The organism is Nonomuraea sp. NPDC059194 (assembly GCF_042754765.1).
Lineage (GTDB): Bacteria > Actinomycetota > Actinomycetes > Streptosporangiales > Streptosporangiaceae > Nonomuraea.
Genome location: NZ_JBHZBH010000019.1, coordinates 111,844 through 164,404, shown reverse-complemented (window position 1 = coordinate 164,404; position 52,561 = coordinate 111,844). Strand labels below are relative to the sequence as shown.

The window sequence follows — 52,561 nt, the reverse complement described above, 5'->3', positions numbered from 1 at the left end:
GCTTGAGAAGGTTCCCCCGGACAGCCGACGATCAACGCCGGCTGGGTGGGACTGGTGAACTCTATGTACGACTCCGCCACCCGTCAAATCAACGCACCGCCGTACCGGAGAAAACGGTCATCAGGGGGATCGAACAGGGCGAGTTCTTCGGCATCCGGCGCCTGAAACAGCGTCGCGTAGTGCGCCATCAACTCGCGCGTGATGGGAATGCCGGTGCGCGCCTCCACCCGGCGGCACAGCTCCTCGAAGGGGACGTCCAGGTAGTGGAGTTCCACACCCACGCCGAGCTCCCGGGCGGCCTGGCGCTTGTCGTCCCGCTCGGAACGTCCCCAGAAGCCGTACTCGAGGATCACGCTCCCGCCGAGGGACAGCAGCTCGCGCGCGTGCCGCCAGAGCTGGCGTTCGAGCAGGTCACGGGTCGTCTCGTCGAAGAGGTCGAGGCCGAGCGCCGCCAGCCACTCGTCGGGACACAGCCGGACGGCGGGCAGGTCGGCCGCCAGCCGCCTGGCGAGCGTGGTCTTCCCTGCGCCGGGCAGGCCGCACAGCAGGATCAGCCGCGGGGGATTCGGCAGGTGCATGCGTGCCACCTCTTCCTTACTTCTCGACAGGTGAGTCTCCCCGACGGGTGAGCATCCGGGCGAAAAGCGTGGGCGAGTGTGCCCGGAATGCGAGGAAAGCCCGCGAGACCGAGGGCGAGCATCGCAGGAATCCAGATGAACAGGCCATCCCATTCGCGGTGACTCGTAGGCTTTGCGGGTGGATCTCGAGGATGAGCTGTCGCGCATGGCCGGCGAGTACGGCGGGGCGGGCGCGCCGACCCGGCATCAGACCAGGAGCGACGTCGTCGTCGTCCGACGTGGCGAGGTCGTGGTCAAGGCGCATTCGGCCAGGGACGAGCAGGCTCCCCTGCGGCTGAGGCTCAAGGCGTCCGCGTCGGCCGCGATGACGGGGGTGCTGCTGCCTCCCCTGCATCCCGAGGTGCAAACGGTATGCGGAAGATCGGTGACCGTATGGCCTGCCGGGACACCGGTCGCGCCCGATGACCCCGACGGTGCTCCGTGGGAGGAGGGGGCGCGGCTGCTGGCGCGGCTGCATGCCGTACCGCAGACCGCGGTGCCGCCGCTGCCGGAGGCGGGCGGGCCCGAGCGGATGGCGCGCGCGGTCATGAGCATGCCGGGAGACGGAGCGGCCCAGCGGCTGGTACGGCAGGCGTTCGCCGCCCTGCCCGAGCCCGAGCCGGTTCCCCGCCTGCTCACCCACGGCGACTGGCATCTCGGGCAGCTCGTCCAGCGCTCCGATCGGTGGCTGCTGATCGACGTGGACGACCTCGGGATCGGTGACCCCGCATGGGATCTGGCCAGGCCCGCGGCGTGGTTCGCCGCGGGCCTTCTCGATCCGCAGATCTGGGGCCGCTTTCTCAACGCTTACCTGGCGTCAGGTGGTCCCGCGCTCGACCCTCAGGACCCGTGGGCCCGGCTGGACATTCCGGCCAGAGCGGTCACCGTGCAGATCGCCGCGGTGGCCGTCGGCCATGCGCACAGGGAAAACCGGGAACTGGACGAGGTGGAGCAATCGTTGATCCAGTCGTGCGGCAGGATTGTCGGCCTCAAGTAAGGCTGACATAGTGGCGCACGCAAGACAGAGTTTCATCCCGCCAAAGGGCAAGGAGATCGAACCAGATGCAGTGCCCCAAGTGCCGCGGCAATATGCGGACCTATGAGCGCAACGGGGTCCACATCGAGCAGTGTGAGAACTGCCGAGGGATCTTCCTCGACTACGGCGAGCTGGAGACGCTGACTCGCATGGAGTCCCAGTACCACACCCCGCCCGCCGCGCCTCCGCCTCCGGCGGCTCCCGCTCACGGGGCCCCGGCGTGGGGCGCCCCCGCCCCGCACTACGGTGGCGGGCACTACGGCCACCGGCGCAGGCACGACAGCTTCCTCGGGATGCTGTTCTCCTCCTGACCCCGATGAGAAAGGGCCGCGACCTCGTTCCAACGAGGGCCGCGGCCCTTTCCCGTCTCCGAAGACCGGCGGGGCCGGAGCCCGCTCCCGTTACCGATGACCGACGGGGCAGGACCACGCTCCCGTCCCCCATGGCCGACCGGGCTCGGCTCGGCTCCCATCTCGGAAGACCGGCCGCGCTTGACCCGGCTCCCCCCTTCTATGACCGACAGGGCAGAGCCCAGGGTGCGGGCGAAGGGCGGGTTCAGGAGGGGAAGGACCCGGGGTCGACGTCGGTGGTGGGCGCGTTTCCCCCGGTGACCGAGTGCAGGGTGACCCGCCAGTCGTGCCACTTGATCTGCGTCGCCGTGTACGTCGTCCGGAACCGCACCGGCTTCTCGAACCGCTCGAAACTGCACGACCGGGTGAACGCCCTGCCGTCCCAGTCCGCCCCGTGGGTGAAGAAGATCTCGTACGTCCCGTCGCGGACCCCGGTGACCTTGAACGTCGATTTCCTGCGCACGAAGACGCTGAACGCCTTGCCCTTGCCCCGCAGCACGGTCACCACCGCGTCCCTCGACCCGCCGTTGTCGATCAGCAGGGAACTGCGCCCGTTGAGCCGCTCCGAACGCAGGAACCGGCCGTTGGCCGGCCGCCTGGTCTGCTTCCTGGCCGCTTTCACCGCCACCACGTCCGCCGGGTAGTCGCCGAGCGCCTTCAGCGAGGTGCCCGCCTGGTCCAGCGCCTGCAGCTTGTCCGCGACGGCGCTGAAGACTCCGCCTGCCGTACAGATGCCCCTGTCGTCCACTTTGCCGAGCGCCACTCCTATCGCGGCGGTGAAGTCGCGCAGGCTCGCCACGTACGCCTCGTGCTGCACGCGCGCCTCCACGGGGGGCGCGAGGGCGGACAAGGCGTCGGCGGCGGCGCGGAGGGTCTCGTCGGCACGTTCCATCCGCTCGTCGAGCGTCTTGATCGTGCGGGCGGACGACACCGAGGCGAGCGCCTTGCGGACGTTCGCGCGCTGCTCGCCGAGCGCGTCACGGTAGGCGTCGGCGGTAAGAGCGGGCGCCGTGCCCGCCGACACCGCGGCTGCCGGGGAGGTCTCCGCCGGGCCCCCGACGGTGGCGGTGCACGCGGTCAGGGTGAGCGTCGCCAGACCGAGCACGCAGGAGATCAACCGGGGGGCAACCATCTGCCACACTATTGCCCGGCTGATCCCCTGGCGTCAATCAGGATTCGGTCAGACCGCTGTCCCGATTCTGCCGGAGCCATCGGGTGATCCCGAGCCCCTGCAGGAACGGCAGATCGTGGCTGGCCACGATCAGCGCGCCCCGGTAGGCGGCCAGCGCCTCCGACAGCCGTCTGACGCTGGACAGGTCGAGGTTGTTGGTCGGCTCGTCCAGCAGCAGCAGTTGCGGGGGCGGCTCGGCCGACAGCAGCGCCGCCAGCGTCGCCCTGAAGCGTTCGCCGCCCGACAGCGTGCCCACCGGCTGCTCGGCTCGCGCGCCTCTGAACAGGAAGCGCGCCAGGCGGGCGCGCACCTCGTTGACCGAGGCGCCGGGCGCGTGCGCCCGGACGTTGTCGATCACGTTGAGGCTCTCGTCCAGGACGTCCAGCCGCTGCGGCAGGTAGCCGACGGGGACCGGCGCCCCCGCCGCCATGATGGCTTTGAGCAGGGTGGTCTTGCCCGACCCGTTGGGGCCGAGCAGCGCGATCCGTTCCGGTCCCCGCACCTCCAGGCGTTCCAGCGACCCTTCGGTACGGCATGACGTGTCGAAGGACAGGACGACCCGCCCGGCCGGGACCTCGGTGCCCGGCAGCGAGATGCGGATCTCGGCGTCGTCGCGCACGGCCTGCGACGCCTCGTTCAGCCGCTCACGCGCCTCCTCCAGTTTCTCGATGTGCATGTTGCGGTGTTTGCCCGCCGCCACCTGTGCCTCGCGCTTGCGCGCCTGCATGACGATCTTCGGTTCGCGCTTGTTGGCGTACATCTTGTCGCCGTAGCGGACCCTCCGGTCGAGCTTGATCCTGGCCTCGACGAGCTCGCGCCGCTGCTTGCGCACGTCGGACTCGGCCACCCTGACCATGCGCTCGGCGGTCTCCTGCTCGGCGGCGAGGATCCGCTCGTAGTCGGTCAGGTTGCCGCCGAAGAACCGGACGGCGCCCTCGCGCAGCTCGGCGATCTGATCGACCAGGTCGAGCAGCGCCCGGTCGTGGCTGACGACGATCAGCACCCCCGGCCACGCGGAGACGGCGGCGTAGAGCCGCCGCCTGGCCTCGAGGTCGAGGTTGTTGGTGGGTTCGTCGAGCAGCAGCACGTCGGGCCGGTGCAGGAACTGGGCGGCCAGCCCCACCATGACGCTCTCGCCGCCGGACAGCGTCGCGACCGTGCGGTCGAGGCCGACGTGGTCGAGGCCGAGCGTGGACAGCTGGGCGCTCGCCCGTTCCTCCACGTCCCAGTCGTCGCCGACGGCGGTGAAGTGCTCCTCTCGTACGTCGCCCGACTCGATCGCGTGCAGCGCGGCCCTGGTCTCACTGATGCCGAGCAGGTCGGAGACCGTGAGCTCGGCGCGAAGCGGCAGGTTCTGCGGCAGGTAGCCGACCTGTCCTGCCACGCCGACCGAGCCGGATCCGGGGCGCAGCTCCCCTGCGATGATCTTGAGCAGGGTTGACTTGCCGGAACCGTTCGCGCCGATCAGGCCGGTGCGCCCGGCGGGGAAGGCGGCGTCGAGGCGGTCGAGCACCGGGGTGCCGTCTGGCCAGCCGTACGAGACATGGTCGATCACTACGGAAAATGACATGAGGATGCTCCCGTCAGAAATGTCGAAATTTCATGACTTGGCGGGAACCACCGCGAAGACGCCCGAGGTCCAGGTGCGCACGTGCCCCCGACAGGGCGAGACGGCGCGGTGCCCGCGACCTCAGAACCTCACGTCAACAGCCTCCACGGCTCGGTAATGCGACCCCGAGACCATAGCCGACCAAAAGATCACGCGCAAGGGCTGCGCAGGGCCGCGAGCAGACCATCGACTGACATGCCCTGCTCGGCCTAGAGTGCGCACCAAGTCGTCCCCTCCCCGCAGTCGTCCCCCACGGAGGTCAGGAATGTCGAGCATTCCCGCTCTGCTGCGCGATCGGATCAAGGCCACCCCCGACGCCGAGGCCTATCGTCATCCGGCGGGCGCCGGATGGGAATCGCTGACCTGGGCCCAGGTGGGCGAGCGGGTCCGGCCGCTGGCGCTGGGCCTGGCCGAACTCGGCGCCGGCGCCGATTCCAGGGTGTCCATCCTCTGCTCGACCAGGCTGGAGTGGGTGATCACCGACCTGGCCGTGCTGTCCACGGGCTCGGCCACCACGACGATCTACCCCTCGAACACCGCCGCCGAGTGCGCGTACGTCATCAACGACTCCGGCAGCACGCTGGTCATCGCGGAGAACGACGACCAGGTCGCCAAGCTGGCCTCGGTGCGCGATGACCTGCCCGGCATCCGCCACGTCGTCGTCATCGACGGCACGGCGAGCGAGGACGGCTGGGTGATCCCCCTCGACCAGGTCGGCGCCGAGGGCGACTACGACGCCATGATCGACGCGATCTCGGCGGACGACCTGGCCACGCTCATCTACACCTCGGGCACCACCGGCAGGCCCAAGGGCGTGGAGCTGACCCACGACAACTGGCTGTACGCGGCGGAGGCCGTCCGCAAGATCGACCTGATCGGCCCCGACGACCTGCACTTCCTCTGGCTGCCGCTGTCGCACTCGTTCGGCAAGCTCCTCGAGGTCGTGATGATCGACATCGGGGTGCCGACGGCGATCGACGGCCGTCTCGACAAGATCGCCGAGAACCTGGGCGAGCTGAAGCCGACGTTCATGGCCGCCGCACCGCGCATCTTCGAGAAGATCCACAACACGGTCGTCGCGACGGTCAGGCGCGAGGGCGGCGCGAAGCTGCGGATCTTCGAGTGGGCCAAGAAGACGGGCATCAGGGTCAGCAGGGCCCGCCAGCGCGGCGCGGCGCTCCCGCTGACCACGCGTCTGGAGTACGCGCTGGCCGACCGCCTGGTGTTCGCCAAGCTGCGCGACCGCTTCGGCGGGCGCATCCGCTACTTCGTCTCGGGCGCCGCTCCCCTCTCCCAGGACATCGGCGAGTTCTTCGACGGCGCGGGGCTGACGATCCTGGAGGGGTACGGCCTGACCGAGTCGTCGGCGGGCAGCTTCCTGACCAGGCCGGGCGGTGTCAGCATCGGGACGGTCGGGCCACCGCTGCCCGGCACCGAGGTCCGCATCGCCGAAGACGGCGAGATCCTCATCGGCGGGCGCGGCATCATGCGCGGCTACCACGGGCTGTCACAGGAGACGGCCGAGACGCTCGAGGACGGCTGGCTGCACACCGGCGACATCGGCGAGCTCGACGAGGCCGGCCGGCTGCGCATCACCGACAGGAAGAAGGAGCTGATCAAGACCTCGGGCGGCAAGTACGTGGCGCCCACCCACCTGGAGGGGCGGATCAAGGCGGCGTGCCCGTACCTGTCGCACGTGTTCGTGCACGGCGACCGGCGCAACTTCTGCACGGCGCTGGTGACGCTCGACATGGACGTCGTACGGCCGTGGGCGGCGGCCGAGGGGCTGCCCGACGATCCCGGCAAGCTGCGCGAGCACCCGCGGATGCGCGAGGAGGTCGCCAAGGCGATCAAGCAGGTCAACGACGGGCTGGCCAGCTACGAGACGGTCAAGGAGTTCGCGATCCTGGCGAACGACTTCACGGTGGAGACCGGGGAGCTGACGCCCAGCCTGAAGATCAAGCGCAAGGTGGTCGAGGAGCACTACGGGCAGACGCTGGACGCCTTCTACAAGGACGCCAACCTCACCTAGCGGAAGACGTGGAGTGAGCGCGGGCGTTTGACGAAGGTCAGGGGCCCGCGGGCGGTGACCGTCTCGCCGTCGCGGGCCAGCCGTACCTCTCCTGAAGGCGTCTCGACGCGCACCGTGTCGGCGGTCCACTGCCGGTAGTGGCGCGACAGCCGCAGCCGTCCGCCGATCACGCTCCCGAACGCGCGCAGGCGGGGCAGCCGCCGGGCGGCGGTCAGCAGCCGGATGTCGAGCACGCCGTCCTCCAGCCTGGCCCGCCGTCCGGGGGCGGGGCCGCGCGAGCCGTGCCGGCAGTTGCCCACGAACAGCATCCAGGCCCGGTACGGCACGCCGTCCACGACCACGTCGACGGGCGCCGCGTCGCGGCCGAGCACCTCGGCCAGGCCCCACAGCAGGGCGGGCCACGTGCCGATCCGCTTCTGCCTGGCCTCTCTCCGGTCGGCGAGCGACGGGTAGAGGCCGAGCCCGGCGTTGCCGACGAAGACCCTGCCCGCGACCTCGCCCACGTCGACGGCCGCCAGGTCGCCCGCCTGGTAGGCGGCGACGGCCTCGGGCGCGTCGGCGATGCCGAGTTCGGCGGCGAAGTGGCCGGGCGTGGCCGTGGGGACGACCAGGAGCGGCCTGCCGAGGTCGAGGGCGGCCTGGGCGCCGCGGCTGACGGCCGCGTCGCCGCCCGCGACGGCCAGCGCCTTGCCACCGGCCCGGTCGATGGCGTCGAGCGGGACGAACTCGGCCCGGGGGAAGGCCTTGCGCAGCGTCTGCGCCACCTCGTCCGCCGCGGATTCGACGGCCACGGCGAGCCCTTCGCCCGACGGGTCGACCTCGAAGGCGGGCGCGGTGGCCGAGGCGCGGGCCCGTCCCGCCTCGCTCGCCTCGGGCCAGATGCGGCGGGTGACGAGCCCGGCGGCGACGCCGATGGCCATGCCCGCCAGCACGTCGCCCGGGTAGTGCACGCCGGTGTAGACGCGAGAGAAGCACACCGCCGCCGCCAGCGCGCTCACGGGGACGGCGACGGCGATCGGGGCTTCGAGCGCGACGGCGGTGGCGAAGGCGGCAGCCGAGGCGGAGTGACCCGAGGGGAACGACGCCGACAGCGGCGTCTTGAGCAGTCTGGCCAGCGGCAGCTCGTCGGACACCGGGCGTTTGCGGCCGAAGGCCTGCTTTCCCGCCAGGTTGACCAGGGGGCTGGCCAAGCTGACCGCGAGCAGGCCCCTGGTGGCGGCTCTGCGCAGGCGGCTCCTGCCGCTCAGCGCGAATGTTCCCGCGACTCCCGCCCACAGCAACGCGTTGTCGGCCGCTCTGGACAGCGGCGGCAGGACGCGTTCCAAGCCTGGCAGCCTGGCCTGCGCGACGGCGGCGTACAGGTGTTTGTCGAGGCGGTGCAGCCGTGATCGGAGTCGCATGAGTAACTAGTGCCCACCTTCGCGGGCTTTCAGCGTCACCCGGTGTCACCGCCGACGGACTCACAGGATCCGCTTCGCGCCCGGCAGCGAGCGCACCAGGTAGGCGATTCCCCAGCACAGCGGCAGCGCGAGCGCGGAGACGACCGCGAACGTGACGACCGCGGCGGTGTGGAGCCAGGCGAAGGCGTAGGTGAGAGCGACCAGCACGACGGGGTGGATGATGTAGACGGTATAGGCCTGCTCGGACAGGAACCTGCCGCGCGCGCCCTGGGTGTTGAAGCGCTCGCGGAACAGCACCAGCAGCCCGATGATCATGCCGACCGCGAACACCGCCTCCCACGCGGCCTGGGCCAGGTCCGCGAGCGCCCCGCCGGTCATGAAGCGTACGGGAAGCAGCACCAGCGTCCCCGCGCTCGCAGCGGCGAAGCCGAGCCTGCCCGCCCGCCGCGAAAGCGTGGCGAACCAGCCGCGCCGGTGGGCGAGCACGCCGAGCGCGAACATGCTGGCGTACTGCGGCAGATGGGACGGCGTGGGCAGGCCGAGGACCGGCACGTAGAGGCCGACGGGCACCACCAGCCGCCAGGCGAAGGTGACCACGGCCAGCGCCAGCGTGTAGGCGGCGATCGCCGCCGCTCCCGGCGCCTGCTCGGGCCCCTGGCGCGGGATCCGGCCGTAGCGGCGGATGACGGCGTAGACCGTGGCGAAGACCAGCAGCACCTCCACGAACCACATCGGGCCCGCGTCCCACGAGCCGAGGTAGAACATCCAGTACGGCAGGTCGAAGTCCTGCCGGACGCCGACCATCGCCAGGGGACGCAGCAGCAGGAGGAAGGCGAGCAGCGGGATGCCGAGCCGTACCAGCCGGTCGCGCAGGAAGGCGCCGCCGCCCTTGCGGTCGTAGGAGGCGGGGGTGAACAGGCCGGAGATGAGGAAGAAGAACCCCATGAAGAACGCCTGGTCGAACATGACCAGCACGTCGAGCGCCAGTCCCGACGGGTCCTCGGCCTGCTCGAAGACGTACCAGGCGGGGATGTTGCCGTAGGTGAGGGCCACGTGGTGCAGGATCACCAGGACGGTGAGGAGCACGCGCAGGTTGTCGACGTAGGCGAGCCTTCTCACTGGGGGCCTTTCGTGGCGCGGACGAGGATCTCGGCCAACTCTCTGGCGTGGGCGTCGAGGTCGTGCTCGGGGTGGACCGACCAGTAGGCGAACATGTTGTCCACGGCGGCGCTGTGGGTGATCGCCATGACCCGGGGGTCGAACGGCCGGAACTCGCCGGTCTCGTGGCCGAAGCGGTAGATGCGCTCCAGCGACTGGTAGAGCTCCTCGTTGGCGGCGATGCCGTACCTCGGGGAGCCGTCGGGCAGCCTGAGGTTGTTGAAGATCTCGCCCAGGGCCTTGAGCTGGACGCGGTGCTCGCGCATGTGCTCGGCGACAGTGAGGATCTGGGTGCGCAGCAGCTCGGTGGCCGTGGTCTTGCCCTCCATCCTGGCCAGGACGAAGTCGGCGATGTCGGAGTAGACGTGGTTGACCACCTCCTCCATCAGGTCGTCCTTGCCGGCGAAGTGGTAGGAGATGACGCCCTTGCTGATGCCGGCGTGCTTGGCGATGAGGGCGAGCGACGCCTTGGCGAATCCGACGTCGGCGATGACCTCGATGGCCGCGGCCATGATCTGGGCCCGTCTGGCCTGCTCGATGAACGACCGCGGCTTCTGGCCGGCTGCCTCGTTTTCTGACCGCATGGCCAAAATCTAGCACAGGCGGCCAAGCCACCTAACTTAACGACCGATCGGTCTTATTGTGTTAGCCTGGCGCCATGACAGACGGAAGGAAGGTGCGCGGGCAGCGCAGCCGGGAGGCCATCCTCGGCAGCGCCGTGGCGCTGGCGTCGGTCGACGGTCTCGACGGCTTGACGCTCGGCCGTCTGGCCGAGGCGGCGGGAGTCAGCAAGTCCGGATTCTTCGCCCACTGGCGGGACAAGGAGCAGCTGCAGCTCGAAGCCGTCGACTGGGCCAGGCGGCAGTGGATCGAACACGTCGTCACCCCCGCCCTCGCCGTACCGGAAGGCGTCCGCAGGGTGCTGGCCCTGCACGAGGCCAGGCTCGCCTTCTACCAGGAGGGCGTGCTGCCGGGCGGCTGCTTCTTCTTCGCCGCCCAGGTCGAGTTCGACGACCGCCCAGGCCCCGTCAAGGACAGGGTGGCGCAGGCGATGAACGACTGGCTCGGCTTCCTGGAGAAGTCCGTCCAGGAAGCCGTCGACAGGGGCGAGCTGCGAGCCGATCCCGCGCAGCTCGCCTACGAGATCGAGGCGCTCGGCGAGGCCGTCGTCACCCACTCCCGCCTGCGCGACGGCCCGCAGGCCTTCGTCCGCGCCCGCAGAGCCGTTCTGGAGCGGCTGCGCGCGCTGTCCCCCGATCCATCGCTCCTCCCGGAGGATTGACCTTGTCCCACACCCGTCCCGTCCAGGTCCACTTCGACGACCTCGACGCCATGGGCCTGCTGCACAACGCCCACTACTCCGTGCTCGTCGAGCGGGCCATCACCGCGTTCTGGACCGAGCTCGGCTGGAACTTCAACCCCGCCCTGTCCCGCTTCAAGGACGTCTTCTTCGCCGTCCGCGAGTTCACCATCACCTACCACGTGCCGATCACGGGCTCGGGCGAGCCGCTGGTCCACTTCTGGATGGAGCGGATGGGCAACACCAGCGGTGTGTACGGCTTCCGCGTCCTGTCCCCCGACGGCCAGACCGTTCACGCCGAGGGACGCAGGGTGAACGTCAACCTCGACCCCTCGACGTTCAGGCCGACGCCGTTCAGCGCGGAGATCCGCGACGCGGCGAAGGTCCTCGCCGCGTGATCAGGAGCCGCTGGATTCCAGGACCCGAACCGAGGGGCCAGGGTCCCGTCGTTGTCAGCCTCACCGACTTCCGCCTGCACAGGGCGGCGCACCTGCCGCGGGCCTGCCGTACGGGATGGGGGTTGGGCAGCCGGTGGGCGGAGCTCGACGGCGCGGTCGGGCTGTGGCTGTGGGCCGAGCCGTGGCAGCGGCGCATCGGGTCGGTGTCGGTGTGGCGGATGGCAGCCGACCTCGCGGCGTTCGTCCGGTCGCCTGACCACGTCGCCATCATGCGGGCCTACCGGAACAGAGGCACGCTCGTGTCCGTCACCTGGACGAGCGAGGCGGGCGACCCGTGGGAGGAGGCCTGGTCGTCGCCCAGGGGTGCCGAGCTCAGAGGCGTTTGAAGACCGACAACAGACGTTCGGCGGCCAGCGAGGGCGTCAGGGTGCCGTCGAGGACCTCCCGCTCCACCTCGGCGGTGATCGAGGCCACCGACGGGTTGCCGCGCAGCTCGGCCAGCAGCCGGTCACGCACCAGCGTCCACGTCCACTGCACCTGCTGGCGGCGCCGCTTGGCCGCCAGGTCGATCCGGTCCTGGTGGGCGATGACCTGCCCCCACACCTCGTCCAGCCCCGCGCCCGTCAGCCCGCTACACGTCAGGACGGGCGGCGGCGCCGCCTCCGAGCGGAGCATGCGCAGCGCGCCCGCCAGCTCGCGGGCCGCCTTCCTGGCCGCCATCTCGAAGTCCCCGTCGGCCTTGTTGATCGCGATGACGTCGGCGAGCTCCAGCACACCCTTCTTGATCCCCTGGAGCTGGTCGCCGGTGCGGGAGAGGCTGAGCAGCAGGAAGGTGTCGACCATGTCGGCCACGGCGGTCTCCGACTGGCCGACGCCGACGGTCTCGACGAGCACGATGTCGTAGCCCGCGGCCTCGACGACGACCATCGCCTCCCTGGTGGCCTTGGCGACGCCGCCGAGCGTGCCGGAGGTCGGCGACGGCCTGATGAAGGCCTGCGGGTCGGCCGACAGGCGGGACATGCGGGTCTTGTCGCCGAGGATGCTGCCGCCGGTCCGCGTGGACGACGGGTCCACGGCCAGCACCGCCACCCGGTGGCCGCCACCGGTGAGACGGGTACCGAGCGCGTCGACGAACGTCGACTTGCCGACGCCTGGCACGCCGGAGATCCCCACCCTGCGGGCGTTCCCGGCCAGCGGCGTCAGCTCGACGAGCAGCCGCTGGGCCAGCTCGGCGTGGTCGGCCCTGGTCGACTCGACGAGGGTGATCGCGCGGGCGATCCAGGCCCGCGCGCCCGACTTCACGCCGTGGACGTAGTCGTCGAGCGTCCTCATCCGCGCCGCCCGCCGTACACGGTGTGGGGCATCAGTGGCCCAGCCGCGAGGACAGCTCGCGCACCAGGTCGAGGGCGGCGTCGGCGATCACCGTGCCGGGCGGGAAGATCGCGGAGGCGCCCGCCGCGCGCAGCTCGTCGAAGTCGCCGGGCGGGATCACCCCGCCGACCACGATCATGACGTCCTCCGCGCCCAGCTCGGCCAGCGCCTCGCGCAGCGCGGGGACGAGCGTGAGGTGGCCCGCGGCCAGGGAGGAGACGCCGATGATGTGCACGTCAGCCTCCACCGCCTGCCGCGCCACCTCCTCGGGCGTCTGGAACAGCGGGCCGACGTCGACATCGAACCCGAGGTCGGCGAAGGCCGTGGCGATCACCTTCTGGCCTCGGTCGTGACCGTCCTGGCCCATCTTGGCCACCAGGATGCGCGGCCGCCGCCCCTCGGCGACGGCGAAGTCGGCGCATGCCTGCCGTACCTGCTCGATGCCCTTCACCGGACCCGCCTCGTCGCGATACACCCCGGAGATCGTGCGGATCTGGCCCGCGTGCCGTCCGAAGACCTTCTCCAGCGCGTCGGAGATCTCGCCGACCGTCGCCTTCGCGCGGGCCGCCTCGACCGCGAGCGCGAGCAGGTTGTCGCCGCCCGCCGCGCCCTTGGTGAGGTTCTCCAGCGCCTGCCGTACGGCCTCGGCGTCCCTGTCGGCGCGCAGGCGGCGCAGCTTGTCGAGCTGCTGCGCCCGCACCGCGCTGTTGTCGACCTTGAGCACCTCGATCGGCTCGTCGGCCTGCGGCCGGTACTTGTTGACGCCGATGACCGGCTGCCTGCCCGAGTCGATGCGCGCCTGGGTGCGGGCGGCGGCCTCCTCGATGCGCAGCTTGGGCAGCCCGGCGTCGATCGCGCGGGCCATGCCGCCGGCTGCCTCGACCTCCTCTATGTGCTGCCAGGCCTTCTCGGCCAGGTCGTGGGTGAGGCGCTCGACGTAGTAGGAGCCGCCCCACGGGTCGATGACGTGCGTGGTGCCCGACTCCTGCTGCAGCAGCAGCTGGGTGTTGCGGGCGATGCGGGCCGAGAAGTCGGTAGGCAGCGCGAGCGCCTCGTCGAGGGCGTTGGTGTGCAGCGACTGGGTGTGGCCCTGGGTGGCGGCCATGGCCTCGACGCAGGTGCGGACCACGTTGTTGTAGACGTCCTGGGCGGTGAGGGACCAGCCGGAGGTCTGGGAGTGGGTCCTGAGCGACAGCGACTTGGGGTTCTTGGCCCCGAAGTCCGACACCAGCCTGGACCACAGCAGGCGGGCGGCACGCAGCTTGGCGACCTCCATGAAGAAGTTCATGCCGATGCACCAGAAGAACGACAGCCGCGGCGCGAACGCGTCGATGTCGAGCCCCGCCGCCATGCCCGCCCGCAGGTACTCCACGCCGTCGGCCAGCGTGTAGGCCAGCTCCAGGTCGCAGGTGGCTCCGGCCTCCTGGATGTGGTAGCCGGAGATCGAGATGGAGTTGAACTTCGGCATGTGCGTGCTGGTGTAGGCGAAGATGTCGGAGATGATCCGCATCGACGGCCCCGGCGGGTAGATGTAGGTGTTGCGGACCATGAACTCCTTGAGGATGTCGTTCTGGATGGTCCCCGTCAGCTGCTCGGAGGCGACGCCCTGCTCCTCCGCGGCCACGATGTAGAGCGCCAGGATCGGCAGCACGGCGCCGTTCATGGTCATCGACACCGACATCCTGTCGAGGGGGATGCCCTCGAACAGCTGCCGCATGTCGTAGATGGAGTCGATGGCCACGCCCGCCATGCCGACGTCGCCCGCGACACGCGGGTGGTCGGAGTCGTAGCCGCGGTGCGTGGCCAGGTCGAAGGCAACCGACAGGCCCTTCTGCCCGGCCGCGAGGTTGCGGCGGTAGAAGGCGTTCGACTCCTCGGCGGTGGAGAACCCGGCGTACTGCCTGACCGTCCACGGCTGGTTGACGTACATCGTCGGGTACGGCCCGCGCAGGTACGGCACCGCCCCCGGATAGGTCCGCAAAAAGTCGAGCCCCTCGACGTCGGCCGCCGTGTAGCCGGGTTGGACGGCGATGCCCTCCGGCGTCTCCCACGGCTCGCCCTCGGCCCCGCCGGTGGCGGCCACCGGGGCCAGCGGGATGGTCGTGAAGTCCGGGATCATCGGGCCACTCCCAGGTCGTCGAAGGTCGTTCGGAGGACGTCGAGCGCGTCGCATCCGGTGTACAGGTGCCCGTCCACGCCCTCGTACGACCCCTTCCCCGCCAGCCAGATCCTTCTCGCGCCCGCCTGCCTGAGCGCTTGGGCGACGGCGGTGGCGTGCTCGCCGTACAGTCTGTCGGTCGAGCACAGGCACGCGACGGCCGCGCCGCTGGCGGCGAAGGCCTGCGCGATCTCCTCGGGGTCGGTGCCAGGGCCGGACGTGACCGTCTCCAGGCCCCCGGCGTGGAAGAGGTTGGCCGCGAAGGACGCCCTCGCGGTGTGCGCGGCGACGGGCCCGATCGTGGCGAGGAAGACCCTGGGCCGCCGCGGCTGGGCGTCGGCCAGGTCGCGCAGTTCCTCGTAGGGGCGGGCGTAGCGGACGCCCTCGGTTGTGGCGGGCCGCAGGGGCCGCTCGCGCGGGTTCGGGAACTCGCTCACGCCCGTGATCGGGAACCGCCGGTGGGCGATGTCGTCGTCCCTGCGTGCCCTGGTCCGCGCGATCCGCCCGGCCACCAGCTCGCCGGCGGCCTCGATGCCGCCCGCCGCCTCGATCTCCTGGAACCACGCCCACACCTGGGCGGCCAGGTCGGCGGTGCGCCGCTCGACGTACCACGCTCCGCCCGCGGGGTCGGCGACCCGCCCCACGCCCGCCTCCTCCAGCAGCAGCGACTGCGTGTTGCGGGCGATCCGCCGGGCGAAGGCGTCGGGCGCGCCCATGGCGGTGTCGAAGGGCAGCACGGTGACCGCGTCGGCGCCGCCCACGCCCGCGGCGAAGCACGCCAGCGTGGTCCGCAGCATGTTCACGTACGGGTCGCGCGCGGTCATCATCGCCGAACTGGTCACCGCGTGCTGCAGTTGCACACCCTGACCGCCGCACACCTCGGCCACGCGCGCCCACAGCAGCCGCGCCGCCCGCAGCTTCGCGATCGTGGCGAACTGGTCGGCGGTGGCCGCGTAGCGGAACTCCAGCTGCCCGAGAGCCGCCTCGACGGGCATCCCGGCCGCGGTCAGCGCCCGCAGGTGCGCCACCCCTGTCGCCAGCGAGCAGCCGAGCTCCTGCGCGTCGCCGCCGCCCGCCTCGTGGTACGGCAGGCCGTCCACGACGATCGCCCGCAGCCCCGGGTGTTCGGCCGCGCACCGCAGGGCCAGCTCGACGCCGACGGGGCCGAGGCCCGCGCCCAGGTTGCCACTGACCCGGCCGCCATCTGGGCCGCCGAGCTGGAACAGCACCTCGGCCGCCTCGGCGGTGCGCTCCCCCGCCTCCAGCACGACGGGCGCCAGGTCGAGGTGGACCCCGGCGAGCGTGCGCGCCAGATCCTCCACGGGGACCGCCAGCCACAACGAGGTGACCCCGTTCTCCAGGTCGGCCAGCACCGCCTCGTTGTCGGGCACGGCATGCCGCTGGCGGATGTCCCAGCCCGTGTGCGAGGGGCGGGGGGCGCGCAGCTCGGGCAGGTCGTCCTCGTCGTAGAGGGGCGCGAGGCGCACACCGTCGTAGGTGCCGGTGCCCAGCGCGGCCTCTGGCGAGTCCGACTCCACGCCGGACCTGCGCAGCACACCCAGCGCCAGGGCCCGCCAGTCGTCGCGGGTCGTCGACGGAAAGTCCGCGGCGAGTCTCATGCCTTGGATGGTAGGCGCAGCCGTACCAGAACATTGCTCCGGGGGGCGGATTGCCGCCCCCACGCCGGGTCAGGGCAGCGGGGCCTCCCAGGCCAGCCGCCAGGTGACGGGGCCGACGATGCCGTCGTCGGCGATGCCCTGGTTGCGCTGGAAACGGCGGCACACGTCGCGCGAGTCGGACCCGTAGGCGCCGTCGACGCCGATGTTCCAGCCGCGTTTGTTCATCTGCCGCTGCCAGGTGCGCACGTCCTCGCCGCGCATGACCGGCGGGAACCTCAGCAGCCGCCCGGGGAAGGCGGGGGCCTGCGGCGGCGTCGGCGGCTCCTGCCCGCCCGGCCTGGGCGCGCCGCGCCTGACCCACCGGTACAGCGAGTCGCCCGGGCAGTCGGTGTTGAAGCCGTCGCGGTGCCCCTTGATCTCGCGCCCCGCCTCGCCCTCGTCGCGCAGGTGCTGGATGGCGTCGAGAACGGCGTGGAGCACACCGTCGGGCGGCTGGACCAGGCCCGCGTTGCCGACCAGGCCGAGCACCGCGTAGTGGCCCGAGTTGAGGCCCGCCCCGTTGGCCGCCGGCAGGTGATGCGCCCCCCGCCCCTCGAAAACCATCCGATGCGGGCATCCGATGTAGGTGTTGCCGGTGAAGTAGACGGTGCCGTTGCGGCGCGCCAGCCAGGTCTGGTTCTCCGTGCGTGGGCACCAGATCTCCCCGGTGTACGTCTCGCGCGTGACAGCGAATGTCGATTGCTGCAGCGCGGCGGGGCGGGGGCGGAAATGGTGCTGACGCCGCAGTTTGACGTGCCACATCTCACTGGAGCAGCTTGTGGTGGGAGGCCGCACGCGCAAGGACGCCGCCTTGCCGGAGAGGATCACGGCGAACATGAACGCCTCGGCTGCGGCCCGGCTCTTCTGCGCCAGAATGTCCTCGCCCGCGTTGTCGGCGGCCAGGGAAGACTCGATGAAGAGGGACAACTGCGCTCTGGTGAGGGAGAGCAGGAACTCGTGGCTCGGCACCCTGTCAGGCGCGACCTCCAGCAGGCGCCGTCCCGCGTCCGCGGAGAGATGGAACTCCGCCAGATGCCGGTTGACGCACTCGCGCCATCTGGGATTGCCGTCGGTACGTGCGCCGACGCGAGGGAACTCCTCGACCGGTGGGCCGAACGCGGCCGTCAGCGCGGCTCTGATGCGCGCGACGTAGCCGGGATTGGTTTCCATCGACTGGTACAGGACCACACTGGTGGCCCGGCGCCCGTCTCGATGCCTCTTGATATGCCCTTCCGTCCAGAACCACGCGACGAGTTCGACGAAGGCGTCGGACCATTTCGGCTCCACCGGCAGGTCTCCGCATGGAGCGGCGATCGGAATTCGGTCCCAATAGCCGAGTGTCTCTGTGGTCGCCCAGAGCCGCTCATACGTCGTCAATGCGCGTGGAGCCTTGCCCGTCGGCAGCCACTTCCCGTCTTGGCCCTTCTGCCGTGTGGTGCCGGTGCGCCTTCGGAAACGCTCCACCGGCCAACGATGCTGGGGAGTGGTGAGCGAGGAATGACTGACGCCCTCCATCCGGATCATCTCTCGTTCTCTGGACGGAAAGACGCACACCTCGAGGATCGGCTGCCACTGCGAGACGCCGAGCTCGTGGTTGAGGGTGAGAGCGAGATCTCCGACGTGAAGCTCCTTGTAGGACTTCCAGCCCACCTGCGTGAGGATTTCCGTCTCTTCGTCCACGCAGTAGCCGATGTCGATCCAGCCGTTGGAGTCCATGTGGAAGTTCTGGATCGACTGCACCAGCGCCACGCACCTGGCGTGGTCGCGCACGATGTCCGGATCGACCCTGCCGCCTGTGTAGTGGACCTTGACTCCCCTGGTGGACTCGAGCTGGGTGTAACTGCCGCGCGGGGAACGGGCGCGCCACTCACGGCGCGTGACGAAGTCGATGGCCACGACGATCTCCCAGGTGAGTATGGTGACAACTGAGCGTAACGCGAGGTGTACGGACAGATCCCAGGATTGTCGATTGTTGGTCTGGCTAGGGTCTGAACACCCGCCGGTCCGTAACGATGGCGGAGATCAGGTCGTGGGGCGTCACGTCGAAGGCGGGGTTCAGCGCGCGGGTCCCCTTGGGCGCGATGCGCACACCCCTGACGTTGACCACCTCGTCGTCGCCCCTGTCCTCGATCTCGATGTGCTCGCCCGAGGGGGTGGCCGCGTCGATGGTCGTCTCGGGGGCGACCACGATGAACGGCACGCCCGCGCGCTCGGCGCCCAGCGCGAGGGAGTAGGAGCCGATCTTGTTGGCGGTGTCGCCGTTGGCGGCGATCCTGTCGGCGCCGATCAGCACGGCGTCCACCCCTCCCCTGGCCAGCAGGTACGGCCCGGCGGAGTCGGTGACCAGCCGGTACGGCGCGCCCATCCGCTCCAGCTCCCACGCCGTCAGCCGCGCGCCCTGCAGCAGTGGCCTGGTCTCCAGGGCGAGCACCTCGGCCAGCCGGCCCCGCTCGTGCAGCGTCTGAATGACGCCCAGCGCGGTGCCGCGCTCAACGGTGGCCAGCCCGCCGGTGTTGCAGATGGTCATGATCCGCAGCCTGTCGCCTTCGAGCAGGTCGGCGCCGCGCTCGCCCATGGCCACGCAGGCGGCGATGTCGTCGTCCCTGATCCGCTTGGCCCTGGTGAGGACGGCCTTGCGCCCCTCCTCCAGGTGCGCGGCGGCCTGGTCGACACCCCACGCCAGGTTGACGGCCGTCGGCCTGGCGGCCCGCAGGCGGGCGATGGCCTTCCTGTCGCCGTCGGCCAGCACCACCCCGAACGCCCCTGCCACGCCGAGGGCGGGGGCGCCCCTGACGGCCAGGCGCTGGATGGCGTCGATGAGCTCGTCCACGGTGGTGATGCGTAGCTTGACCACCTTGTCCGGCAGCAGCGTCTGGTCGACGAGCTCGATGGCCCCTCCGACCCAGTCGATCGTCCTCACACGCGCACGGTACCAATCACGCGGACGATCTCCAGTCCCCGAGGCCAGGAGCGTCGGCGGCGGCCCTGCACCCCAGGCGGCCCTCCCTGCGAGAGGGGGCGTGAGCCGAGGCGTGAAATCACAGTCAGTGATTGCGCGATTGCTCTACGCTTTCATGTGCTCGACATCCGCGCATCGGAAGGTGCGTCCGCGTCCGGCATGTCGAGCGGCGCAAGAAGGCCCGGCCAGGGCTGACCGTTTGAGGGTGCTGGCCGGGCCGCGCCCGCGTCAGAAGCCACCCCGCCCGGGCGGGGCCGGCGCGGCCAACCGGTCGTAGGCCTGCCGTCCGTGGAGCAGGTCGGCACCGGCCTGCTCGGCGCTGTCACGCCGCTCGAAGTAGTGAAGCAGCCCGGTCCTGCGCAACATCCGCTCGAGCCGGCCGTCCGCACCGACCAGGATGACCCGGCCGGTGCGCGAGTCATGAAGCCGTCGGGCGATGCTGACCAGCGTGCTCACCCCCTCGAAGTCGCAGAACCAGATCCCGCCGACATCCAAGATCAGGTGCGGGCCCTCGGTCCATTCCCAGGCCGCGTCGACGTGCGTCAGCAGGACGGGCCCGCTGACGCGGTCCAGCGCGCCCCGGGCGCTGACCGTCGTGTAGCCAACGTGATCGGAAATGCTGACCTGCAATGTGAAACCGCGTTCGGCGTCCTCCATGTGCGATCACCTTCTTCCCACCAAGCCCCTTCCCCGCACGGCGGGAGGTACGCGCCGCGCGGCTCGGCGCAGGGCGCATCGCCGCAGTTCCACGGGGTCAGCGGGGCTGGGCGCCGGTCTCCCTACAATGGCCCGGTGAACCACACATGCCGGGCGAATGCCCCAAAAACGGGCCCGGGGCCCGAGTGACGTGCTGAGCGCCGCGGGGCTGAGCGCCGAGGAGGAGGCCGCCTACCGGCTCCTGGTCAGGACCGCCGGGGTCGAGCCCGCCGAGCTGGCCGACGAGCTCGGCGTCGAGAGCGAGGCGGCGCGGCGGGCGCTCGGCTCGCTGCTCGCCAAGGGCCTGGCGCGGGCCGTACCGGGAGAGCCCGACAGGTTCATCGCCGTCGCGCCCGACGTGGCGCTCGCGGCCCGGCTGCACCGGCGGCAGGAGGAGGTGGACCGGGCCAGGCAGGCCGTGGAGCAGCTCACCGGGGAGTATCTGGCCCATGCGCGGCGCCGCGAGGCCGCCCAGCTGATCGAGGTGATCACCAGCAGGACGGCGCTGCGCGAGCAGTTGCGCCTGCTGCAGGACAACGCCCGCCACGAGGTCGTCAGCCTCTGCCGGGCCGGGCACGTGGCGATGACCTCGCAGGAGAACACCGAGGAGCTGGCCGCGCTGCGGCGCGGTGTGGGCTACCGCGTGCTGTACGAAGGGGCGCTGCTGGAGGAGCCGGGCATGCTGGTCAATCTCGCCCACGGGATCGAGCTGGGTGAGCAGGCGCGCGCTATGCCCACCCTGCCGGTGCGGATGATCATCGCGGACGGCGAGCTGGGCGTGCTGCCGCTGATCCAGCACACCGGCGGGCTGACCCAGCTCACCGCGGCGCTGATCAGGCCGAGCAGCCTGCTCGACGCGCTCAAGGCGCTGTTCGAGAGCCTGTGGGAGCGGGCCACCCCCCTCAGTCTCACCACGCCGGGCAGCCCGCTCGACTCCGACCACCTCTACCTGCTGTCGCTGCTGGTGGCGGGCGTGCCCGACAAGTCGATCGCCACGCAGCTGAAGGTGTCGCAGCGGACCGTCCAGCGCCGGATCACCCACCTGATGGAGCAGGCGGGCGCCCAGACCAGAATGCAGCTGGCCTGGCACGCCGCCCGCGAGAACTGGCTGTGACGGTTCAGTACGCCCTGATCACCGTCTGACTGACCTGGTTGCCGCCGGAGTCGGTGGCGGTGACGCGCAGCGACGGATGCGGGCGAAGGACGAGCGCGCTGTAGCGACCGTCGCCGTGCGGGAGCACCGGCTGCCTGCGCCAGGTCGCGCCGTCGTCGTAGGACAGCTCCAGCCGCAGGTCCTTGGCGGTCAGCCCGCTCACGCCCTTCTGGTGCCGTACGGCGAGGCCGAGCCGGCCGGGCCGTACGTCGTAGTCGATCTGCAGCAGCGGCAGCACCTGCTGGCCCTGCTTCGACTTGAACGTCCAGGCCGTCTCGGTCGCGATCGCCCGCGTCCATTCCTCGGAGGTCCGCTTGGTGGACAGTTCGAGGCGGTACTCGGCCTCCTGCGGCACGGCGGGGAAGGCGCCCCAGGCGGCGTCGCGTTCCTCCACGAGCTTGCCGTCCCTCAGGAACCTGGCCGAGGTGCTGTCGTTGTCGACCCCCGCGCGGGAGACGTGTCCTGAGGCGTCGACGAACTCGGGGACGCGGATCTCCAGGGTGTCGCCCGTGCGGGTGGAGGGCGCCAGCCAGTCGGGGATGGCGGGCCGGACGACGGGCGCGTGCCAGCTCTCGCTGACCTGCTGACCGGGCTGGTAGGTGCGCGGCTGCTCGGTCAACCCGTCCCGCAGCCGGTTCATGTCGTCCCAGGTGAACTGGTGGTTGACCAGGTGCTGCCAGAAGGAGCCGTCCGCGCTGACGTACTCGGCCCGCCGCGACGGCGTCTTCACGATCCGCTGCGTCTCCATCTGGTTGCCGAGGGAGTAGGCCTGCCAGGGCCGCCAGCCGAACCGCTGCTCCTTGGCCCACCCGAACCCGCCCGCGTCCTGATATTTCGTGTCAATGCGGGCGGTGTTGCGGTTGCTCACCTCGTGCACGATGGTGTCCGGCACGTGCCCGCCGGAGACCTGCATGACGTCATAGAGGTACGGCGAGGCCATCGTCCCCCTGATGTCCAGCAGGGCGTGGCCCTTCCTGACCCGTTCGAGCAGCCGCTGCCCGTGGTCGTGGGCGATCAGCATGACGGGGATGGGCAGCGACACGTTGTTCGGGTTCCATCCACGCCCGAGCGCGTCGTCAGGCGACAGCACGAGGATCGCGGCGACCGCGCCCGCCTTCACCGCGGCCTCGGCGGGAGCCTCCCAGTCGATCTCGGATATCACGGAGACCTTGCCCCGCGCGCTGTCCGCTCCCTCGGCGAGCCGCCACAGGTGGCGGCCCTCCAGGCCGGGCGAGCCGCCCAGGAAGCCCATCGGGTACGGCTGCGCCGTACCCGCCACCCGCGCGGTGATCTTCGGCGCGACCAGCTGCCAGCGGGAGGCGAACTCGAAGGTGCCCTCGCTGACCGGCTGGGTCGGCGAGACGTTGAGCCCCTCGACGACGTCGAAGTTCATGACGCCCTGGGAGATCTTGCGCGAGCCGAAGGCGCGGTGGGTGAAGTAGGTGAAGATGCCCACCTGCTCCACCGGCTCGCTCACCTTGACGGTGACGGGGCTGGTCCTGCGGTAGTCGAGGACCACCTCCAGGTCGCGGTCGACCTTGAGCTCAGGGATGACGACGAGCCCGTCGCGCGGGTGCATGCGGCCCCAGCCGCTGGCCAGGTTGATCGCCTGCGTCATGTAGGTGCCCTCGGAGACCTCCACGGTCAGGCCCTGCTCGGGCACCCAGGTGAAGAGGTCGTCCTGCCGCGTCGCGCCGTACATCGACAGGGTGTCGGTGCCGGTGGGCTTGCCCGCCGCGTCCACCGCGCTGAAGCGGACGGTGTGCTGGGGTCCCTTCCAGGTGAGCGCCAGCGTGGTGTGCACGCTCTCGGCTCCGGCGCTCGCCGTGACGTGCCCGCCGTACCTGCCGAAGGACAGTTTGGAAAGATCCACGCGGACCTGGACGTCGGCGGTGCCGCCGGCGGCGACGGTGACGCTCGGCGCGCTGAGCACGGCGCCCTCGAAAGTGCTGGACAGCTCCAGCGTGACCGGGGCCGCCGTGCCGTTGGTGTAGGTGATCGTGCCCTCGGCCGTGCCCGTCCCCTCGCCCTTCTGGTGCTTGCCGAGGTTGACGACGCCCGTGGCCGTCACGCCCTGCCGCAGGGCGCGCGCCACGTCGAGCCTGCCCGCGCCCGCGTCGTCGACCTGCTGTCCGGCCACCGTCCTGGCCGAGCCCACCAGGGCGTCCTTGATCTGCCCCGCCTTCCACTCCGGATGGCGCTGCTTGAGGATCGCGGCGGCCCCCGCCACGTGCGGGGTGGCCATGGAGGTGCCCGAGGAGGCCGTGTAGCGCTCGTCGACGGGCTCGCCCATGCCGGTGCCAGCCGCCCTGGCCGCGACGATGCCCACGCCCGGCGCCGTGATGTCGGGCTTGGGCGCGTCGTCCAGGCGCGGGCCCCTGCTGGAGAAGTCCGCGATGGCGTCGTTACGGTCGACGGCGCCGACGGTCAGCGCGGAGGTGGCCGCTCCCGGGCTGCCCACGGAGTAGGCCGCGCCGTTGTTGCCCGCCGCGACCACGAAGAGCGCGCCGGTCCGCTCGGTGAGATTGTCGACGGCGACGCTGAGCGGGTCGGTGCCGTCGGTGACGTCACCGCCGAGGCTCATGTTGATCACCGAGGCGCCCTCGGCGGCGGCCCACTCCATGCCCTCGATGACGCCGGACAGCGTGCCGGAACCGTCGTCGCCCAGCACCTTGCCGATGATCAGCTCCGCGCCCGGGGCGACGCCCTTCTTGCCGACCCCGCCCGCGATGGTGGCGGCCACGTGGGTGCCGTGCCCGTGGGCGTCGTTCACGTTCTCGTCGCCGGTGAACACCTTGGTCCGCGTCACCCGGCCGGCGAGATCCTGGTGGGTGGCGTCGACTCCGGTGTCGAGGACGGCGACCTTGACGCCCTTGCCGTCGAACCCGGCCTGCCACGCCTCTGGCCCGCCCACCTGCGGCACGCTGTGATCGAGCGAGACCTTGACCTTGGCGTCGAGCCAGATCTTCGCCACGCCCTGGGACAGGCTCGCCCGCTCCTCGTCCAGAGACTTCCACAGCTGACCGATCGTGCGCTTGTCGGCCGAGACGGCCTTCCCGTTGACGCTCTCCAGCGGGGTCGCGGTCCTGGCGGCCATGGCGGCGTCGTAGACGAACAGCAGCGGCAGCTTGTCCGTCGACGCGTCGTCGTAGCCCTGCTCGATCAGGTCGGTGACGGAGAACAGGCTCGGGTCCAGCCGCTTGGCCGCCAGGTAGGGCACCATGTCGGCGGGCAGGATGCGCAGCTCGCCGTCCTCCTCGGTGGTGTGGAAGCCCATCCGCTCACGGCCGGGCCCCGGCTTCACCTCCACCGCGCGCCTGCCCTGCTCCGCCTCCCTGACGGTCACCACGTCGCCGGTGATCAGGGTGACGCGGTGGACGCCGGAGGCGGCGGGTCGCTGAGCCGCCGGGGGCGACGGGGAGATCAACAGGGCGGCGGCGGACACTCCCACCGCCGCCACATGTGCGGACCAGTGCATGGGGGGCAAACCTCTCGTATCAACAACTCGTGATCACGAGAGTGGGCGATGGCGGGTCATGGCCGCCAGCCGTCAGACCTGCCGTTTGTCTGACATGTCGCCATTGCGACAGCCGTCTCCTCCAGGACACCGGCTCGCCCGCCTTCTCCCAGCGGCTGCTAGCTTGCGGTTGCTTCGGGTGCTTGCGGTTGCTTCGGGTGCTTCGGGTGCTTCGGGTGCTTCGGGTGCTTCGGGTGCGAGCGGACTCCAGGTGAACGCCGCGCCGGCACGCTTGACCGTGCCCAGGCCGGGAAACGGCAGGTGATAGGCGTGGACGAGGAGGTTCTCGTCGGCTGCCCAGGCCAGGAGCCGACGGCGGCTGCGCGCCGATCGAGTGGCGTCGAGGTCCCATGGCGTGCACCAGTCGGGGTGGGTCAACTGCAGCGGGTCGTAGAAGGAATCTCCGGTGCACAAGAGCCGCTCTCCCCGGGACTCCAGCAAGATCGCGGTATGGCCAGGGGTGTGGCCCGCGGACTCAACCGTACGGACGTTCGGCAGGATTTCCTCGTCATGCCGAAATCTGTGCAGCCGCTCGCCGAAAAGCCTGATCGCCTGACGGGCCGATTCCAGGTGCGGGCCCGTCGCGGCGGCGCTCGACCAGTACGCCACCTCGGCGGCGTGGGCGTACGCGGACGCCGTGGGAAAGACGGACTCGCCCCGCCATGTAGCGCCTCGGGAATGGTCCTGGTGGAGGTGGGTGAACACGACGGCGGCCACGTCGGCCGCGCCGTACCCGGCCGTGGCCAGACCATCGGTCAGCACACCGACCAAGGGCTCGATCTGCGGTCCGTAACCGAAGAAACGCTTGCCCAGGCCCGTGTCGAGCAGGACCAGGCCGTCGGGGGTTCGCACGCACAAGCAGTTGTAGCCGAGCGCGAGTGACGACCTACCGTGTGTCACGGCACACAGCTCCTCACTCGGCACGCCGGATTCGGGCGTGAAGAACTCAGCCAAGGGCGGCTCCCAGGGCGGTTTCGGTTGACCATCGCTGATCACCACACAGCTGAGACTGCCGAGGGGGAAACTGTAGATCACCTGGCCAGTGTTCCAGGTCGGGTCGGGATGCCCCGTGCAGCTACGTGCAGCATTCCCAGGTCGGCTATCTTTCTCGATTCGCACGTGGCCTTTTCACGCCCGTTCCGCTGCAAGGCCCGCACGCTGGGCGGCCCGGCAGGTCGGGGTGGTTTTTCAGAAGGGTGTCGGCATGGGCGAAGGAGTTCAGGTTGTGCGTCACACAAGACCATGGGCTCCCTCGCCTCATGCTCAGGCCAGGCGCCCCTTGGGGATACTCATCTAGGCGGCGTCCCACACGCCGGTGGGGGCGATCTCGGCCACCCAGTCCGCGAAGTCGCGGGGCTTGCGGTTCAGGGCACGCTCGACGCCGTCGGCCAGCGAGCTGTTCCGGCCGTCGAAGAACTCGGAGATGAGCGTGGCCAGCGGCTCGGCAAACTCGCGCGGGGCGCCGTCGTTGACGATCGCGTCGGCGAACTGGTCCCGGGTGATCGGCACGTAGCGGAGCTCGCGGCCCGTCGCCCGGGCGATCTCGCCGACGCCTTCGGCGAAGGTCCACAGGCGGGGGCCCGTCAGCTCGTAGCGCTCGCCCACGTGGCCGTCCTCGGTGAGGGCCGCCACCGCGACGTCGGCGATGTCGTCGGCGTCGATGAACGGGTCTGCGTTGTCGCCGGCGGGCAGGGCCAGCACGCCCTGGCGCAGCGGCTCGAGGAACACGCCCTCGTCGAAGTTCTGGTTGAACGAGGCCGGGGCGACGATGGTCCATTCGACCGGGAGGCTCGTCACGGCGTCCTCGCACCGGACGGCCTCGTCCTGGTTGCGGGCGGACAGGAGGACCAGGCGCTCGACGCCGGCGTCGACCGCCAGCCGGGCCACGGCGGCGATGGCGTCGCCGGCGCCGGGCCACTCGACCTCGGGGTAGTACATCAGGTAGGCCGACTTGACGCCGGCGACGGCGCCGGCCCAGGTTGAGGGGTCCTCCCAGTCGAACGGGGGCTCGCCGGTGCGGGAGCCGACCCGCACGTTCACGCCTCGCTCCATCAGCCTCTGGGTCACCCGGCGGCCGACCCGGCCGGTACCGCCAAGGACCAACGTCGTGTTCTCGTTTGTTGTCATGGCCACAGCCTGAACGACATCATCTGGATGGTCCATGGCCGAGATGCCGGAATGCATATCCGATCGTCTACTCTGAGCGGGTGGACGCACTCGCAGGGTTGCTCGAGGGGCCGCGGGCCAGCGGCGCCTTCCTCCTCCGCATCGTGCTGGACCCCCCATGGTCGATCCGGGTCCAGGACGGGTCGCCGCTGTGCCTCGCCGTCATGCTCAGCGGCGAAGCGTGCTTCGAGCCCGACCACGGCGAGCCGGTGCGGCTGCGCCCGGGCGACGTCGCCATCGTCCGTGGGCCGGACCCCTACGTGATGAGCGACGACACGGCGACCCCGCCGCAGGTCATCGTGCACCCCGGCCAGCAGTGCGTCACGCTCGAGGGCGTCGACCTGCGCGAGCGGATGGCGCTGGGGGTGCGCACGTGGGGCAGCAACCCCGACGGGTCGGTGCAGCTGTTGCTCGGCGTGTACGAGGAGGTCGGCGCCGTCGGCCAGCGCCTGCTCGACGTGCTGCCGCCGCTGCTGGTCGTGTCCGAAGACACGTGGGACTCGACGCTCATCCCGGTGCTGGCCGGCGAGGTCACCAAACAGGGGCCGGCCCAGGGCGTCATGCTCGACCGCCTGCTCGACCTGCTGCTCATCTCGGTGCTGCGAGTGTGGTTCGACCGGCCCGAGACCGAGGCCCCGGCCTGGTACCGGGCCTACACCCACCCGGTGGCCGGCGAGGCGCTGCGCCTGTTCCACGAGGACCCGGCGAACGACTGGACGCTGGCGCGGGTCGCCGCCGAGGTCGGCGTGTCACGGGCGACGCTGGCCGAGTGCTTCCGCAACGCCGTCGGCACGCCGCCGATGACCTACCTGACCGAGTGGCGCCTGGCCCTGGCCGCCGACCTGCTGCGCCAATCCGACGCCACGCTGAACACCGTCGCCCGGCAGGTCGGCTACGGCAGCGGGTTCGCCCTCAGCTCGGCGTTCAAGCGGGTGTACGGCATCAGTCCCCAGGAGCATCGCAGCGCCGCGCCGGCGCAGTGAGCCCAGGGATGAGGACAAGGTCCGGGATCACGCCGAGCAGCAGGCCTCCGAGGAGAGCACCGACGACCGAACCCGCGATCACGCCCGGCACGTGATCGTTCAAGATGGGAGACACCCCGGCGGCGTTCAGCTGGCGTCAAAACTCATCGACATTCTCGGCCCTTGATCACCAAGTGGCGCTCAAACTCGCTGAGAACTGGCCCCCGCGCTCACCTACAGAATCATCTAGAACCCTTGTCATCGAAGGCTGAGCAGCCGAGGGCGTCGTCTCATCGCGGGCATTGCCCAGATCTTCAATGCTGACGGCTGGTCACAGGCGGGCGGTCCACTCGTCGCTCGTGAGGACGTCAGCACCCCTGGCCGGGAAGACGCGGTTGATCAGGAAGTCGTGCACGTCCGGTTCCCCGTCGGCGCAGGCGTCGCTGAGCACAGTCACGTGGTAATCGCGGTCGGCGGCGTCGTAGAGCGTAGCGGCGACCATCGCCCCGGTCGCGACACCGGTCAGCACGATCGAGTCGATGCGCTGGGCACGCAGGAGCCGATCGAGGTCGGTCCCCGCGAACGCGCTGGCGCGGCGCTTGAGGACGACATCCTCGCCCGGCAACGGCTCGATGCGCGAGTGTACGAGCGTCTCGGGGGAATCTTCATGGAACAACGTCCCCGCCCCGTGCAGGCCTCTGATCAACTGGTTTCCCGCTGCCACATCAAGGCCTGAGGCCCGGAGCCCGAAACGGATGAAGATCACCGGGATTCCGGAGTCTCTGGCCGCAGGCAGAACTTTTTCCATGACGGGAAGCACGTTGGCGGCGAAGGGGTAGTTGTCCACGATGCCCGCCTGCAGGTCGCCGACGATGAGCGCGGTGGTGGTCATACGGTTTCCTTTTCTGTTTCCTTGTCTGTACGGCGCGCCATCGGCCGTCCTCCACGGTCGTATCCTTGGCGTTGTTGTCGTCGATCTAGTACGACGATAGTGGGACAAATTCGCGTATGGGCCATCGGCCGCGGCGCAGGCGGCTTGGGTCGTAGGCCGCACTATCAGGCTCTATGTCCACCACAACCAGCCCCTGACTCGCTCAAACCTCGGTGGCACGAGCTCAGGGTCCGATGTCACAGGACACAGAGCCCCCAGCGAAACGGTCTGAGCGAGAACTCCCGTTACCCGGCGCTGGCCTGCTCGGCCTTCGCGCGGGTCCGCGCCAGCCGGTAGGAATCGGTGCCGGCTTCGATGATCGCGCCGCCGAAGGTGAGCCGGTCGGCGATGGCCGTACAGAGCCGGGGGTCGGCGAAGGTCTTGGTCCAGCCGAAGGACTCGTTGGAGGCGATGGCCAGGCTGTTCTTCTCCTCGCGCTCAGCCCTCTAACGATCTTCGGCAGAGTTGGAGGTGGGCCGTAAACCTCGGCGGTCCGAGGCGAACGAGTCCAGTTCGTCTGCTCGCCGGAGGTCCTTGGGGCGGCCTATGGCGCGACGCATCCGGATCAGGTCTTCTCGGGAGACGTAGTGAACTTCCAGGCCGCGCGGGCCGACTGCGGTGATCGCGCGGTCGAGGAACTCTCGGACTCGAAGGTTGCCCCAGGGGAGCGCCGGGGTGCAGCAGTCGCCACTGGCTCCGGGTGAGGTGAACTGCACTTTGGGGCGGAGAAAGGAATCCGGTTGCGTTGCTACGGGGTTGCCCTTCTCGTCAACAAGTTGGGCGTTGACGGAGGTGAAGGCGGCCGCCAGGGCTGGGGCGTGAGCCGGGGCGCCATCCCAGAGCAGGTCCAGATCGCCGGTCAGTTCGGTGGATCCATGCATGATGCCGGCGACTTGCCCGATCACTACGACCCGGACGCCGTTGTGATGGAGGGCTTCGAGCAGAGGGAATGGGTCGAACCCGAGGGCATCGTCCGTGCCGATCGTGCCGACGTCGTCGTTGGCGTCCTGGTGGCCCAGGCCGGTGCCCGCCCGGTTGAGGGCCAGTTCACGGGTGCGTCGGGCGGCGGCGCGGAGTCGTTCCAGCGGTTCGTCGATCACCTGATTCATGCAACACCCGGCCACACTCATGGCGCACCCGAATTTCTTAAGATCATCGAAGGGTTATGAGCAGGGCTTCCGCGGGCCGCGGCTCGGCATAGTCGCCTGTTGAGCGGAGTCTCGTTCGTGGGAGCAATTGGGCTCTCGCGAAGGAGGCGAGTGCGATGGCCGGCACGAGGAGGAGGCCCTGCCTGCTGGGTCCGCAGGTCGAGGGCTATCGAGCGTGGCTGGTGCGGCAGGGCTACACCTCGGCGACAGTCCGGAACATGTTCTCGGACCTGGGCCAGGTCGGGCGCTGGCTGGAGGACACAGAACTGGAGGCCAGCCAGCTCAACGAGGAGCGGACAGCGCTGCACTTGCCGGCGGGTGGCGAGAGCCACCTCGACCTTCTCCATGTCCTGCTTCCCCACCTGGCCGCTGCCCACGTCGAGACCGTCGTCCATGATCAGAGTGGCCTGCTGGTCCGCGCCAGACGGCGAGCTGGGTGTCGGTGGCTGACCGAGGGGCAGGGCAGTCAGTCCTCGCAAGGACGCGGCGCCCTGCGCGTGCAGCTGCCTCAGGAGTGCGCTTCCGATGTTCCGGTCGCGCCGGTCACGAGGATCAATGTCATCTTCTCCTGTTGTCCGTCGCTGATCACGGTCTCAGTGCGTGCCGATGGTGTGAGTGGTGCCATCGGCGATGGACTGGAGCTTGTCGGGGTTGGCGACGTTGTGGATGGCGGTGATGCGGCCGTCGCCGTCGAAGGCGAAGGAAATCGTCGCGATGACGCGGCCCGAACCGCTGAAAACCATGCCAGGACCGCCGTTGATCTCGACCAGTTCGGCGTTCATGTCAGCGGGTTCCACGCCCTGGTAGGTGACTGTGCCGATGGCCGCGAACCAGGCGGCCACCGTTGGTGCGCCCACGACCGGACGCATCGCCTGACGGACCTTGCCGCCGCCGTCGGTCCACAGTGTGACGTTCGGGGACAGCAGCTCCATGAGGGTGTTGATGTCGCCACCGGTCGCGGCGGCGAAGAACCGCTCGGTGACCTCGCGCTGCCGCGACCGGTCCGCGGTGAAGCGCGGCCGCCGGGCCTGCACGTGCTCGCGAGCACGGTGCGCAGCCTGGCGCACCGCCGCCTCGGAACGCTCTACCGCCTGCGCGATTTCGGCATGGCTGAAGTCGAAGACCTCCTTCAGCACGAACACCGCGCGCTCGAGCGGGCTCAGTGATTCCAGCACCACCAGCATCGCCATCGATACCGACTCGGCGTTCGTGATGGCGTCGGCGGTGTCGGCGCTGGTGAGGATGGGCTCCGGAAGCCATGGCCCCACGTAGGTTTCACGCTTGTGCCGGGTGGAGCGCAGCCGTTCCATCGCCAGATTCGACACGATCCGCGTCAGATAGAACTTGGGGTCGGCCACCTGCGAGCGATCGGCGGCCGACCATTTGATCCAGGCGTCCTGGACCGCATCCTCGGCATCGGCCGCGGTGCCGAGGATGCGGTACGCCACCGAGAACAGCAGGTTGCGATGTTCGTTGAACATCTGCTGATCGAATTCCGGGTACGGATGTGTCACCACGCCTCCCGGATACGGGTGAAACGGCCGCCGCGGGGCCAGAACGCGCCGGAGGAGGGCATCTTCTTCATACGGACGTAAGTCTGCCAGGGTGAGGCGGTCACCGTCTCCTTGTACCAGGCCGCCTTGCGACCGGTCAGATACATCCGCCGGGGGCTGTCGTCGGGGTGGGTGAACTGAACGACCGCATCATGCCGTCCCAGTCTCACCGGCGTGTGGTAGTAGCCGAAGCGGAACGGCTTGGGCTTCTCGCCCTTCAGCTCGCGGACGATCGACACCGCGGCGTGCACGCCGGTCGGCATGCCGCCCTGGCAGGTGCCGTGCATGACGCCGTATCCCTGGCGGACCGCGGCCGCGTCGCCCACGGCGTACACCTCCGGGTGCGACACCGACCGCAGCGCGGCGTCGGTGACGATGCGGCCGCGCTCGTCGACGGTCAGACCGGCGGCGGCCGCCAGCGGCGACACCCGCGTACCGCTCGTCCACAAGACCACATCGGCGGCGATGCTCTCCCCGCCCGCCAGCTCGACCGACTCGGGCAGCACGTTCACCACCTCGATCCCGCTGCGCACCCGGACGCCCAGGCGCTCGAGCGCGGACTGCAGATACGCCTTGGCCTTCGGATTCATGGTCGCGCCGGGTTCCTGCCGGCCCAGCAGCATGACGGTCAGCTCTGGGTGCCGCTCGGCGATCTCCGCGGCCGACTCGATGCCGGTCAACCCGCTGCCACCGACCACCACCGTGCCGCTGCCGAGCCGCGCCAGCCGGTCGGCGAGCAACTCGGCGTCCTGGGCGTTGTTCAGGGTGTATGCGTACTCTTCGACACCCGGCACCGCCGCCGTGTCAGCCACGCTGCCCAACCCGTACACCAGCGTGTCGTAGTGCAGGACCTGATCGTCGTCGACCCGCACGGTCTTCGTGTCAGCGTCCACCGCCGTCACCCAGCCGCGCACGAACTGCGCACCTGTACCCTCCAGCAGCTCAGGGAGGTTCATCTCGGCGAGCTGCTGCCCGGTCGCGGTCATGTGCAACCGCAGCCGCTCGGTGAACCGCTCTTGCGGATTCACCAGGACCACCTGCACGTTTTCGCGCCCTTTGACCCTGGCCGCGAGCTGGATCGCCGCGGCCGTACCTGCGTAGCCTGCGCCCAGAATCAGAACGCGGTGTGCGGTCTCCATGCCGGCTCTGCGCTGTGTGCTCATCGTTCCGCCCTTCTCCTCCTGCTGACGACCCCCAGACGCAAGTTGCCCGCCTGTCTGTGACATGAGGGCGGAGTGACACGCGACACAGGCGCTTTGGGCGGGGCGGCCCACGCCGCCTACAGATCCCCGGCGAGGGTGGCCAGGTAGCCGTCGAGGATGCGGATCTGCCGCTGGGGCGGGAATTCCTCGGCGTTGAACAGCGCCTGCACGATGAGGCCGAGCGCGAAGGACTGGACCGCCGCCGCGATATCGTCCGGATCCGACATTGGCAGCTCTCCCAGGCGTTGCGCCGCCTCCACATGGTGGCGGATCCGTTCGCGTGATCGCGCGTAGCGGGCCGCGTGCCCGGCCGCGAGGTCAGGGTCAGCCATCGCGGCGTCCCAGGAGCTGACCCAGATCCGATTGTCCGCGGCGGCCTGCGGCGTCAGCGGAAGGATGTCCATCAGCATCGCGCGCAGGGCCGCGAGCCCCTCGGGGGCGGTACGCCTCGGCCGTACCGCATGGCGCTCGTCCAGCAGCGTCAACGCATGCGCGACCAGATCCTTCTTGTTCGGAAAGTAGTGCGTGAGCAGGCCCGTCGTCGCTCCCATCTCGGCGGCGACCGCACGCAGTGTCAGGCCGCCGAACCCGTATGTGGCCAGCACACGCCACACGGCCCCTGACACATCGCGGCGGCGGGCGTCGTGATCTCCCTTGTGTCGTGGCATGCCGACAGGATAGTTTCCCAAAACATTCGTTATGTAAATGAGGTTCTATGTTCGCCACCCCGCTGCGCGACAACGCCGAGCTGCGTGCGCTCGAGCCGTATCACGCCGAAGAGTTCCTGGCCCACCTGGACCGCGCACGCACGCACATCGCACCCTGGGTGAGCGCGAGCTTCGTCGCGTCCGATCTCGACGGCGCGCGGGCGGTGCTGCAGCGGTACGCCGACGGCCAGGCCGCCGACCGGCAGCGCCTGTACGGCATCTGGCTCGACGGCGCCCTCGTCGGCGGCACCATGTTCGTCAGCTTCGATCCCGCCCTCGGGGAATGCGAGATCGGCTGCTGGCTCGAGCCCGCCGCGGAGGGACATGGGCTTGTCATCCAGGTGGTCCGCATGATGATCGACTGGGCTTTCCGGGTGCGTGGGTTGAGCCGCGCCGAGTGGCGCACCCTGTCCGGCAACGTGCGCAGCATCAACGTGGCCAAGAGACTGGGCATGAGCCTGGACGGCACGTTGCGGCAATCCATACCGGGCGCAGACGGGCTCCGGCACGACAAGCAGGTCTGGTCCGTACTCGCCACCGAATGGCCTGGTTCTCCGGACAGAAGGGGTGCCGACGTCAAGGCCGAACTCGACCAGCTGACGCGCGCCTTCCTCGGCGCGTTCACCAACTCCGGCGGGCGTCGGCCGAACCTCGAGGTGATCCGTGAGGTGTTCATTCCCCAGGGAACGATCATCAAGAACGTCGGGGCCGAGCCCGTGATCTACGACCTCGACGCGTTCATCGCGCCTCGGGAGAAAATCCTGACCGATGGGACGCTGACCGAGTTCTCCGAATGGGAAGTCGCCGAGCGGACCGAGATCTTCGGGTCGATCGCGCACCGGTTCAGCGAATACCGCAAGTCCGGTTTCCTCAACGGAGAGTGGTTCGAGGGCTCCGGCCGCAAGACGGTCCAGTTCGTTCGGACGCCCGGCGGCTGGAGAATGAGTTCGATGGCCTGGGATGACATCCGATGAACCGGCCGTGAGCGTCAGAGGGTTCGCTGCCAGCGGACCTCGCCGTCCTGCCACTGGTCGGTGGGCTTCAAGCCGGCCGACCGGGCAACGGCGGCCGAGGCCGCATGGTCTGGGTGGATGTGTGCGGTGACGGTGTCGACATCCTGGCCGCCGAGCCACCCGACCAGGGCTTTGACAGACATGGCGCCCAGGCCCCGGCCCTGCCATGGAAGCCCGATCACCCACGCGATCTCGGCGGTCCGGCCCTCGATGGTGGCCTGCACGTAGCCGACCAGACGCTCTTCCGCGCGCAGCCAGATCACCCAGTTGCGCCAGCCGGACGGCCCGGCGACCAAGCGCTCGTAGCGAGCACGCAACTCCTGCGCTGTGAGAGGAGCACCGCCGATGAACTCGTGCAGCTCGGGGTCGGAGAGTACGGCTGCCATCTCCTCAGCGTGCTCCACGCGCAAGGGGACCAGCACGAGCGGAGGCGTTTCGATGGGGTCCACGTGAGCCCACGATATTCCACTGAACGTCATCCTCTTTGACTGCGGCATGGGAGACACGTGGATTGGACGTCCTGTTGGGGTGAGGCAGTCTGCTTCGTCAGCGACCTTGAGCTCTTGAGTCACAGCCCGGGACCGGTCGCATAGCCGCCGTGAGCACGCAGTCTCCTGCAGCGGGAGTCACCACTGTGGGCTGGATTACGGCGAAGGCGGGCTGCCCCCCTGACCCCGCGCGGCGGTCTCGATGTTCACGTTGGGGATGCGCCGTCCTCGGATGATGGCCACCGATGCCAGGGAGAGCAGGGGCCCGCCCCCGCCAATCGCTCCGGCGAACCCGGTCAGACTGACCTTGTCGTGCCGTACGGCGACGATCTTCTGGGCGGGGATGCCGCCGGGTCGCGATTGGTGAGCCTGCCGCGCCGGACCTCGTCGGACACGTCGAGAGACACACCGCGATTCCATCCAGTAGCGGCGCGGAGGGGCTGGCCAGGACCTCTCCAAGTGGGGACTGCCCGGTCAGCAGGAGATCGACGCCACGGTCCTGGTACTCCAGCGCGCGACGCACCCACATCTCGGTCATGCGATTGCGCCGCTGACGATCGGCGCCTTCCGGTACGCCGAGTTCGTCGAAGTCGTGCACGGCGACTTGCCGGAGCCGCTCGCCCGCGGAGTAGGCGAGCGTAGTCTTGCCCGAACAGGCCAGGTCGTCCGGGCCGAACGGCGGGTCAGGGTCGGGGCTTTCGGCCGGGCAGGGCGGCAGCACGACCAGCTCGCGGACGCGGCCGTCCCAGCGGATCCAGACGAACCGATCCGGCACGGGCAGGATCTGCACGTGCGCGACGTGGGCCCCCGGGTGGCCGGGCTGCAGCTCGCACTCGTACGCCGGCTTGCGGGCGTGGCCGCCGATCGTCCGACCCACATCGATGGATGGCCATCGTGATTCCACGATGGCCATCCATATGGACTATTCAAATGCGCAGGTCGCGTACGTTTTGACGCTCCAGTCTCGGCCGGTGACGCTCAGTTCGTTCGCGTAGCCCAAGGCCGTACCATTGGTCGGAATGAAGTAGGTGAGGACGGTCTCACCGGCGGCGCCGGGGATGGAGAATCCGGCGCTCAGCGTCTCCTTCCCGCTGGGACACGGCGCGATGGAGCCCTTGTCCTCTGAGTCCTCGTCACTTTCCTCGTACACGACCTGCAGGCCCGTCGGTGCGTTGTCGGCGCAGATCACGAATGCCCGGAGATAGTAGTTGCCGGCGTAACCTCGGTGGTTCTCCTTCGTCTCCACAAAGACGCTGTTCAACGTCGGGACGAGTCCGGTGACGCTCACGTTGCCTCGCGCGCCCTCCAACTGGTAACCCGAGCCGAGCAGCCAGTCGTCTTCTAGGCATTCGAGGGGCAAGGTCTTGGGATTGGGGTGCGACGTGGTGGCCACGGAACGGATGTAGGTGGTCCCGCGCGGGAAGCCGCACACGGCCCACACGGTGATCGTCCATGAAGCGGTCGTGCCATCCGGAGTCTCCACGCCATACGCGCTGACCGAGTAGGTGGTCGGGATCACCTCGTCGATAATGACGGATCCCCCCAGCCAGCCGGTGATCTCGGCCCCGGTGCCGATCACACGTTTGCCGTCCGGACAGGTGACTTCGGCACCCTTGTCGTTGGAGTTGCTGTCGCTGCTTTCGCTGACGATCACCCGTCCGGGAACTTCGGCCGACGACGGACCGGCCGTCACCGTCACGAAGCCGGCGACCAGCGCGAGAATAACCGACGCGGTCGCAGTCCGCCCGAGCTTGGTCGAGGCGTTCAATCTGACCTCTCCTTCTCAGGGAGTCGATACCACCTCCCCGACCATCGGAGAGGCCACCCCCTTCCTCCGCACTGTCATCCCTGACGGCACCCCGGAACCACGCCGATTTACCTGCTGGTTACCGGTCCTTATACATTCAACGATCGCGCCGAACCTGCTAGACCCGTTTTCCGCATATGAGGATCTTTGGGATTCTTCGGCGTGTCGGGTCGTGGGCGTGGTGGGCGGCAGCCTGCTGGCCGTGTGAGACAACCTGCGCGTTCGGTGTCCCGTAGCTGCTGGGGGGTTGCCGGTGGTGGCCGGTTTCTGTTCCGGCTCGGGATCCGTGACATCCTCTCCTACGGCAACCTCGCTCCCACCCGGTCGGCGGCTCGACGTCCGGTCTGGTCGACGTCGACGACGGCGGGGATGTCGGTCAGCGCCTGGGCGAGCCCGGCGGCCAGGGGAAAGGGGGCCTGGGCGGCGGGCGTGGTCCTCGGCTTCAGCGGCTCTCCTGATGGGCGCGGGCGGCCATCATCTGGATCAGCCAGGCGCGCTCGGCGTCCGCGTCGCCGTGGCTCTCCCCGGCCAGCGGGTGGGCGTCTTCCGGCTCGCTGGCCCACGCGGTCGGGGCGGGGGCGGTGTGGCGGTGCAGGACCTCGCGCTGGAAGATCTCCTCAGGCTCCACGGCACGCCGTACGGCCCGCAGGGCGCCGTTCCCGATCACGGCGGGGGAATGGGCCGCGGAGACGGCCACAGGAGCCGTAGTTCGCGAGCCATATTCGAGACGACCAAGGAGTGGTCTTCGCCCTCACTCCGCATTCCTGCAGGTCAAGCCTTCTGCTCGCATCTAGTAGCAGCCGCTCCCCTCAAGCAGGTGTCGTATGTTCGAATCATGCCGGGGCCCAGGTTCGACCTCATAAGATGGGCCCTTGACCAGCGGAAACGTGAGTCGAGGACTGCTTCGCTGTGGCAAGAGCTACTCGAAGCCGGATCCGTCGACAACGCCGTCGTCACCTACGCAGACGGTTCCGGAAGCATCCTCGCTCGGGTCGACTGGAATCCGGCGACACAGCGAGATCTGACCGAGCTGTTCAGAACATGCATCAACGAGCTCTGGGCAAGCCTCGACTCTCTCGTCGCCGAGACGGTCGAGACGTACAGCGTGCGCAAACGACCAAGACATCCTGATCGTCCCCGCTTTTTCCCGCTGGCGGACTCGCTGGACAACTTCCAAGCGCTCCTAGAGGAGTCATGCCTAGATGGCGTTCTACAGCCTCACTTCGCCATGATCCGCGATTGCCAACCCTTCCAGGGATCTTCAGAGGACCAACATGTCGATGACCTTCGCAGCGGGCTTCGTGACCTGCTGGCCTGGACTCATGCTCTAGAGGCGGACGCGCAGGTCGGTGCATGGGCGACTCCAGTAGAGCCGCAAGTCCTCATAGAGGAACCCCTGGAGTTGGAACACCTTGTCGTCTCCGCACCCGGCGAACTTATCGATGAGCGGGTGTTGGCGGAGTTCCGGCTACTCAACTACACCGTCGGTCTTCCGGTTTCAGCACAAGCTGGGACATACGTGGATCTCAGCTTCGCTGACGGATTCAGCCCTGGAGGAGTGGACGACACCTTCGATCGGCGCCTTAACGCAGTAATCGGCGTTGTGATCCGAATCGCTGCTTCATTCAGCTGGCTCTCCGCTCAAGTGCCTGGCTCCAGGCGCGTGCTGCTCGCTAACAACGCTTATGGAACGACGTGGAGGGATGCCACTCGTTCTATTCATCGCTGGGCCGAGGCTGACCTCGCAGGCGTTGCCGCTTCGGAGCTGGGGCTTGGAGTAGCGCCAGGAGTCGATGAGCTAACGCTGATTGTCGCAACGCCCGATGGCGTCTTTGAGCGGGTAGTCCCCAACGCAACACCGCTACGAGCTCACGATCGCCCCGGCCTGGCAGCAGAAGCTGCTGTGCAAGACGCCGCAGCCACATGGGGCCTCCCGGACTTCGTCATGCTTCCGAGCGTCGAACGCAAGGGAACAGGGATTCGGGAGATCAGCGACGGGTTGCTCGTAGTCGGCGATATCGGACTCATCGTGCAGATCAAAACCCGAGAGACGGAGCCAGGCACCACCGCTCGCGAAGTGTCATGGATTACGAAGCAAATCCATGCTGCCGTCAAGCAGGTGAATGGCACCGCGCGTCGGCTGGCCACCGACACGACCGAAATGGCGAACGGCCGAGGGCAGAGTATCCGTATCAGCGGCCCTACGATTCGTTGGGCCGGCGTCGTCATCATCGAACATCCCGACCCACCATCGAATTGCGAGATCCCACTCCTCGATAGCCGTATCCCAGCAGTAGTCCTCCTGCGACGAGACTGGGAGTTTCTTTTCGACCAACTCCGCTCCTCGCATGCCGTGGTCAGCTATCTGCACCGCGCTGGGACCCCCGCTCAACACCTGGGTGAGGAGCCGCAGCGTTACTACGAACTAGCCGCCGCCGATGCCGCCGCAAGTCCCGGCCCTATCGATCCCACCATTGCAGGACGTGGTAGGCCTTGGTCCGTTCCGCTGCTTCCAACGGCGCCAGCAGGTAGCGATGACGACGAAGCGCACGGCCTGGTGCGACTCATGCTCGAAGACATCGCAACTTCATGCATCGAGCCTGAATACCTGGAGGATCGCCAAAGGCTCCTTGCCTCGCTTGACAGTCTGCCCGTCGGCCACCGTACCGAGCTAGGACGCCTTCTATTCGAAGGTTTACAGCGAGCGCGCCGAGCGGAACCGGGCTCCACTTTTTGGCAGTTCCGAACCTTCCTGCTGGGCCAAAACCGCGACCAGCTTGGCTTTGGGGTTTGCTCTTCTCTCACCGAGACGACTAAATTGGCTTTTCAATCATGGCTCCTTCTACGTCACCACGAGCGAGGGATACATGAGAACCTATCTGAGCTGACATCGATCGGCGTACTACTCACGCCCCGAAACGACGGCCATAGAGACTGGGATACCACCATGACTGCTGTACATGGCGACCCTGGACTTACAGTAGAAGAAATTGGCCAGTATCAGGAACTTTGGAACAGGCCACATTAACGTAAACGATCGACAGCTATATCGAACTTAAATGGGTCTTGTCGGGTAGCTGACGAGCGTTGATCCGTACGGTATGACGAGCGTGTGCGATACGCGCAAGGCGGTGGGTTCAGCCCCCAGGAACAGCAGCGCCGGGAACGGATACGGCTGGAAGCGGCCGGGATGTTCGCACAAGGCGAGAAGAACACGGCGATCGCGCGTCGGCTGCGGGTCACCGAGCGGTCGGTGGAACGGTGGCGGCGTGCCTGGCGCGGGTGGCGCCCAGGCGCTGCACTCCAAAGGACCTCCATCCCTGCCCAAGGTCAGCGCTCAGCAGTTCGCCCGCTTGGAGATCGAGCTGGAGCGCGGACCGCTGGCGCATGGCTTCGCCGACCAGCGCTGGACGCTGATGCGGATCAAGACGTTGATCGGTCGCATGTTCCACATCGGCTACACGGTGCCGGGGGTGTGGCTGCTGCTGCGGCGTATCGGCTGGTCGGCCCAGCGGCCGGCACGGCGGGCGATCGAGCGCGACGAGGCCGCGATCGAGGTGTGGAAGAAGGAAGTCTGGCCGCAGGTGAAAGATCCACGGCGGCCAAGGACGCCTGGATCTGCTTCGAAGACGAAGCAGGCCAGGGACTGAGGCCGCCTCGCGCTCGTACCTGGGGCCGACGTGGGCAGACTCCCGTCGTACACGTGCGGGGCGGCGGCACCGGAAACGTCTCCATCGCCGAGATGGTCTGCTACAATCCCGGCGAACGCTCCCGGCTGATCTACCGATGACACCTCTACCGGGGCCGCAAGGACGAGTCCAAGACCTTCGCCTGGACCGACTATCGTGACCTGCTCATCGCCGCACATCAGCAGCTCGGCGCACCGATCGTCCTGGTGTGGGACAACCTGGGCCGGCACCTGGTGCCCGGAATGAAGGCATTCGCCGCCGAACACGCCGACTGGTTGACGATCTTCCAACTCCCCGCCTACGCACCTGATCTCAACCCCGCCGAGGGCATCTGGTCGCTGCTCAAGCGAGGCGTGCTGGCCAACCTCGTTGTGGCCTGCCTGCCCCAGCTTGTCCGGGTCGTCAAGCGCGGCCTGAAGAAGATCCAGTACCGGTCACACCTGATCGACGGCTGCCTCGCCGGGACCGGTCTGGCCTTGACCGCCACCAACACCAACCCACGTGACATCACGAATTAAGGATCAGTAGTACGGTTCCCATGCCCTCACGTGGTCACGAACGTTGAGGCGGCGACTTCGGCAAGCTGATGAGCACGTCGAGGTCGAGGTGTTCCTTGCAGAGGTACTTGAGCTGCTCGCACTCGATGATATCGATACGCCCATGACGAGCAGCGAAGTCACGACTGTCTTTACCTCTACCCATGAGGTGGTTACGAGGATGCTCTTCGTCGCGCGCATGTCTTCCATGACGCCGGCCAAAGCACGAACAGCCTCGAGCGACCGGCGAGGCCCCGTTCGGCGCGGACACCCTCCCGGCGATCATGCACCGGATCCTGACCGCCGACCCCGACGTCACCGTCCTGCCCGAGCCGCTCGCTGGACTGGCCGCCGTCTGACCTGGCCAAGGACCCGTCCACCCGCCCCACCGCCCGCTCCGTCCTGCTGATCCTGCTGGACCTCGACGCGGCGCACGAGCCCGGCCCCGACGAACTCCTCGCCACCGGCACGTCCATGGTCGCTCCCCCAGAGCCGCTGCAGACCGTCCCGGACCGGTTCCCAGAACCGGTCACCCAACGGTTCCCCGAAGCGGTCCCAGCGCCCGCGAAGCCCGTCCTTCGGCGGCGCGCCTTCCTGGTCGGCGCACTCGCGGCGGCCGGGACGGCCGTCGCGATACCCGTCCTGCTCCTCAGGTCGAACGCCGGCAAGGACTCCTTCAGGCGCCTCAATGGCCACACCGAGGACGTCCGGGCGGTGGTCTTCAGCCCGGACGGCCAGACGCTGGCCAGCGCCAGCGCCGACCACACCATCCGGCTCTGGGAGGCCGAGACCGGTCGACTCCGCGAGATCCTTACCGGTCACACCGACGACGTCCAGTCGGTGGCGTTCAGCCCGGGCAGCCTGAGCCTGGCCAGCGCCTCCTACGACAAGACCGTCCGGCTCTGGTGGACGTCCGGCGGCACCGCCGAGGCCACCCTGGCCGGCCACACCGGCCGGGTCGGATCAGTGGCGTTCAGCCCGGACGGAAGGCTCCTGGCCAGCGGCGGCCAGGCGGACCTGCCCCGGGGCGACGGCAGCGCGGCGCCCCACATCCGGCTCTGGGGCACCTCCACCCGCCGCACCGTCGCGACCCTGAGCACCCAGAAAGCGGCAGAGCACCCACCTGAGGCCTGCGTGGTGTTCAGCCCGGACGGCAGGACGCTGGCCGCCGCCGACGGCAGAAGCCGGGAGATCTGGCTGTGGGAGGTCGCCACCCGCCGCCCCATCGCCAAGTACCCCAGCCCCGCCACCGTGCGTCAGATGGTCTTCAGCCCGAACGGCAAGACCCTGGTCTCCGGCGGCACATCCGTCCAACTGTGGGATGTGGCCACCCTCAGCGCCACCACCCTCGCCGAGGGTAGCCAGATCCGGTCGGTGGCATTCAGCCCCGACGGCAAGACCGTCGCCGCCGGTGAATCCGACGGGGACGCTCACGTAGCGACGAATCCGCAGTTTCGGTCAGTTCACCTATCAGGCAATGTTCGCCCCCATATTGGGCCTCGTGGTGTTCTTCGCGAGCGCTTCCGAGTTGTTGTCATCGAGGCGAGACGTCCGTTGACGCCGTGTCGGAGAACTCGAAGCGGCGATCAGAGGTCAGGGGCACCAGCCGCGTTCGACTGACCGGCGGCATTGTTCGGGGTTGTCGCCTGCGCTGGTGAACAGGGCGGTCAGCAGCGGCACGCCATGGGCTAGCGACTGATGGGGCAGGGGGCCGGTGGCGACCAGTGATGCCAGTCCATGTCCGATGGTCCAGCTCTGCGTGGCCAGCTCCAGTGGGTCGATGTCGTCGCGAAAGCGGCCGGTGGCCGTGGCCCGTTCGACGGCCCGGACCAGATAGTGCAGCGTGTCGTCCGCGGCCGCGGCGTTCTCGAGTTCGAACCCGGCGTCGAACATGACCCGGTAGAGATCGGGACTGGCCAGGGCGTTGGACAGGTATGCGGCGCCGAGAGCGGCCAGATCCCGTACCGGATCCTTCGATGGCGTGACCGCGGCGAGGCGGGCGGCCAGGCGGGTGAAGCCTTCCTGCCGCATCGCTGTCCACAGGCCGTCCATGCCGCCGAAGTAGGTGTAGACGGCCATGGTCGACACGCCGGTTCCGGCCACCAGCGAGCGGAGCGTGACCGGCTGCCGAGCGGCGAGCATCTGCGCGGCTCGGTCGATGAGCAGGGAGCGGACCGCCGGGTCCTTCGTCCTCACCATGGCACCACAATACATAGCTTTGCTATGTTCTCGGTGAGTGCCGAACATGCTGTGCCGATGCGCAAGGAGCGGACATGACCGTGACGCTGGTCAACCCCGACGGGCTGCCGAAACCCGACGTCTACCGTCAGCTGTCGATCGCCACCGGATCGAAGATGGTGTTCCTGGCGGGCCAGGTGGCCCGCGATGCCCAGGGCCGACGAGTCGGTGAGGGGGATCTGGCCGCTCAGGTTGAGCAGGCTTACCTCAATATCGGCACCGCCCTGGCCGGGGTCGGCGGATCCTTCGATGATGTGGCCAAGCTGACCATCTACGTCGTCGACTGGACACCCGACAAGATGCCGCTGCTGGGCGAGGGGGTCGCTCGGGCGGCGGCCAAGCTGGGGGTCGACCCGGTCAAGCCGATCACACTGCTGGGCGTTGCGGCGCTGGGAGAACCCGATCTGCTGGTCGAGGTCGAGGCCACTGCCGTTATCGACTGAGTCGAGGCGCCTCAGACACGCCTGTCGGCCTGCCGGGTCGGCGGGCGTGATCACTTCAGAATGCGGGCATGGCTGAGCGAGTTCGCATACGCGAGATCCCGCCAAGTCCAAACCCGCCGAGCACGGCCTGCCGTTGTCCCGGTGGAGCCTGGCCAAGCTGACCGATTTCCTGGTCGCCGAGGGGGTGGTCGACGACATCAGCCATGAGGGCCTGCGCGAGCTGCTCCGTGCAGAGGGTGTCTCATTTCAAGCCGTAAAGACCTGGAAGTCCTCCTCCGATCCGGACTACGTGGTCAAGAAGGCCCGCATGGTGACCTACTCGGTGGCGTTCATGGCGAGCTTGTCCCACTCGCGGTCAGGCAGGGTCCGGTTGAGCTCCAGCAGCTTGTCGGCCATGAAGCCGACGGCGTACCGAGTCTCTGGCTCGTCGGCCTCGACGGCCTCGCGGATGACCGCGGCCACGACGCCGGGGTCCGAAGCCGGACTGTCCGCGCCGAGTTGCGTCTCGCTCTTGCGCGCCATGGCCTCGGCCATCGCGCTGTAGGCGGTACCGCCGGAGATCTCTCGCAGGTCGTGCGCGGTGTGGTCTTCGAACTCGGTCTTGATGATGCCGGGCTGGATGATCACCACGTCGATGCCGAACGGCTTGACCTCCAGGCGCAGCGTGTCGGAGTATGCCTCCAGCGCGTGCTTGGAGGCGTAGTACCAGCAGCCGAGCGGCAGCGCGATCTCGCCGCCGATGGACGAGACGTTGACGATCGTGCCCGACCCCTTCTCGCGCATGTACGGCAGGACCAGCTGGACCAGTCTGGCCGGGGCGACAACGTTGACCTCGAACTGGTCGCGCGCCATGTCGAGGGGGACGTCCTCGGCGGCGCCGTGCAGCACGGTGCCCGCGTTGTTGATCAGGATGTCGATCCGGCCCTGCTCGGCCACGATGGTGTCGACGACGCGCTCCAGATCCTCTGGTTCGCGCATGTCGAGCGGGAGGACCCGCCCGCCGGCCGCACGGATCGACGCCATGTGTCCGGTACGGCGGGCCGCGCCGTACACGATGTGCCCGGCGCGCAGCAGCTCCAGCGCGGTGGCCTTGCCGATCCCTGACGACGCCCCGGTGACGAGGATTACCTTCATGATCGAACCTCCATATCGGTGCCCGGCGAGACTTCGTTGAACTCGGATCTGGCACTCGTGAGCAGGTTGAGGAGGATCGCCTTGCCTGCGGCGAGATCGGCGCCTTTGGCAGGGGGCAGGGTGCATTCGATCATCTTCTCCAGCACCGCCAGCACCGTGGCCGAGGGCGGGACGTCACCGTCATCCGGTTCCTGGAACGTGCGCCGGATGGCGGGTGTCAGGGCGTCGAGGATGTAGGCCGCCGCCCGCACGTCGACGTCGCGGTGGACGGCTCCCGCCGCCTGCATCGCGCGCAGGAAGTCGTGGCTTCTGCTGATCTCCGGCAGCCGCTCGAAGACACTCCCTCGCTTGCGCAGGTACTTGCCGAAGACGTCCTCGGCTCGGGCGACGATGGCGGCCGCCAGCGGCAGCGTCTTGAGTGCCCCCATCATGGCCCGGTAGACGCTCGCCACACTGCCGGCCCGGGGGTCGGCCTCCAGGTGCTCGCGCCAGGCGTCGGCGTAGCGGCGCAGCTGGTCGTGCACGACGGCCTCGACAAGCTCGTCCTTGCTCTTGAAGACCAGGTACACCAGCCCGCGGTGGAGGGTTACGGCGTCGGCCACGTCCCCCATCGTCAGCTTGTTGTAGCCGATCCGCAGGAGCAGCTCCGCCGTCGCGTCGAGGATCGTCCGCTTGCGTTCTCGATCTTCGCCCATGATTGTCAGTTTGACGTATCTCGACAAATTGTCAAAGCATGGCCCGGCGCGGCTCGCCCCGTTGTCATTCGGCTGCGGTGGTCCACGACCAGCTGGTGAGGGTGGCGCGCATGAGCCGGGCGGCGGTGGACAGGCGAGCGTCGGCGGCCTGGTGCAGGGTGAGCGTGCGGCGACAGGCGGGGTCGTCGATGCCGATCCACGCGACGGGCGCGCGCGTCCTGGCGTGACGGGCCATCTCGGGGATGAGCGTGAGGCCGATGCCGGCGCTGACGAGGTCGGCGGTGGCGGCGGCTTCGTCGCCTTCGCAGACGATGCGCGGGGTGAGGTTGTTGCCCGTGAAGAGCTGGTCGAGCAGGCGGCGCTGCCAGTGGCCTGGCCGGGTAGTGACGAACGGCTCGTCACGCAGTTCCCTGACCGTGACCGAGGAGCGGGAGGCGAGCCTGTGACCGGGTGGGGCGGCCAGCCAGACGGGCTCGTCGTGCAGGTGGACGCTGTCCAGGCCATCCTCCGGGATCGGCTGGGATGCGAGGCACAGGTCGACTTCCCTGGCGTGGAGGGCGCGGTGCATGTCGGCGGAGGGCATCTGGCGCAGTTCGACGTCGATGTCGGGGTGAGCGTGCTTGTAGGCCGCGAGCAGGTCGGTGATGGTCAGGAAGGTCTCCGAGGCCAGGCGCACAGTGCCGATGCCCTCGCGGGCGGCTTCGGCCACGGCGCGTCGCCCGGCGTCGAGCTCGCCGAGGCAACGTTCGACGTGTTCGCGGAAGAGCCGGCCCGCCTCGTTCAGCCGAAGGCGGCCGGCCCGGTCGAACAGGGGCGTGCCGAGTTCGGACTCCAGGCGCGCGATGGTGCGGCTCAGTGACGGCTGCGCGACGCGGAGCTCGTCGGCCGCGCGGCTGAGGTGCTCCAGGCGGGCCACCACGAGAAACTGTTTCAGCGCATGCAGATCCATAACCTCAGCAACATAACACCATAGCAATATCGGTCTTTGACTCCATAACACGCGAAACATGACGCTAGTTCGCGTGACTACCACCGACACCCCACCATCAGTGACACAACGGCCACCGGCCACGAGCGTCAGCGGCTGGCTGCTCCGGGCGACCGTGACCGCGCACACCATCGCGGCGTTCGGGCAGCCGGCGTTCGCGGGCGTCTACCTGAGCGGGAACATCCACGGCCTGAGCTGGCACGCCCGCACCGCCGACGTCGTGTCCTACCTCAGCGTCCTGCAGGTCGTGGTCGCCATCGTGGTCTCGTCGCGAACGCGCCGCCGGTGGCCGGCTGTCACGTCGGTGCTGATCCTGGCGGCCGAGTTCGGGCAGTACGCGGTGGGCATGTCCGGCACGCTGTGGGTGCACATCCCGCTGGGCGTGACGATCATCGCCGTGCTCGCCGTCCTGTTCGTCGTGGTCTGGGCCCGGCCCCTGCCTTACGGCGTCGCGAGGGGCCGCATCAAGCGCGCGAGCGTGCAGAACCGGGCAGGCGCCGATGTCTGAACGGCCGAGCTCCGAGTTCACCCGGCGCCGGGTTTTCGGGCTCGGCGGCGCGCTCGGGCTGATCGCGGCCGGTGGGCTCTCGCTATCCGGCGGCCTGGCGCACAAGCCGGCCAGCACCGGTGGCCAGTTGCTCAGCGACGCGCCGTTGCCGCAGCCGTACACGGTGCCGCTGCCGGTCCCTGGCGTCCTGAGGCCGGTCAGCACAGCCATGGGCACCGACCGATACGAGATCACCCAGCGGACGGTGACCGCGGAGATCCTGCCGGGCGTGAGGACACCGCTGTGGACCTACAACGGAACGTTCCCCGGACCGACGATCGAGTCCCGGCGCGCGCGACCTGTCACGGTGCTGCACCGCAACGAACTGCCGGTGCCGACCGTGGTGCACCTGCACGGCGGTCGCACCCCGGCCGCGTCCGACGGCTATCCGACCGACCTGGTCGTCCCGGACGGATGGTCCGAGGTCATGCACAACCACAGCGGTGCGCACATGATGCACGATCCGCACGCGGTGACCAGCCGGGTGACGCGCGAGTACACCTTCCCGCTGGATCAGCGCGCCGCGCTGCTGTGGTACCACGATCACCGGATGGACTTCACCGCACCGGCGATCTGGCGTGGCCTGGCCGGGATGCACATCGTCCGTGACGACGTCGAGGACGCCCTCGACCTGCCCCGCGGCGAGCGCGAGCTGGCACTGATGATCGCCGACCGGGCGTTCGCCGCCGACGGCTCCATGATCTACCCGGCGCTCGACCCGACGCTGCGCGGTCGGGCCGGGGTGAGCGAGCCTTATTCGGCCGGCGTGCTCGGCGACGTGATCCTGGTCAACGGCGCGCCGTGGCCCGTCCACGAGGTCGATGCCGTCCGATACCGGTTGCGGCTGCTCAACGCGTCCAACGCCCGCCACTACGAGCTCGAGGCCGTCACCGACGACGGCCGTCGCCTCGATCTCGTGCAGGTCGGCGCCGACCAGGGCCTGCTCGCCGCCCCCGTCACCCATGCTTCGCTGCCGATCGCGCCGGCGGAACGTTACGACGTGATCATCGATTTCGCGGACCTGCCGGTCGGCAGCCGGGTGCGCCTGCTGAACCGGCTCGGCAGCGGGCGCACCCGGGATGTCATTGCCTTCCGCGTCGCGCGCACGTCCCGAGACGACAGCCGCGTCCCCACGGTGCTCGCTCACGATCTCCCCAGGTGGCGGCGTTCGGATGCGAAAGTGGTCCGCGAGTTCTCCTTCCGCGCCGGACACATGCAGCACGGCCGCGGCTGGGTCATCGGCGGTCAGCCGTTCGATCCATCGCGCACCGACGTCAGCACACGGCTCGGCACCGTCGAAGTGTGGCGGTTCGTCGCCGACGTACACCACCCGATCCACCTCCACCTGGTCGGCTTCCAGGTGCTCTCCCGCGGCGGGCGCCCGCCGCTGCCGCACGATGCCGGGCTGAAAGACACCGTGTCGCTACGGCCGGGCGAGTCGGCGGAGATCATCACCCGCTTCGACGGGTACCGCGGCCGCTACCTCTTCCACTGCCACAACGCCGAACACGAGGACATGGGCATGATGGCCAACCTCGAAATCATCTGACACCCCCTCTCACCAGCAAAGACGAACGGAACCGCACACCATGCGAACCGGCGACGGCATCGTCGTCATCGGCGCCGGCCTCACCGCGGCCAAGACCACCGAGGCCCTGCGCCTCACCCACGGCTACGACGGCCCCATCACCCTCATCGGCGACGAACCTCACCGGCCCTACCAGCGGCCGGTTCTGTCGAAGGGATACCTGCTCGTCACCACCGAGGCGGCGGAACTCGACGTGCTCGCAGCCGACCCGGAGCACGTGCGCGCAAGGCGGCGTCCCCCGGCAGCCCCGCAGGGTGGAGATGGCCTTCTCGATACGCCGCTGGCGTGTCTCGGGCTTCTTCGCGCTCTCGATGGCGCGCACGTGCTCGCGCTTGTGGCTGTACGCAAGATTGTCGTACGCGGCGCGGGCGACGGGGTCGTCGTCCAGGGCTCGGGCGAAGTCCGCGGGCTCGACAACAACGCGCGGCTCGGTGTCGAGCTTCAGTTCGACCTCGACCTCGTCGCCGATCGCGACACCCGCAGCCTGCCGGTTGGCGTTGCTGAGACCGAGCAGGTGGCGGCCTCGCATGAGGGCGACCCGGCTCTTCCAGGAATGCCCGTTGACTGTGATCGTCACTGGCGGCCGCGCGCCCCCGCCGAGCGCTGCTACCACCTCGGGCGGAACTTCCAGCCCCCGCATGGGCTCGGGTGGCTCGACGTAGGCCCAAAACTTCATGATCTTCTCCCGCTGTCTTGCCGGCTCACCGCGGATCCAGCCCGCCCTGCTCCGATCGCCGCTCCCACTTCCCGCACCGGGGCCATAGCCGTGTCCGGGACGGCTGCGGCACGCGCCCCGCCGTCCCGGACGGCTGTGAGACAAGAGATCGCGGCTACTCCGCGTAGGGCTGGTCCGTTCCTCGGGCGCTGTAGCCGAGACTCCAGATGTAGCCGTCCGGGTCGGCGAAGGTGCCGCCGTACCCGCCCCACGGCAGAGCACCGGCGGGCTTGAGGATCTTGGCGCCGGCCTTCTGGGCCTCCGCCATGATCTCGTCGACCCGCGCCTCACTGCGGACGACGTAGGTCAGAACCAGCCCGCTGAAGCCGCTGCCTTCCGGGCTCGTGCCCACCTGGTCGGCCAGACCCTCGCGACCGTAAAAGCCGACGGGCGAGGCGCCGTCCGATTCGAAGAACACCGAGATGCCGTAGTCGTTCTTGATCTTCCAGCCGAGCCCCTCGGTGTAGAACTGCTTTGCCCGGTCCATGTCCCGGACGCCGAGAAGGATCGAGCTGACGTGCGCTTGCATGCCGTACTCCTTGCGCTTGAGGTGTATACGTGCCGGCCGGCCGGACCTCCGGGCCAGGGCCCGGCTGTCACATCGGCGCGTGTTCGCCGGTCAATCGGTATGACAGGCCCGGACGGAGGAATGTGACAGATGGTCGAGCAGGACTGGCTGAGAGAACGGTTCGCCGAGCACCAGAGCCGCTTGCACGCGGTGGCCTACCGGATGCTCGGCTCCCCGACCGAGGCCGAGGACGCGGTGCAGGAGGCCTGGCTGCGGGTCAGCCGCGCCGAAACCGGCCAGGTGGAGAACCCGGCCGGCTGGCTGACCACCATCGTCGCCCGGGTCTGCCTGAACATGCTCGAGGCACGCCGGGCCCGGCGCGAGGAGTCGGCCGGGGCGCTGCCGCCCGAGCCGACCGCATCGCACCCGAGCACCCACCCGGTCGGCCAGGCCACCCCCGAGGACGAGACGCTACTGGCCGATTCGGTCGGTGTCGCGCTGATGGTGGTGCTGGACACGCTGACTCCCGCCGAGCGGCTCGCGTTTGTCCTGCACGACGTCTTCGCCGTGTCGTTCGCCGAGATCGGCGCCATCATCGACCGCTCCCCGGCGGCGGCCCGGCAACTCGCCAGCCGGGCCCGGCGCCAGGTGCAAGGAACGGCCGACGCGTCCGATGCCGCGCGATCGGCGAAGCGGGAAATCGTCGAGGCATTCCTCGCCGCGGCCCGAGGCGGAGACTTCACCGCCCTGCTCGAGCTGCTCGATCCGGACGCCGTGGCCATAGAGATCCGCGGCGCCGACGCGGTGGCCGCCTTCTTCGCCGGACGGGCTCAGGCCGCCCGGCTCGCCCTGGTCGACGGCGTCCCGGCGGCCGTCTGGTCACACCGCGGCCGACCGAAGGCCGTCATCACGTTCATCATCCACGACGAGAAGATCACCCGCATCGCCATCGACACCAACCCCGACCGGCTCCACGACTTCGACATCGTCTACCTCTCCGCCAGCGACAACGAGCGGCGTTGACCGGCATGGATCTCAAACTCTCGTCCTGCACTCTCGCCGTCCACGACCTCGCCGAGGCGCTCGCCTTCTACCGTGACGTACTCGGCTTCGAGGTACGCGACGACCTCGAATCCGAAGGAACGCGGCGGGTGCACGTCGGCCCGCCGGCGCAACCGGACATGCGGATCTTCCTCGAAGCGCCCAGCACGGACCCGGGAGTCCCCCCGGCCGACCGGCAGGCAATCGAGGACCTGATGACCAACGGCCGGCTGGGCCGTCTCGGCTTCATGACCGACAACTGCGACGCCACCTTCGAGCACATCGAGGCCGCGGGCGCCGAAGTGATGCAAGAACCGATCAACCAGCCCGACGGCGTCCGCGACTGCGCCTTCCTCGATCCCTCCGGCAACATGCTGCGATTCACCCAGCCGCGGCAGGCAGGTCCCGCTCGCGGCAGACACATGCCGCGAGGAGCCACCAGGCGCCCTGAACGCGCGCCCGGGATGCCGTGGTCTGGGGAGCAGGTACGACGCAGCGGTCGCCAAGGCGTCCGGCACACCGAAGCTGGGACAAGCCGATGACCAGCGAACTCGGCGGCGTCTCCCCCATCATTGTCGTACCCGGCGAGTGGTCCACAGCCGACCTGCGCTTTCAGGCCGAGCACGTGGCACCCAGCGCCTGCACAACAGCGGCTGTAACTGCATCGCCGGGCAGATCGTCATCCTCAGCTCCGACTGGCCCCAGAAGCACGATTTCCTCGCTGCCCTCCGCCAGGCGCTGGCCGATGCGCCCGCCCGGCCTGGTACCCCGGCTGCGAGGCTCGGGTCCAGTCCGCTCGCACGCTCCACCCGACCGCCGAAAAGGTCGGAGGCACGCCGGAGCGCACGCTGCTGACCGGCCTGGATCTCACCGACGCGAACGAGTCCGCGTTCTCGACCGAGTACTTCGGGCCGGTGCTCGGGGTCGCGGAGCTGCCCGGCACCGGCGTCGAGTTCCTCGACGCCGCGGTCGCGGCCGCCAACGACCGGCTCCACGGAACCCTGGGCGACCAACCTCATCGCGCATCCGGAAACGATCGAAGCACTCGGCGGCCGGCTCCGCGTGGCGGTCGCCGACCTGCGCTACGGCACCATCGGGGTCAACGCCTGGACCGCCGTCGGCTACCTCACCCCCCGCGCCACCTGGGGCGCCTTTCCCGGACACACCCTCGCGGACGTGCAAAGCGGGATCGGCGTCGTCCACAACGCCTTGCTGCTGGACCACACCGAGCGCACCGTCGTCACGGGTCCCTTCCGCCCGGCACCACGCTCGGTACTGCACGGCGAGATGACCATCTCCCCCAAGCCACCCTGGTTCGTCACCAACACGACCGCGGCCCGCACCGGCAGACTCCTCACCGAGTTCGCCGCGCGTCCGCGGTGGCGGGCGCTGCCCGCCATCGTCGCATCCGCCGTGCGCGGTTGAAACGCATCGCAACCATCCACAACACGTGCCTGGCATTGTTTCCGACCGATCGATCGGTAGGATTCGAGCCGTGGACATCATCGCGGTCACCCGGCACGGCAAGGTGCGTGGCCTACTCCAGGACGGGATCCCGGTCTTCCGCGGCATCCCCTACGCGGCGGCTCCCTTCGGAGCCGAGCGCTTCCGCACCCCCGCGCCCGTGCGGCCCTGGGAGGGGGTCCGTGACGCGCTGGAGTTCGGGCCGACCGCACCCAAGCGTCCCTACCGGCCGCCGCTCGACCGGCTCATCCCCGAGGAGCAGATCCCCGGCGACGAGTGCCTCAACCTGAACGTCTGGACCCCGGGCGTGGACGACGGCGCCCGCCCGGTGATGGTCTGGATCCACGGCGGCTCCCTGCGCAACGGCTCGTCGAGCCTGGCGTTGTACGACGGGCACGCCTTCGCCCGCGACGGC

Annotated in this window: 49 protein-coding genes and 1 pseudogene (1 of these 50 cut by a window edge); 20 read left to right on the top strand and 30 right to left on the bottom strand. The window is 69.1% G+C overall.

Annotated elements, in window-relative coordinates; translation table 11 throughout:
- Positions 1-83: 83 nt before the first annotated feature.
- Positions 84-578, bottom strand: coding sequence for an AAA family ATPase (locus ACFXJ8_RS23635; protein ID WP_379646096.1), 495 nt, complete (start codon positions 576-578; stop codon positions 84-86).
- A 178-nt stretch (positions 579-756) separates the two neighbouring features.
- Here ACFXJ8_RS23635 and ACFXJ8_RS23630 point away from each other — a divergent pair, with 178 nt between their 5' ends.
- Positions 757-1,614 carry a phosphotransferase gene (locus tag ACFXJ8_RS23630; RefSeq protein WP_379646095.1) on the top strand — a complete coding sequence of 286 codons (858 nt, stop codon included), beginning with the start codon at positions 757-759 and terminating at the stop codon, positions 1,612-1,614.
- A 65-nt stretch (positions 1,615-1,679) separates the two neighbouring features.
- Positions 1,680-1,964, top strand: coding sequence for a zf-TFIIB domain-containing protein (locus ACFXJ8_RS23625; protein WP_379646094.1), 285 nt, complete (start codon positions 1,680-1,682; stop codon positions 1,962-1,964).
- 244 nt (positions 1,965-2,208) lie between these two features.
- Here ACFXJ8_RS23625 and ACFXJ8_RS23620 read toward each other — a convergent pair whose 3' ends face one another.
- Together ACFXJ8_RS23620 and ACFXJ8_RS23615 are read right to left on the bottom strand one after the other, a co-directional pair.
- Positions 2,209-3,135, bottom strand: coding sequence for a hypothetical protein (locus ACFXJ8_RS23620; protein WP_379646093.1), 927 nt, complete (start codon positions 3,133-3,135; stop codon positions 2,209-2,211).
- Positions 3,136-3,172: 37 nt separating this feature from the next.
- Positions 3,173-4,744 (bottom strand): ABC-F family ATP-binding cassette domain-containing protein, encoded by a 1,572-nt coding sequence (locus ACFXJ8_RS23615; RefSeq protein WP_379646092.1) that lies wholly within the window; start codon positions 4,742-4,744, stop codon positions 3,173-3,175.
- A 304-nt stretch (positions 4,745-5,048) separates the two neighbouring features.
- On the opposite strand from ACFXJ8_RS23615, the gene ACFXJ8_RS23610 reads away from it, so the two are divergent.
- Positions 5,049-6,815: an AMP-dependent synthetase/ligase gene (locus ACFXJ8_RS23610; protein WP_379646091.1), complete on the top strand. Its 1,767-nt coding sequence runs from the start codon at positions 5,049-5,051 to the stop codon at positions 6,813-6,815.
- On the opposite strand, the gene ACFXJ8_RS23605 is transcribed toward ACFXJ8_RS23610, so the two are convergent.
- The 3 genes from ACFXJ8_RS23605 to ACFXJ8_RS23595 are packed head-to-tail and all read right to left on the bottom strand — an operon-like array spanning position 6,812 to position 9,957.
- Positions 6,812-8,215: a bifunctional phosphatase PAP2/diacylglycerol kinase family protein gene (locus tag ACFXJ8_RS23605; RefSeq protein WP_379646090.1), complete on the bottom strand. Its 1,404-nt coding sequence runs from the start codon at positions 8,213-8,215 to the stop codon at positions 6,812-6,814. The two genes, ACFXJ8_RS23610 and ACFXJ8_RS23605, sit on opposite strands and share 4 nt — an antisense overlap.
- A 60-nt stretch (positions 8,216-8,275) precedes the next feature.
- Positions 8,276-9,334: a DUF1435 family protein gene (locus ACFXJ8_RS23600; protein ID WP_379646089.1), complete on the bottom strand. Its 1,059-nt coding sequence runs from the start codon at positions 9,332-9,334 to the stop codon at positions 8,276-8,278.
- Positions 9,331-9,957, bottom strand: a complete 627-nt coding sequence (locus ACFXJ8_RS23595) for a TetR/AcrR family transcriptional regulator (RefSeq protein WP_379646088.1) — start codon at positions 9,955-9,957, stop codon at positions 9,331-9,333. Before ACFXJ8_RS23595 ends, ACFXJ8_RS23600 begins: the two co-directional genes overlap by 4 nt.
- 74 nt (positions 9,958-10,031) lie before the next feature.
- Between ACFXJ8_RS23595 and ACFXJ8_RS23590 the strand changes: the two genes are divergently transcribed.
- The 3 genes from ACFXJ8_RS23590 to ACFXJ8_RS23580 are packed head-to-tail and all read left to right on the top strand — an operon-like array spanning position 10,032 to position 11,457.
- Positions 10,032-10,655, top strand: coding sequence for a TetR/AcrR family transcriptional regulator (locus ACFXJ8_RS23590; RefSeq protein ID WP_379646087.1), 624 nt, complete (start codon positions 10,032-10,034; stop codon positions 10,653-10,655).
- A gap of 2 nt (positions 10,656-10,657) precedes the next feature.
- On the top strand, positions 10,658-11,071 hold the full coding sequence (locus tag ACFXJ8_RS23585) for an acyl-CoA thioesterase (protein WP_379646086.1): 414 nt from the start codon (positions 10,658-10,660) through the stop codon (positions 11,069-11,071).
- Positions 11,068-11,457: a hypothetical protein gene (locus tag ACFXJ8_RS23580; RefSeq protein ID WP_379646085.1), complete on the top strand. Its 390-nt coding sequence runs from the start codon at positions 11,068-11,070 to the stop codon at positions 11,455-11,457. The genes ACFXJ8_RS23585 and ACFXJ8_RS23580 overlap by 4 nt, the downstream gene beginning before the upstream one ends.
- On the opposite strand, the gene meaB is transcribed toward ACFXJ8_RS23580, so the two are convergent.
- The 6 genes from meaB to ACFXJ8_RS23550 form a co-directional block, all read right to left on the bottom strand.
- Complete coding sequence (gene meaB, locus ACFXJ8_RS23575; protein WP_379646084.1) at positions 11,444-12,403, bottom strand: methylmalonyl Co-A mutase-associated GTPase MeaB; 960 nt, start codon at positions 12,401-12,403, stop codon at positions 11,444-11,446. The two genes, ACFXJ8_RS23580 and meaB, sit on opposite strands and share 14 nt — an antisense overlap.
- Positions 12,404-12,434: 31 nt before the next feature.
- On the bottom strand, positions 12,435-14,561 hold the full coding sequence (gene scpA / locus ACFXJ8_RS23570; protein ID WP_379646083.1) for a methylmalonyl-CoA mutase: 2,127 nt from the start codon (positions 14,559-14,561) through the stop codon (positions 12,435-12,437).
- The gene (locus ACFXJ8_RS23565; protein ID WP_379646082.1) at positions 14,558-16,219 is read right to left on the bottom strand and encodes a methylmalonyl-CoA mutase family protein; all 1,662 of its coding nucleotides are present in this window, start codon (positions 16,217-16,219) and stop codon (positions 14,558-14,560) included. Before ACFXJ8_RS23565 ends, scpA begins: the two co-directional genes overlap by 4 nt.
- Before the next feature lie 69 nt (positions 16,220-16,288).
- Positions 16,289-18,154, bottom strand: coding sequence for a peptidoglycan-binding protein (locus tag ACFXJ8_RS23560; RefSeq protein ID WP_379646081.1), 1,866 nt, complete (start codon positions 18,152-18,154; stop codon positions 16,289-16,291).
- An 85-nt stretch (positions 18,155-18,239) separates the two neighbouring features.
- Positions 18,240-19,178 carry an S-methyl-5-thioribose-1-phosphate isomerase gene (mtnA, locus tag ACFXJ8_RS23555; protein WP_379646080.1) on the bottom strand — a complete coding sequence of 313 codons (939 nt, stop codon included), beginning with the start codon at positions 19,176-19,178 and terminating at the stop codon, positions 18,240-18,242.
- A 267-nt stretch (positions 19,179-19,445) separates the two neighbouring features.
- A complete protein-coding gene (locus tag ACFXJ8_RS23550) occupies positions 19,446-19,874 on the bottom strand; it encodes an STAS domain-containing protein (protein ID WP_379646079.1) in 429 nt (142 codons plus the stop codon).
- Positions 19,875-20,031: 157 nt separating this feature from the next.
- Between ACFXJ8_RS23550 and ACFXJ8_RS23545 the strand changes: the two genes are divergently transcribed.
- Positions 20,032-21,027, top strand: coding sequence for a helix-turn-helix domain-containing protein (locus ACFXJ8_RS23545; protein ID WP_379646078.1), 996 nt, complete (start codon positions 20,032-20,034; stop codon positions 21,025-21,027).
- A 4-nt stretch (positions 21,028-21,031) separates the two neighbouring features.
- Here the strand turns inward: ACFXJ8_RS23545 and ACFXJ8_RS23540 are convergent, their stop codons facing one another.
- The 3 genes from ACFXJ8_RS23540 to ACFXJ8_RS23530 form a co-directional block, all read right to left on the bottom strand.
- Entirely contained in the window at positions 21,032-24,544 is a 3,513-nt protein-coding gene (locus ACFXJ8_RS23540; RefSeq protein WP_379646077.1) for a S8 family serine peptidase, read from the bottom strand.
- A 72-nt stretch (positions 24,545-24,616) separates the two neighbouring features.
- Complete coding sequence (locus ACFXJ8_RS23535; protein ID WP_379646076.1) at positions 24,617-25,618, bottom strand: MBL fold metallo-hydrolase; 1,002 nt, start codon at positions 25,616-25,618, stop codon at positions 24,617-24,619.
- A 258-nt stretch (positions 25,619-25,876) separates the two neighbouring features.
- Positions 25,877-26,623, bottom strand: a complete 747-nt coding sequence (locus ACFXJ8_RS23530; protein WP_379646075.1) for an NmrA family transcriptional regulator — start codon at positions 26,621-26,623, stop codon at positions 25,877-25,879.
- Between the two features lie 167 nt (positions 26,624-26,790).
- Here ACFXJ8_RS23530 and ACFXJ8_RS23525 point away from each other — a divergent pair, with 167 nt between their 5' ends.
- Positions 26,791-27,732 carry an AraC family transcriptional regulator gene (locus ACFXJ8_RS23525; RefSeq protein WP_379646074.1) on the top strand — a complete coding sequence of 314 codons (942 nt, stop codon included), beginning with the start codon at positions 26,791-26,793 and terminating at the stop codon, positions 27,730-27,732.
- A 310-nt stretch (positions 27,733-28,042) separates the two neighbouring features.
- Here the strand turns inward: ACFXJ8_RS23525 and ACFXJ8_RS23520 are convergent, their stop codons facing one another.
- From ACFXJ8_RS23520 to ACFXJ8_RS23495, 6 genes and pseudogenes are all read right to left on the bottom strand, one after another.
- Positions 28,043-28,603 (bottom strand): cysteine hydrolase, encoded by a 561-nt coding sequence (locus ACFXJ8_RS23520; RefSeq protein ID WP_379646073.1) that lies wholly within the window; start codon positions 28,601-28,603, stop codon positions 28,043-28,045.
- A gap of 284 nt (positions 28,604-28,887) precedes the next feature.
- A pseudogene (locus ACFXJ8_RS23515) lies at positions 28,888-29,073 on the bottom strand (ATP-binding protein); the annotation flags it as partial.
- A gap of 15 nt (positions 29,074-29,088) precedes the next feature.
- Positions 29,089-29,751, bottom strand: a complete 663-nt coding sequence (locus ACFXJ8_RS23510; RefSeq protein WP_379646072.1) for a hypothetical protein — start codon at positions 29,749-29,751, stop codon at positions 29,089-29,091.
- A 632-nt stretch (positions 29,752-30,383) separates the two neighbouring features.
- The gene (locus ACFXJ8_RS23505) at positions 30,384-31,304 is read right to left on the bottom strand and encodes an RNA polymerase sigma-70 factor (RefSeq protein WP_379646071.1); all 921 of its coding nucleotides are present in this window, start codon (positions 31,302-31,304) and stop codon (positions 30,384-30,386) included.
- Positions 31,301-32,506, bottom strand: coding sequence for an NAD(P)/FAD-dependent oxidoreductase (locus ACFXJ8_RS23500; RefSeq protein WP_379646070.1), 1,206 nt, complete (start codon positions 32,504-32,506; stop codon positions 31,301-31,303). The genes ACFXJ8_RS23505 and ACFXJ8_RS23500 overlap by 4 nt, the downstream gene beginning before the upstream one ends.
- Before the next feature lie 116 nt (positions 32,507-32,622).
- Complete coding sequence (locus ACFXJ8_RS23495; protein WP_379646069.1) at positions 32,623-33,150, bottom strand: TetR/AcrR family transcriptional regulator; 528 nt, start codon at positions 33,148-33,150, stop codon at positions 32,623-32,625.
- A 110-nt stretch (positions 33,151-33,260) separates the two neighbouring features.
- Here ACFXJ8_RS23495 and ACFXJ8_RS23490 point away from each other — a divergent pair, with 110 nt between their 5' ends.
- Positions 33,261-34,226 (top strand): GNAT family N-acetyltransferase, encoded by a 966-nt coding sequence (locus ACFXJ8_RS23490; protein ID WP_379646068.1) that lies wholly within the window; start codon positions 33,261-33,263, stop codon positions 34,224-34,226.
- 14 nt (positions 34,227-34,240) lie between these two features.
- On the opposite strand, the gene ACFXJ8_RS23485 is transcribed toward ACFXJ8_RS23490, so the two are convergent.
- From ACFXJ8_RS23485 to ACFXJ8_RS23475, 3 genes are all read right to left on the bottom strand, one after another.
- A complete protein-coding gene (locus ACFXJ8_RS23485; RefSeq protein ID WP_379646067.1) occupies positions 34,241-34,714 on the bottom strand; it encodes a GNAT family N-acetyltransferase in 474 nt (157 codons plus the stop codon).
- 961 nt (positions 34,715-35,675) lie between these two features.
- A complete protein-coding gene (locus ACFXJ8_RS23480; protein ID WP_379646066.1) occupies positions 35,676-36,521 on the bottom strand; it encodes a hypothetical protein in 846 nt (281 codons plus the stop codon).
- A 481-nt stretch (positions 36,522-37,002) separates the two neighbouring features.
- Complete coding sequence (locus tag ACFXJ8_RS23475) at positions 37,003-37,227, bottom strand: hypothetical protein (protein WP_379646065.1); 225 nt, start codon at positions 37,225-37,227, stop codon at positions 37,003-37,005.
- Positions 37,228-37,395: 168 nt separating this feature from the next.
- Between ACFXJ8_RS23475 and ACFXJ8_RS23470 the strand changes: the two genes are divergently transcribed.
- From ACFXJ8_RS23470 to ACFXJ8_RS23455, 4 genes are all read left to right on the top strand, one after another.
- The gene (locus tag ACFXJ8_RS23470) at positions 37,396-39,588 is read left to right on the top strand and encodes a hypothetical protein (protein ID WP_379646064.1); all 2,193 of its coding nucleotides are present in this window, start codon (positions 37,396-37,398) and stop codon (positions 39,586-39,588) included.
- A gap of 325 nt (positions 39,589-39,913) precedes the next feature.
- On the top strand, positions 39,914-40,210 hold the full coding sequence (locus ACFXJ8_RS23465; RefSeq protein ID WP_379646063.1) for a winged helix-turn-helix domain-containing protein: 297 nt from the start codon (positions 39,914-39,916) through the stop codon (positions 40,208-40,210).
- 200 nt (positions 40,211-40,410) lie between these two features.
- Positions 40,411-40,767: a transposase gene (locus tag ACFXJ8_RS23460; protein WP_379646101.1), complete on the top strand. Its 357-nt coding sequence runs from the start codon at positions 40,411-40,413 to the stop codon at positions 40,765-40,767.
- Between the two features lie 492 nt (positions 40,768-41,259).
- The gene (locus ACFXJ8_RS23455; RefSeq protein WP_379646062.1) at positions 41,260-42,405 is read left to right on the top strand and encodes a WD40 repeat domain-containing protein; all 1,146 of its coding nucleotides are present in this window, start codon (positions 41,260-41,262) and stop codon (positions 42,403-42,405) included.
- Here ACFXJ8_RS23455 and ACFXJ8_RS23450 read toward each other — a convergent pair.
- The gene (locus ACFXJ8_RS23450; RefSeq protein WP_379646061.1) at positions 42,379-42,984 is read right to left on the bottom strand and encodes a TetR/AcrR family transcriptional regulator; all 606 of its coding nucleotides are present in this window, start codon (positions 42,982-42,984) and stop codon (positions 42,379-42,381) included. The two genes, ACFXJ8_RS23455 and ACFXJ8_RS23450, sit on opposite strands and share 27 nt — an antisense overlap.
- A 74-nt stretch (positions 42,985-43,058) precedes the next feature.
- Here ACFXJ8_RS23450 and ACFXJ8_RS23445 point away from each other — a divergent pair, with 74 nt between their 5' ends.
- A complete protein-coding gene (locus tag ACFXJ8_RS23445) occupies positions 43,059-43,466 on the top strand; it encodes a RidA family protein (protein WP_379646060.1) in 408 nt (135 codons plus the stop codon).
- A gap of 315 nt (positions 43,467-43,781) precedes the next feature.
- Here ACFXJ8_RS23445 and ACFXJ8_RS23440 read toward each other — a convergent pair whose 3' ends face one another.
- The 3 genes from ACFXJ8_RS23440 to ACFXJ8_RS23430 all read right to left on the bottom strand — a co-directional run bounded on the left by ACFXJ8_RS23440 (position 43,782) and on the right by ACFXJ8_RS23430 (position 46,244).
- Entirely contained in the window at positions 43,782-44,600 is an 819-nt protein-coding gene (locus ACFXJ8_RS23440; RefSeq protein ID WP_379646059.1) for an oxidoreductase, read from the bottom strand.
- The gene (locus ACFXJ8_RS23435) at positions 44,597-45,295 is read right to left on the bottom strand and encodes a TetR/AcrR family transcriptional regulator (protein WP_379646058.1); all 699 of its coding nucleotides are present in this window, start codon (positions 45,293-45,295) and stop codon (positions 44,597-44,599) included. Before ACFXJ8_RS23435 ends, ACFXJ8_RS23440 begins: the two co-directional genes overlap by 4 nt.
- Positions 45,296-45,359: 64 nt before the next feature.
- Positions 45,360-46,244, bottom strand: coding sequence for a LysR family transcriptional regulator (locus ACFXJ8_RS23430; protein ID WP_379646057.1), 885 nt, complete (start codon positions 46,242-46,244; stop codon positions 45,360-45,362).
- A gap of 73 nt (positions 46,245-46,317) precedes the next feature.
- Between ACFXJ8_RS23430 and ACFXJ8_RS23425 the strand changes: the two genes are divergently transcribed.
- Complete coding sequence (locus tag ACFXJ8_RS23425; RefSeq protein WP_379646056.1) at positions 46,318-46,791, top strand: hypothetical protein; 474 nt, start codon at positions 46,318-46,320, stop codon at positions 46,789-46,791.
- Complete coding sequence (locus tag ACFXJ8_RS23420) at positions 46,784-48,379, top strand: multicopper oxidase family protein (RefSeq protein WP_379646055.1); 1,596 nt, start codon at positions 46,784-46,786, stop codon at positions 48,377-48,379. Before ACFXJ8_RS23425 ends, ACFXJ8_RS23420 begins: the two co-directional genes overlap by 8 nt.
- On the opposite strand, the gene ACFXJ8_RS23415 is transcribed toward ACFXJ8_RS23420, so the two are convergent.
- Together ACFXJ8_RS23415 and ACFXJ8_RS23410 are read right to left on the bottom strand one after the other, a co-directional pair.
- Positions 48,372-49,094, bottom strand: coding sequence for a YdeI/OmpD-associated family protein (locus tag ACFXJ8_RS23415; RefSeq protein WP_379646054.1), 723 nt, complete (start codon positions 49,092-49,094; stop codon positions 48,372-48,374). The genes ACFXJ8_RS23420 and ACFXJ8_RS23415 overlap by 8 nt on opposite strands.
- A gap of 154 nt (positions 49,095-49,248) precedes the next feature.
- On the bottom strand, positions 49,249-49,662 hold the full coding sequence (locus ACFXJ8_RS23410; RefSeq protein ID WP_379646053.1) for a VOC family protein: 414 nt from the start codon (positions 49,660-49,662) through the stop codon (positions 49,249-49,251).
- A 129-nt stretch (positions 49,663-49,791) separates the two neighbouring features.
- Between ACFXJ8_RS23410 and ACFXJ8_RS23405 the strand changes: the two genes are divergently transcribed.
- The 4 genes from ACFXJ8_RS23405 to ACFXJ8_RS23390 form a co-directional block, all read left to right on the top strand.
- A complete protein-coding gene (locus ACFXJ8_RS23405) occupies positions 49,792-50,664 on the top strand; it encodes a sigma-70 family RNA polymerase sigma factor (protein WP_379646052.1) in 873 nt (290 codons plus the stop codon).
- Positions 50,665-50,669: 5 nt separating this feature from the next.
- Positions 50,670-51,224, top strand: a complete 555-nt coding sequence (locus ACFXJ8_RS23400; RefSeq protein ID WP_379646051.1) for a VOC family protein — start codon at positions 50,670-50,672, stop codon at positions 51,222-51,224.
- A 520-nt stretch (positions 51,225-51,744) separates the two neighbouring features.
- Positions 51,745-52,107 carry a hypothetical protein gene (locus ACFXJ8_RS23395; protein WP_379646050.1) on the top strand — a complete coding sequence of 121 codons (363 nt, stop codon included), beginning with the start codon at positions 51,745-51,747 and terminating at the stop codon, positions 52,105-52,107.
- A 70-nt stretch (positions 52,108-52,177) separates the two neighbouring features.
- On the top strand, positions 52,178-52,561 hold the beginning of the coding sequence (locus ACFXJ8_RS23390) for a carboxylesterase/lipase family protein (protein ID WP_379646049.1). 1,011 nt of this gene lie beyond the right edge of the window; the window shows 384 of its 1,395 coding nt (coding positions 1-384); the start codon lies at positions 52,178-52,180; its stop codon lies off the right edge, out of view.

What these genes read in the sequence shown, in the direction of transcription:
- ACFXJ8_RS23635 (WP_379646096.1), bottom strand. Translation starts at nt 578, where the DNA reads ATGCACCTGCCGAATCCCCCGCGGCTGATCCTGCTGTGCGGCCTGCCC.
- ACFXJ8_RS23625 (WP_379646094.1), top strand. Translation starts at nt 1,680, where the DNA reads ATGCAGTGCCCCAAGTGCCGCGGCAATATGCGGACCTATGAGCGCAAC.
- ACFXJ8_RS23620 (WP_379646093.1), bottom strand. Translation starts at nt 3,135, where the DNA reads ATGGTTGCCCCCCGGTTGATCTCCTGCGTGCTCGGTCTGGCGACGCTC.
- ACFXJ8_RS23615 (WP_379646092.1), bottom strand. Translation starts at nt 4,744, where the DNA reads ATGTCATTTTCCGTAGTGATCGACCATGTCTCGTACGGCTGGCCAGAC.
- ACFXJ8_RS23610 (WP_379646091.1), top strand. Translation starts at nt 5,049, where the DNA reads ATGTCGAGCATTCCCGCTCTGCTGCGCGATCGGATCAAGGCCACCCCC.
- ACFXJ8_RS23605 (WP_379646090.1), bottom strand. Translation starts at nt 8,215, where the DNA reads ATGCGACTCCGATCACGGCTGCACCGCCTCGACAAACACCTGTACGCC.
- ACFXJ8_RS23595 (WP_379646088.1), bottom strand. Translation starts at nt 9,957, where the DNA reads ATGCGGTCAGAAAACGAGGCAGCCGGCCAGAAGCCGCGGTCGTTCATC.
- ACFXJ8_RS23590 (WP_379646087.1), top strand. Translation starts at nt 10,032, where the DNA reads ATGACAGACGGAAGGAAGGTGCGCGGGCAGCGCAGCCGGGAGGCCATC.
- meaB (WP_379646084.1), bottom strand. Translation starts at nt 12,403, where the DNA reads ATGAGGACGCTCGACGACTACGTCCACGGCGTGAAGTCGGGCGCGCGG.
- scpA (WP_379646083.1), bottom strand. Translation starts at nt 14,561, where the DNA reads ATGATCCCGGACTTCACGACCATCCCGCTGGCCCCGGTGGCCGCCACC.
- ACFXJ8_RS23565 (WP_379646082.1), bottom strand. Translation starts at nt 16,219, where the DNA reads ATGAGACTCGCCGCGGACTTTCCGTCGACGACCCGCGACGACTGGCGG.
- ACFXJ8_RS23550 (WP_379646079.1), bottom strand. Translation starts at nt 19,874, where the DNA reads ATGGAGGACGCCGAACGCGGTTTCACATTGCAGGTCAGCATTTCCGAT.
- ACFXJ8_RS23545 (WP_379646078.1), top strand. Translation starts at nt 20,032, where the DNA reads ATGCCCCAAAAACGGGCCCGGGGCCCGAGTGACGTGCTGAGCGCCGCG.
- ACFXJ8_RS23540 (WP_379646077.1), bottom strand. Translation starts at nt 24,544, where the DNA reads ATGCACTGGTCCGCACATGTGGCGGCGGTGGGAGTGTCCGCCGCCGCC.
- ACFXJ8_RS23520 (WP_379646073.1), bottom strand. Translation starts at nt 28,603, where the DNA reads ATGACCACCACCGCGCTCATCGTCGGCGACCTGCAGGCGGGCATCGTG.
- ACFXJ8_RS23510 (WP_379646072.1), bottom strand. Translation starts at nt 29,751, where the DNA reads ATGAATCAGGTGATCGACGAACCGCTGGAACGACTCCGCGCCGCCGCC.
- ACFXJ8_RS23500 (WP_379646070.1), bottom strand. Translation starts at nt 32,506, where the DNA reads ATGAGCACACAGCGCAGAGCCGGCATGGAGACCGCACACCGCGTTCTG.
- ACFXJ8_RS23490 (WP_379646068.1), top strand. Translation starts at nt 33,261, where the DNA reads ATGTTCGCCACCCCGCTGCGCGACAACGCCGAGCTGCGTGCGCTCGAG.
- ACFXJ8_RS23470 (WP_379646064.1), top strand. Translation starts at nt 37,396, where the DNA reads ATGCCGGGGCCCAGGTTCGACCTCATAAGATGGGCCCTTGACCAGCGG.
- ACFXJ8_RS23455 (WP_379646062.1), top strand. Translation starts at nt 41,260, where the DNA reads ATGGTCGCTCCCCCAGAGCCGCTGCAGACCGTCCCGGACCGGTTCCCA.
- ACFXJ8_RS23450 (WP_379646061.1), bottom strand. Translation starts at nt 42,984, where the DNA reads ATGGTGAGGACGAAGGACCCGGCGGTCCGCTCCCTGCTCATCGACCGA.
- ACFXJ8_RS23445 (WP_379646060.1), top strand. Translation starts at nt 43,059, where the DNA reads ATGACCGTGACGCTGGTCAACCCCGACGGGCTGCCGAAACCCGACGTC.
- ACFXJ8_RS23440 (WP_379646059.1), bottom strand. Translation starts at nt 44,600, where the DNA reads ATGAAGGTAATCCTCGTCACCGGGGCGTCGTCAGGGATCGGCAAGGCC.
- ACFXJ8_RS23435 (WP_379646058.1), bottom strand. Translation starts at nt 45,295, where the DNA reads ATGGGCGAAGATCGAGAACGCAAGCGGACGATCCTCGACGCGACGGCG.
- ACFXJ8_RS23430 (WP_379646057.1), bottom strand. Translation starts at nt 46,244, where the DNA reads ATGGATCTGCATGCGCTGAAACAGTTTCTCGTGGTGGCCCGCCTGGAG.
- ACFXJ8_RS23420 (WP_379646055.1), top strand. Translation starts at nt 46,784, where the DNA reads ATGTCTGAACGGCCGAGCTCCGAGTTCACCCGGCGCCGGGTTTTCGGG.
- ACFXJ8_RS23415 (WP_379646054.1), bottom strand. Translation starts at nt 49,094, where the DNA reads ATGAAGTTTTGGGCCTACGTCGAGCCACCCGAGCCCATGCGGGGGCTG.
- ACFXJ8_RS23410 (WP_379646053.1), bottom strand. Translation starts at nt 49,662, where the DNA reads ATGCAAGCGCACGTCAGCTCGATCCTTCTCGGCGTCCGGGACATGGAC.
- ACFXJ8_RS23405 (WP_379646052.1), top strand. Translation starts at nt 49,792, where the DNA reads ATGGTCGAGCAGGACTGGCTGAGAGAACGGTTCGCCGAGCACCAGAGC.
- ACFXJ8_RS23400 (WP_379646051.1), top strand. Translation starts at nt 50,670, where the DNA reads ATGGATCTCAAACTCTCGTCCTGCACTCTCGCCGTCCACGACCTCGCC.